The following is a 55,626-nucleotide window of genomic DNA, read 5'->3' on the forward strand; positions in this document are numbered from 1 at the left end:
CGGGGTGCGCGCTGATCACCAAATCGACCGTTCCGGTGGGGACGTCGAAGCGCATCCAGGCGATGCTCGGCCGCACGGACGTGCCGGTGGTGTCGAACCCCGAGTTCCTGCGTGAGGGCACCGCGGTCGAGGATTTCCTCGGCCCCGACCGGATCGTCGTCGGCTCGGACGACGTCGCGGCCGCCCGCTGGGTCGGCGATCTCTACGCCGACCTCGCCGCCCCGGTCGTCGTCGCCGACGCGGCCAGCGCGGAACTGGTGAAGTACGCGGCGAACTGCTTCCTCGCGATGAAACTGTCCTATGTGAACTCGATCGCCGAACTGTGCGAACGCCTCGGCGCCGACATCGACCTGGTCACCGAGGGCATGGGCTACGACCGGCGCATCGGCCGCTCGTTCCTCAAACCCGGGCCGGGCTGGGGCGGCTCGTGCCTGCCGAAGGACACCAGCGCGCTGGTGAAGGTCGCCGAGTCGGTGCAGTACGACTTCACGCTGCTCACCTCGGCGATCGAGGAGAACATCGCGCAGCGGGACCGGATCGTAGCGAAGATCGCGGGCGCCGTCGGCGGCACGCTGGCCGGTTCGCGGATCGGCGTCCTCGGGCTGGCGTTCAAAGCCGGGACGAACGACCTGCGCGACTCGCCCGCCCTCGCGGTCGCTTCCGTGCTGGGCGCGCTCGGCGCGGAACTGACCGCCTACGACCCCGCCGTCGGCGGGCATATCGACGGCATGACCGTGGTCGACGACCCGTACCAAGTCGCCAAGGCGGCCGACGCCGTCGTCGTGCTGACGGAATGGGACGAGTTCAAACGGCTCGACTGGACCTACATGGCCGAGCAGATGGACGGCGATTCGGTCGTCGACACCCGCAATCTCCTCGACCCGCACCAGATCCTGGACGCGGGCCTGTCGTGGCAGGGGGTCGGGCGGCCGCGGGCGGCGCTGCGGCGGAAGGTCGCCGTCTCATGACACCAGCGAAACGAGCTTGAGCAGCCCGTCCACGACCTCCTCGGCCGTCGGGCCGTTCTCCGGATCGAGCATGTGCTGCAGCATCACGCCCGAATTCAAGGCCGTGGCGACCGCGCCGATGCGGCGTTCGTCCGCCTCCGTGAGGGTGTCCTCGTCGATCCCGAGAATGCCCGCCGCCATCCCCCGGCGGCCCTCGCGCTGCGCGGCGGCGAGCTGTTTCCGCAGCTCAGGGTGATGTTCGGACTGCACGAACGCCTCGATCGAGGCGATCCACAGCTGGCGGTTGCGCCCGTACGAGTCGATCATCGCGCGCCACGAAGCCGCGTACTGCTCGGACGGTGACGCGTCGGGGTCGACAGCACCCCGCATCTCGACCTGGATCTCCTTGCCCCAGTCGTCCATCGCCTGCGAGAACGCCGTGAGCAGCAGGGCTTCGCGCGATCCGAAGTGGTAGCCGATCGCCGCGTGGCTGACTCCCGCAGCCGTCGCGATGTCCCGCACCGTCGTGCGTGACCAGCCTTTTTCCTTCAAACACTCGATGGCGCCCGCCATCAGGTCCTCGCGATTACCCATGCCCGCGATCCTAGACCACGCGGTTTATCCACTTGGTTTGACCAAGCGGCTTGACCAAGCGTGCAAATCTGCCGTACGGTCGCTCCCATCACCACGAACCCAGGGAGCAAGCCATGACGACCACCGTTCTGATCTCCGGCGCCGGTATCGCGGGTCCGGCCCTCGCCTTCTGGCTGCGGGAGCGCGGTTTCGCGCCGACCGTCGTCGAACGGGCGCCCGCTCTGCGTGAAGGCGGCAGCGCGGTCGACTTCCGCGGCGAGCAGATGACGCTGCTCAAGCGCATGGGGATCCTCGAAGACATCCGCGCGAAGGAAACCGCGATGGGCGCGCAGGTCATCGTCGACACGCGGGGCAAGAAGGTCGCCCAGATGCCGTCGGTCTTCTTCAGCGGCGAAGTCGAGATCGAGCGCGGAGATCTGACACGCATCCTCTACGACCACACGAAGGACGACGTCGAGTACGTCTTCGGCGACTGGATCACCCGGCTGGACGAGGTCTCGGACGGTGTCGACGTCGGCTTCGCCCACGGCGAGTCACGCAGATTCGACCTGGTCGTCGGTGCGGACGGGCTGCACTCGGGCGTGCGGCGGCTGACGTTTGGCGACGAAGAGCTGTTCCGCACCGACCTCGGCTTCCACACCGCGGGCTTCAGCGCGCCCAATCACCTCGACCTCGACCACCTCGGCCAGATCTGCAGCGTCCCCGGCCGGACGGTCATGGTCGCCAGCGGTCGCGATCGCTCGGCGCTCAATGTCAGTTTCGTCTTCGCGTCGGAGTCGCTGGAGGTGGAGCGACGCGACGTCGAGGCGCAGAAGAAGGCCCTCGCCGAGCGCTACGCCGACTTCGGTTGGGAAATCCCGACGCTGCTGGAGAGCCTCCGCGACGCCGACACGCTGTACTTCGATTCGCTCAGCCAGATCCACCTCGACAAGTGGTCGCGGGGCAGGGTCGTGCTGCTCGGCGACGCGGCCTGGTGTGCGGGTCCCGGCGGTTCGGGCACCGGGCTCGCGATGATGGGCGCGTACATCCTGGCGGGGGAACTCGCCGCGGCACACGGAGACCACGAGGTCGCTTTCGCGCGGTACGAAGAGAAATTGCGCGGTCCGGTGAAGATCTCGCAGAAGCAGGCGGCCGGTATCGGCACGTTCCTCGCGCCGAAGACGCGGTTCATGGTCGGTTACCGGAACTTCCTGTACCGGATCCTGGGTTCGCGGCCGATGACGAAGGTGTTCACGTGGATCACGTCGCGGGCGGCGAACGCGGCGACGCTGGAAAACTATGACGCTCCGGTGGCCGCGCGGGGATAGTTTCGGCGGGTGATGGACCAGAAGGAATTCCGCCGGGCCTGCTATGAGGCTGCCCGGAGGACGGCCGGTGCCGTGAAGGAGTTCCAGCACTCCTATTACGCGCCGAATTTCGACCGGTGCCACATCGCTTATCCCCACCGCACCGTCGCCGTGCTGTGGACGCGGGACTGGGGCAGGAACGCGACCTGGCACGGGCTCGGCATCGCCGCGACGCCGGTGGAATACGGTTCGCTCACCTTCGTCGACGAGCCGGGCTTGCTGGCCGTGCTGAAGGAGCTTCTCCCCGCTTGCCGGGTCTTCACCCGTGCCGAGCTGGAGGGGCCGCTTGACCAGGCCGAGTGGCCTTGGGTCGATGAAGACGACGTCAAGTACTGGCGACCTGACAACCTCGGCGAGGCCCTCTTCAACCACTGGGACTGAAAAAGTAGTTAGCAAAGCGTAGTATCACCGTCGTGTTCACGACCAGGCCGGAACTGGCCGGCACCCACGGCATGGTGGCATCGACGCACTGGCTGGCCTCGGCCACCGGGATGGCGGTGCTGGAAGACGGCGGCAACGCCTTCGACGCGGCGGTGGCCGCCGGATTCGTCCTGCAGATCGCCGAGCCGCATCTGTGCGGCCCGGCGGGGCAGGTCCCCGGCATCTTCGTCACCGCGACGGATCGGACGCCGAGAGTCCTCGCGGGTCAGGGTGTCTCGCCCGCGGCCGCGACGCCCGAATACTTCGCGGATCTGGGGCTCGATCTGATCCCCGGCAGCGGTTTGCTGCCCGCGACCGTCCCGGGCGCGTGGGACGGCTGGCTGCTGCTCCTGCGGGATCACGGCACGAAGTCGTTGCGCGATGTCCTCGGCTATGCGATTTCCTATGCGCGTAACGGGATTCCGCTGGTCAGCCGGGTTGGCGACACGATCCGAGCGGTCCAGGACCTGTTCACCGAGCACTGGCCGACGTCCGCGGCGCTCTGGTTGCCGGACGGCAGGCCCGCGGAGGGGTTGCACCGCAATCCGGCGCTCGCGGACACGTGGGAGCGGCTGCTCGCCGAGGCCGAGTCGGCCGGCGGCCGCGAGGCGCAGATCGACGCCGGGCGCCGCGCGTGGTCGCAGGGTTTCGTCGCCGAAGCGATCGAGGCTTTCAGCCGCAAGGCTTTCCGTGACGACTCCGGCCGCGATCACGCCGGTCTCCTCACCGGCGAGGACATCGCGGGTTGGGAAGCGTCGTACGAGGACGCGCTGCAGGTCGACTTCGGCGACTGGGGCCTGGTGAAGATGGGCGCCTGGACGCAAGGTCCGGCGTTGCTGCAGCAGGCTCGGCTGCTGGACGGCCTGCGCGACGAGCTGTCCTATGTGGACGGAATCCCGACCGAACGCACGGTGCACTTGGCCGTCGAGGCGGCGAAGCTGGCTTTCGCGGACCGTGAGGCGTGGTACGGCGACTCAACCGACGTGCCGATCGATCTGCTGATCTCCCGCGAGTACGCGGACGCCCGCCGGGCCTTGATCACCGACGAGGCGTCCGCCGAACTACGGCCCGGCGGACCCTCGCCGCGGCTGCCCGCGATCCTCGAAAGGCTGCGCGGACTGGAATCCGGTTCCGGTGCGACGGGGGAGCCGACGGTCGGGCCGCTGGGTGAGACCCGCGGCGACACCGTGCACATCGACGTCGTCGACGCGGCCGGGAACATGATCTCGGTGACGCCGTCGGGTGGCTGGCTGCAGTCGAGCCCCACGATCCCGGAACTCGGTTTCTGTCTCGACTCGCGTGGACAGATGTTCTGGCTGGAACAGGGTTTGCCGAATTCGCTGGCGCCACGCAAGCGGCCGCGGATCACGCTTTCGCCGTCGATGGGCCTGCGCGACGGCGAGCCGGTGCTCGCGTTCGGCACGCCCGGTGGCGACCAGCAGGACCAATGGCAGCTGTGTTTCTGGCTGGCGCACACGCTCGGCGGGCTGAACCTGCAGGAGTCGATCGACTCGCCGGCGTGGCACACCACCGCGTTCCCGAGTTCGTTCTATCCGCGTTCGTGGACGCCGCGGGAACTGGTGGTCGAGTCACGGCTCGGTCGGTCCACAATGGACGCCCTCGCCGAGCGCGGGCACGCCGTCGTCGACGCCGGACCTTGGGCGCTCGGGCGGCTTTCGGCCGTGTCCCGGTCCGGCGGCGTGCTCCGCGCCGCCGCCAACGCACGCGGTATGCAGGGCTACGCGGCAGGCCGCTGATTCTCAGGCCTTCACGGCAAGCGGTTGTCCACAATGGCTCCCACCTGTGGACAACCCGACTCACGTCCGCCTCCCGGGCCCCATCGGCGATAGACTGGCTTCGGGGTCGCCCCCCTGGGAGTGGTGGGGGGTGGGGTGGTGACTTAAGAGCGAGGCTGTTCCCAGAGCCAGAATTCGATGCCCTGGTTGTCCACGCACTCGGCGCTCAGGCCGTACGGCTGCTGTTCGGTTTCGCCGGCCTGGCCGCCCTGGGCCCGGACGCGGTCGAGGGCGGCGGCGAGGTCGTCGACGGCGTACATGACCTTCCAGCCCACCTGCCGCCCCGGGCCACCCCAGAGCCCGCCCTGCAAGCCGGAACCTTCGACACCCCAACCGCCTTCGACCCGTCCGGGTGAGAACTGCCAGCCCAGAACGGCGCCGTAGAACGCCTTCGCGCGTTCGTCGTCCGGGACCTGGAAGGTGAAGTAGCCCGCTTCGCCGTGCCGGATCGGCGTAGCGCCGGAAGCCGGCCGAGGTGCCGCTTGCGCGACGAGCCACCGCTGGCCGTACGGGTCCTTGATCTCCCCGCTCAGCCCGTGGCCCTCGTCCGCGACGGGACGCCGCAGCTCTCCGCCCAGCTCCACCGCGCGCGCGGCAGAAGCATGCGCGTCCGCGACCTCGACCCGGATCAGCGGGCCACCGGCGGGCGCCACGACGATGCCCAGTTCGGGGAACTCCTCCGCGAACATCAGCACGCTGTCCCCGATGGCCAGTTCGGCGTGCCCGACGCGACCGTCCTCCATCACGATCGGGTCGGACCGCCGTCGCGCCCCGAACACCTCGACGTAGAAGTCGAGCGCGGCGCGGGCGTCCGTCACTACGAGGTACGGCGTCAAAGAGCGGACTTCGGCATCGGTGGTGGTGAGTGTTTCGGTCATCTCGGCTCCGTTCAGGACGGCGCGACGAAGGTTGTCGCGCAGTTCGGCGGCGAAGAGCGGGTCAGGCTCGACAGGCTGCGAGGGCGCGCGAAGCGCGTCGAATGGATCAGGCATCGCGACCCTCCTTCTCCTGGTAAGCACGCCGGAACGCGGCACGGGCCCGCACGAGCAACGCCTCCGTGGCGTGCACCGTGCGTTCGAGATGCTCGGCGACCTCCGGGACCGGGAGGCCGTCGACGTAGCGAAGCGTCAACGCGGCTTGGTGATGCGCCCCGAGCGACGCGAGCACCTCGCGTGCCAGCAGCGCGTCCAGCCGTTCGTCCCACGGATCGGTGTACTCCTCTTCGGGGACGAGCCGCAGCCCGCGTTCCTCGCGTTCCTTGCGCCGCCAGTGATCGGCGAGTTTGTGCCGGGCGACGCCGATCAGCCACCCGGTGCTCACCGGCGGCGCGAGCTCCTTGCGACAGGCCCTCACCGCGCCGAGGAACGTCTCCGACGTCAGTTCCTCGGCGAGGGTGCGATCACCGCACCGGGACAGCAGGTACCCGTAGACCTCCGGCAACGCCGTCTCGTACAGCGAAAGCAGCGCGAAGGCCGGGTCCCGATGCACCCGTGGTTCCGTCACATCCCCATCGTCGCTCGGGGAGCCACAACTCCGACGGGTGAAACCGAACTTTCTCAGACCCGCGGGTCCGGCAGCCGCCGCGCCACCGTGATCACGCCGACCGTCAGCACCGCCTGGATGCCGATGACCAGCGCGAACGCGCCCTTCATCCCGAGCGGACCGGCACCGGCGGACGCGAACAACGTCCCCAGCGTCGCGACGCCCAGCGCCATCGCGGCCTGCTGCGACGTCGTGAGCATCCCGCTGCCGACCCCGGCGATCTCCGGCGGCACCTTCGACAACACGATCCGGAACACCGTCGTCATCGCCAGTCCCTGGCCGAGGCCGCACAGCAGCATTCCCGGCGCGAAATCGAGCACGCCGAGGTTCGGCCATTCCAATAGCACGGTCCCGATCAGCACCAGCAGCCCGAGTAGTTGCACGGAGAGGCCGGCGGCCACGACCCGCTGGCCGAACCGCGTCACCAGGCGGCTGCTGACCAGGCACATCGCGAAGAACGCGAGCGAAAGCGGCGCCGTCACCAGGCCGGAACCGAACGGCCCCAGGTGCAGGCCGTCCTGCAGCGTCACCGCGAACACGAACATGAACGCGCTGAATCCGATGAAGAACGGCACCCCGACCAGCAGACCTTGGCGCACACTCGGCATCCGCATCACCGACGGCGGCAGCAGCGGGACACCGCCCCGGCGTTCCATCCGGCGCTCGACGTGGACGAATCCGGCCGCGGCGAACGGGAACACCACGAGCAACACGATCGTCCACAGTGGCCAGTCCAGCACCGGGCCTTCCGCCAGCGGGAGGAGCAGCGACACCAGCGCGATCGCGAGGAAGACCGTGCCGGGGCGGTCGATGCCGATCGGGTTCCGCGAACGGCTCTCCGGGATCAGCCGCCGCGCGACCACCAGACCGACGATGCCGACGGGCACGTTGACCAGGAAGATCGGCCGCCAGCCGGTACCCCAGAGATCGGCGGCGACCAGCGCTCCGCCGAGGAACTGGCCCAGCACCATCGAAAGCCCTGCTGTCGCGCCGTAGAGACCGAGGGCCTTGGAGCGGCGTTCGCCGGTGGTCGCCGCCTGGATGATCGACAGCACCTGCGGCAGCATCAGCGCGGCGGCCGCCCCCTGCGCGGCCCGTGCCAGCACCAGCGTCAACGCCGTCGGCGCGATTCCGCAGAGCAGGGAAGTGAACGTGAACGCGGTCAGCCCGATCAGGAACAGCTTGCGGCGGCCGAAGGCGTCGCCGAGCCGTCCGCCGACGACGAGCAGGACGGCGTAGGCGATCCCGTAGGCCGCGACCACCAGTTCCAAGGTGGCCGACGACGTGCGGAGGTCCGAACCGATCGCGGGCAGGGCGATGTTGACGATGAAGAAGTCGATGAGCGGAAGTGCCGCCCCCAGCAGCACGGTGACCAGGCCCGCCGAAGTCAGGGCCGGGCCGGCGGTGACGCGCGCGGGCGTCGCCGGAACTTGCGTCGAAGTCATGAGTACCACGATCAGCCGATCGCGACCCTGGTACCAGGAGTGTGTTTATCCTGGTACCACCACTACCTGGTAACCGGCTTCGAGCTTTGCGAACCTGATGAGGTGACCATGACCGTCGATTCGCGAGTGGCCGAAGTGCGGCGGCACGAGCTGGCCGCGTTCCTGCGCAGCCGCCGCGAGCGCATCACCCCTGATCAGGTCGGCCTGCCGATCAGCGGCAGGCGCCGCACGCCGGGACTGCGGCGCGAGGAGGTCGCGCAGCTGGCCGGGGTCGGGGTCACCTGGTACACGTGGCTCGAACAGGGCCGCGACATCAACGCGTCCGAGCAGGTGCTGGACGCGATCTCCCGCACCCTGCGGCTCGACCCGCACGAGCACACGCATCTGTTCACCCTCGCCGGCGCGCCGGAACCGCCGCTGGAGAAGGACTGCAAGCTCCTCAGCCAGAACATCCACCGGATGATGAACAAGCTGGAGCCGTTCCCGGTCTGCGTGCGCAACGCGCGGTGCGACATCCTCGCCTACAACCGCGCCTACGACTGGCTGATGGGCGGCCTCGACGACATCCCGTTCGAGGAACGCAACACGCTCATCCAGTGCCTGACCAATCCCGAGTGGCGCCGCAGGCTCCCGGACTGGGAGCTCAACCTGCCCCGGGTGGTCGCCGGTTTCCGCGCCGCGATGGCCGAGCACCTCGCCGAACCGGCGTGGAAGAACCTGGTCAAACGCCTGCGGCAGGAGTCCGAGCTGTTCGAGCGGATGTGGAAGGAACACGACGTCTCCACCGAACGGATCGTGCTCAAGCGATACCTGCATCCGGACGTCGGCCTGCTGCGGTTCGAATTCTCGTACCTGTACCTCGGGCGGCGTTCCGAGATCTCCCTGGCGACGCTGACCCCGGCGGACGAAGAGACCGCGGCGAAACTGCCCGGCTCCTTCTGAAGGGGGAGACGGACCAGGCTCACGAGGGAGCCTTTCCGCGGGGTGAACGCCGACGCTGGGTGCATGACCGTAGCGATGGCTCCACCCAAGATCTCCAGCGCTCGCCTGATCGTCTGCTACGCGGCGATCCTCGGCACGCTCCCGTACCTGACGTTGAAGGCGTCCTGGGTCACCGGAGGCAGCCTCGGCCTCCGGGATCCGTCCTTTGTGGACTCCGACCTGATGTTGCTGGCGAACCTGGCGACCGGCGGGATGGACGTCGTCGCGGTGGTGCTGGCGCTGGCGTTCACCTACTCCTGGGGACGGCGGATCCCCGCGCCGCTCGTCCTGTTCCCGATCTGGATCGGCACCGGGCTGCTCGCGCCGATCGTGCTGGACCTCCCGGTGATCGTCGCCGACCTGTCGACCGCTCAACTGGCCGAAATGCCGCTGGAGAACTGGGTCTGGGCCGTCGTCTACGGCGGTTTCGCCTGGCAGGGGATCCTGCTGCTGACCGCGTTCGTGCTCTACGCCCGCGATCGCTGGTGGTTCGTCGTCACCGGCACCGTGAAGCCGGGGACCATCGGCGCGGCGGGCGTGCTCGGCGTCGCCGCCGCACTCGTCTGCGCGGCCTTTCACACGATCTGGGCGTTCGGCCCCGGCGGTATCGCCGCTCGTGGCCAGGACATCGTGATCGCCGTGCTCACGCTCCTCGCCGTTCTCGCGCTGGCGAACGTTTCGCGAGGGCGGTTCTGGCCGCGGCTGGTGCTGGTGTGGACCGGCGCCGGCGCGATGGCGGGCACCGGGGCGTGGGGCCTGTTCGCCGCGCTCACCATGGGAGCCGCCGATCACGCGGCGGTGCTGGCCGTGCAGGTGGCCGGCGGGGTGCTGATGATGATCTCGGTCCTGCGGCGGCTACCGCACGCGGCGTAGCCGGGAAGCCGCTTTTCAACGGACGCGACACGCCCCCGCCCCGGGTAGCTTTCGTCCTGTGCTGCTGAAGGAACGGTATCCGTGGAGTCCCTGGGTGGGCCGCGTGCTGCGCGTGGTGCTGCCGCTGGGGTTCGTCCTCGGCGCCACGAGCGGCGCCTCGCGCTGGCAGCCGGGCGCGCCGCAGCTGACCTCGACCGGGGTGCTGTGGCTGGTCGCCATCGCGGTGCCGCTGCTGATCGTGCACCGCTTCCCGATGACGATCTTCCTGCTCACGTCCGCGCTGACGCTCGGCTATTACACGTCCGGCAACCCGGGCGGTCCGGCGATCGTGCTGCCGACCATCGCGCTCTTCCTGCTCACCAAGATCCGCGGGCCGGTCGTCGCCGGGTCCACCGGCGGAGCGCTGCTGGCGGTGGCGGGGGTCGCGTTGTTCGTCCGGCACGGGTTCGCCGGCTTCGACCTGAGGACCGGGCTGGGCCTGGTCTGGGTGATCGCGGTCGTCGGGGTCGGGACGGCGGTGCGCAACGGGATGGCCGCCGCGCGGGCCCGCCGCGAGCAGGCCGACGAGCATCGGCACCGGATGGCCGAGCAGGAGCGGCTCACCATCGCCCGCGAGGTGCACGACGTCGTCGCGCACAGCCTCGCGATGATCAACGTCCAGGCCGGGGTCGCCGCGCACGTCGCCGACAGACGTCCTGAGCAGGCGAAAGAGGCGTTGCTGAACATCAAGGAAGCGAGCGCTTCGGCGCTGAAGGACCTTCGCGCGACGTTGGCCGTGCTGCGGTCCGGGGAGGACAAGGCGCCCGCGCCGAGCCTCGCCCAGGCCGACGAGCTGTTCGAGCACGCCCGCGCCGCCGGGCTGGAGGTCCGCGTCGACGGCGAGCCGGGGGAGCTGCCCGCCCCGGTCGACGGCGCCGCGTACCGGATCCTGCAGGAATCGCTGACGAACGTGGTCCGCCACGCGAACCAGGCGCGGGGCGTCGATGTCAGGTTCGAGCGGAAAACCGGTGCGCTGACCCTGCTCGTCCGCGACGATGGCCGTGGCGCCGTCGAACCCGCGCCCGGGCACGGGCTGCGCGGGATGTCCGAACGGGCGGCAGCACTGGGCGGCGCGCTCACGACGTCGGTGGTGAACGGCGGCTTCCAGGTCCGCGTGGACCTGCCCATCAAGGGGGAAGAATGACGATCCGGGTGGTTCTCGCCGACGACCAGGTGCTGGTCCGCGCAGGTTTCCGGGTGCTGCTGGAGACCGAAGACGGTTTCGAGGTCTGCGCCGAGGCGGGTGACGGTGAGCAGGCGGTCGCGGCCGCCGTCGAGCACCGGCCGGACATCGTCGTGATGGACGTCCGCATGCCCGGCGTCGACGGGCTCGAAGCGACGCGACGGATCACCGCGAATCCCGAACTGGCCGGGGTGAAAGTCCTGGTCCTGACCACTTTCGACGTCGACGAGTACGTCTACGAGGCATTGCGCGCCGGCGCGAGCGGGTTCCTGCTGAAGGACACCGATCCGGTGGAGCTGCTGCGGGCGCTGAAGGTGGTGGCCGCGGGCGAGGCGCTGCTGGCGCCGACCGTGACCCGGCGGCTGATCGCGGAGTTCGTCGACCGCCCGGAGAACCGCCGCATCGACGTGAGCGCCGTCCGCGAGATCACCGACCGCGAACGCGAGGTCCTCGGCCTGGTCGCCGGCGGCATGTCGAACGACGAGATCGCGGCGCATCTGGTGATCTCGACGGCCACCGCGCGTACGCACGTCAGCCGCATCATGACCAAGATCGGGGCACGCGACCGGGCGCAGCTGGTGGTGCTCGCCTACGAATCGGGGCTGGTCAGCCCGCGCCGGGGTTGAGATTCCCCCAAAATGCTGAGATTGCCGAAAAACCTCCGCCGTGACGGGGAGTCGTCAAGCGCGGCCTGACGTCGACAGTCCGTTAATTCGCTACCCGACCGACTCGAGGCACACCCTGACTTAGGTCGTGCATCTGCACGTGCATGGCCGCCACTCATACCTCTTTTTCATCTCCACCAGGAGTCCGGCCGGATTCCGATCGCCGGCTCGAAATCGGACGGACGTACGGCTAATCCTGATTTCCTGACGAATCCAGCGGTATCGCGCGGGATTCCGCTCTCGCGAGTGTGCACGGTGCGTGATTTTTCCGCCGTCCGACCGTCGGGATAACGGTTACTTTCCGTCGCGAAATCGCTCCCTGGACGGGTTCTGCTCGCTCCGTGTTGCTTTGTCGCAATGGCGCTGAGCATTAGTCTCCGGCTGAACGGCAGGGGGGATTTCACCTACCCGACGTGATTCTCACCCGGCCGGGCAAGAAATCGATTCACCTTTTTCTCTCACTGGGAGTCACCATTGACGGCAAAGACACCTGACCCGCTTCCGGCGGTCGGCTGATGGGCGGGGACTTCCTGGCCGCGGTCACCGAACGGCAGCGCCGTCGGCTGCTCGACCTCGGCAAACACGTCGATCACGCGGCGGGCACGACCCTGCTCCACCAGGGCGACCCGGCGCCCCCGGTGCTGATCCCGCGCTCCGGCTACGTGAAGGCGCTGCGCGCGGCCCAGGGCGGTTCGCCGCCGATGATCGTGGACCTGCTCGGTGCCGGCGACGTGCTCGGCGTCGAGGACTGCCTGGCCGGACGGCCGAGCCACCTTTCGTACATCGCCACGAAACCGGTTCGCGTGCTGGAGATCCCTCGGATCGCGTTCCACGCCCTGCTCGACGACGATCCCGGGATGACGGCCCTGATCACCGCGGACCTGGCCTTCCGGCTGCGCCTGCGGAACGTCGCACTGGGCTTCGCGACGGCCAAGGTCCGGAGCAGGCTGACCGCGTTCCTGACCAGGATGCAGGCGCTCTACGGCGTTCCCGGTGAGGACGGCGTCGTGATCGACGAGGGGCTGAACCACACGGACATCGCCTCGGCGATCGGCGCTTCACCCGCGTCGGTCAACGCCGAAATGGCGAAACTGAAGAACGAAGGATTCTTGAGCACCGGTTACAAGACGATCCACTTGAAGAAACGTTCGCGGATCGCGATGGGGTGAACGGGGCTTCCCACGGGGAAAGCCCCGTCCATCTCCTTCATGCGCCGCGGGGTGCGCAAGATCGGGTCAACTGCGCCTCAGCTGAAGCGCGAGCCGTATGACGAACACGACGGCCAGCGCGGCGACCAGGGCGATTTCCCAGGCCATGGCTGCTCCTTATCGGCCGGCATCCGAACTCGTCAGATGCTCTGCCCATAAGGCGCATCACTGGGGGAGGACGTTCACCGACACGGCCCAACTCACACTTTCGGACCAACGCCACGCCCACTACGCGGGGCAGCTACAGAGCGCTTCCCACGGCCGCCCACACCCGATGCGGGTCGAGGTCCATCGGCCGCGAGTCCGGATCCGGGCGCAGCCGCCGCAGCAGGATCTGCTGCACCAGCGTCGTCGGCCGGGCCGAGGCGGCCACCCGCCGCCAGAACAGGTGATCCTCGAGGCCTTCGAACAGGACCTCGGTGTTCCACCCGCCGAACTCGTCGACCAGCGACCGCCGCACCAGATAGCCGCTGCCCAGATACGGCAGTGTCCGCAGGCGCCGTTCCTCCGGCGGCAGGGCGCCGACCAGGCCGTCCACCGGATCCGCGACCGGGCAGTGCACGACGTCGGCGCCCTCCGAAACGGCCAGCAGCCGCTCCAGCAGGAACTCCGAAGCCCGCATCCCGCCGTCGAGCACCAGCAGCCACGACGCCGTCGAACGCTCCAGCAGCGAGTTCCGGGTGAGGCCGCGGCCGAGCGGGGTCTCGTGCAGCAGGACGTCGTACGGGCGCGGCCGCGGCCACGGGTGCACGCCGTCCTCGCCGACCAGCACCTTCCGCGGGGTCACGCTGCCCGTGATCAGGTCGTTCGCGAGATCGTCAGGATCGACTTCGCCGGTCCGCCGCACGATCAGCACGTCGACGTCGGCGGTGCCTGCCATCGACGTCGCCGCGGGCTCCCAAGTTCGCGAGGCGACCCGCCGGGCCCCCGCCGCGCGCTGCGCGATCCGAGCCGACAGCGCCGTCCCGCTTGCCGAGGCAGGTCCGGCGGCGGACCGGTCGCCCGCGAATCGCGCGTCGAACGACGGGGTGTCGATCGCCAGCGCGTCCTCCGGATTCCGCAGGCTCGTCGCCAGCGCCCGCGCCGGGGCGATGTCCGCGGCGGGCGCCGAACCCAGCGAGGACGCCAGCTCGATCAGCCGCCGCGCGGACGCCGTCATGTCCAGCGACTTCACGAAGCCGTAGGCGGCCGAACGCAGATGCCGTTCCCGTTCCGGCTCGTCGGCGAGCGCGGCGACGACCGAGCCCAGCGACTCCGGCCGCGCCAGGACCAGGTGCTCGCCGGGGACCATCGGTTCGACGTCGACGGACGTCTCGCTGACCACCACGCAGCCGTTGGTCATCGCTTCGAGCGTGCGCACCCACTCCAGGGTCTGCTTACGCTCGCGGTGCAGGTTCAGCAGGAACCGCGACCGCGCGAGATGCTCGAATTTCGCCTTGCCGGGCAGGAAGTCGACGCGGGCGGCGGTCATCGGCTCGTGCGGCGGGGTCAGCAGCCGCGTCCGCAGGCCGGCGAGGTCCCGCGCGTACGAGCCGAGCAGCATCGAACGACGCCGTTCGGCCGTGCCGAGGTAGGTGACGTCGAGGTCGCGCGGACCGTCGAGGTCTCCGCCCCACAGATCCCACAGCGGGGTGTAGCCGAGCTGGAAATGCTCGACGGTGATCCCGCGCCGCCGCAGTTCGGCGGTCGAATCGGTGTTGATGTCGACGGCGCCGCCCAGGATGGACAGCAGTTCCGCGTTGCGCTCGAAGGTCGCCGTCCCGGGGTGCTCCACGCAGAACCCGATGGTGCGACGGCACTGCGCGGCGGTCGGGAAGCCGGCGTCCGGGACGGTCACGAAGTACTCGTGGGGGACGACGACGTACACCGTGTCGCCGTCGGACTCGGGGTACGCGCCGATCGCGGTCCTCGCCTTGCCGCCCGCCGTGCGCACGGCGTCGGCGACCACCTCCAGGAGCTCCTCCATGAAGGCGGAACCGCCCTCGGCGGACACGAAGCAGAGTTCGGTCACGGCCGGTCCATCTTCTTTCGCACGACACGCAGCGGAGCGGTGACCCGCCAGCTGACGGTGCGGCGTGTGGCGTCGAGTTCTCTTGCCATCTCGGCGGCGAGCCGTTCGGCGTTGAGCAGGCGCTGCCGGTCGACCGACGGTTCGCCGCCGGGCAGGACGTCCGCGTCGGCGACGCCCGCCGACACCACGAGTTCGGCGTCGAGCAGCGCGAGCCGGAGCTTGTCCCGCTCCTCGCGGCAGGTCTTCAGCTCCGCGCGCAGCGAGTCACGCTGCTGGTGGGCGAGCAGGACCTCGGCCTCCAGCGCCTGAAGCCGCGCTTTGGCGACGTCGAGCTCTTCCTGCTGCGAAGCCACTTTTTGCTTCAACACGGCTTGGATGGCGGCGGACTCGCCTTCATCCGGCGCGGAGGCGATGGCCTCGCGCAGTTCGTGCTCGGTTTCGGCCAGCTTCGCCTTCAGCCGGTCTTGCTCGGCGGTGAAGACCTGCCGCTCGGCACGGAGCCGGGTCAGCTCGGCCTGGACACGGCCGGGAATGTCGGTGTCAGACATGAACGCCCCCACTCAGTTCGGTCAGGATTTCGGAGTACTCGCGCGCGTAGCCCGCCGGGTCGAGCCACGGCAGCAGCTTCTCGTGCGCGGCCTTGGCCATCTCGCGGCGGCGCGTGGCCGACGTGCCCAGCGCGCGCAGCAACGCCGCGGTCAGCGCGTCGACGTCGTTGGTCTCGAACAGCCAGCCCGTCTCGCCGTCGACGATCATCTCCCGCGCGCCGAACACGTCGGTCGCCGCGACCGGGACGCCACAGGACACGGCTTCGAGGATCGAGCGCGGCAGCGACTCGATGTCGGAGTTGTTCACGAAGATGTCGGCGGCCTGCAGCCAGCGCAGCGGATCCGGCTGGATCGGCACCAGGCTGACGGATCTCTCCAGGCCCGCGCGTTCGACCGATTCCTCCATCGCCAGCCCGTACGGCGACGGGTGCAGGCCGACGATGGACAGCTTCGCCTCGGGGTGGATCTTGTGGATCCTCTCCATCGCCGAGATCAGCGGCGCCTGCCCCTTGCGGGATTCCGCGATGCCGATGTTGACCAGCACGATGTCGTCCGGCGAGTAGCCGAGCATGTCGCGCGCCTGCTGCCGCGTCTCCGACCGCGTCCTGCCGCCGAACTTGTGCATCGGCGTGCCGTAGCGGACGGTCCGGCAGCGTTCCGGCTTGCTGTACGGCAGGAACATCTCGCGTGTGGCGTCCGCGACGAACAGCAGCTTGTCGACCTCGGCGAGGGTGCTTTCCCAGCGCTGCCAGACCGCGGCGGGCGGTTTCGCCGGGCCCCAGTTCTGGTAGGCGAACGCGGGCAGCGAGAAGCTCTCGTGGATGACCCACGCCGTCGGCATCCCGGCGCGCTTCGCCGCGTCGGCGCCGACGAAGCCGCCGAGAGTGTTGACGAGCGCGACGCCCGCTCCGGAGCACTTCGCGAAGCGCGCCAGCTCGGCGACATGCCCTTCGTACGCGGGCACCGTCTGGCTCCGGTAGTGCGTCGTGACGTGCACGGGGATGCCGAGTTCGCGGCAGTCCGCGCGCAGCGGGCCGTCGGTCTCGCTGACCAGGCTGACCTGCCAACCGTGGTCGGTCACCATCCGGCTCAGCAGTTCCTGCAGCCACAGCTGCCCGCCGCCGACGCTGAGGCTGTGCGTGAACACCAGCACGTGCTTCGGGTCGGTCGGGATGTTCACCCGCGCCATCGCGCGGGCGGTGTCCTCGGCCAGCTCGTCTGCGCGTTCGGCGTCGTCCAGATCCGCGGCAGGGTTGCGAAGCGTGAAGGTGCGCTTCGCCGATACGACCTCACCGACGCCATCGGTGCGGTATCGGACGCGAAGCGACAGCGTCCGCTCTTCGCCGTACGGGAGGTCGACGGGCACCCGCGCCTCGAATCCGCTCACCGCGGCGTCGTCGAAACCGGGGAATTCCTCGGGAACGTCCTTGCACGGCAGACGGGTGCGCGCCCTGACCGTGCCGCCGCCTTCGACCATGATCTCGATCAAGCTGGGCGCCCGCCCTTGCAACAAGGCCCAACCCGTCACATGGACGACTTGCCCTTCGGCGACCTTGTCCTGCTTCGGAGTCTTGAGTTCGCCCAGCCACAGCGGTTCTTCACCCGGCAGTGTTCCGACGTGGACGGTCGCCCGGTTCAGCACGCGCTCGTCAGGGCCGGCGACGACGATGTCCTGAGTGCCCGCGGGGACCGCGGAGGCCGGGACCGCACGCCAGCCGAAGGTGCCTTCGGGCGCGCCTGGGCACGACTCGGGGGACAGGACCGCCTTGACGTCCGCGATGGTCACGGACATCTCGTCGATCCGGCTGATCCCGGTCGTCCAGCCCCGGAGCTCGAACAGATGCCCGACAGGCCGGTCCGGGGTCAGAATGCCGGCGGTATGCAGGCTCGTCATCGCTTCGCTACCTCGTCTTCGTTCGCCGCCACACCGGCGCCGACCTTCGTGGAACGGTACTCGTGGCATTCGCGGCCCGGCGCGCATTCGACGATCCCGCTGCCAGGGCGGGCATCACAGTTCCACTCGCTTGTCGCCGGTGCGCGCCCTGCCATCGGGATCGCGAGGCCTTCGGCCGGTCGCGCGCGTTGTGGCCGGCTTGGGAGCCGCGGGCCTCCGCAGGAGGCGCGTTCGCCAAATCCCGGCGATGGCCGCGCGTACCTCGTCGGTGCCGTGCGCGGCGCCGCACGAGCCGATCGTGGAGAAGGCCACTTCGCGCTCCAGCGCACCGTCCACAAAGGAGGGATGGAGGCCGATCAGCACCCCGAGCCAGCCCGCCAGATCGCGCATCGAGCCGTCGTCCGCCGCCGCGGACCAGCCCGCGTCGGTGAGCTTGTCGGCCAGCACCAGCACCCCGCGCTCGATCACTTCGGGCACTCCGGCGCCCGCGTGCCGCCATTCGAGGTCGATCGGGCGCAGCACCGCACCGTCGACGAGGACGTTGTGCGGCACCAGATCCCACAGCGCCTCGACCCCGCGAGCCGCCTCCGCGCGGACGAGATCCCGCCAGCCGGTGAGCAGCTCCGCGACCCGCTCCGGCTCGTCGAGCAGTACTTCGACCATCGTCGGGGCGTCGTAGACCTTGTCCGTGCACGGTCCGACCGAGATCCCGGCCACCGGCGGAGACGGCACCAGCGGCACGCGGCGGACTTCGGCACCTTCGCCGGTGCGCACGACGTCGGCGCGCGTACACGCGAACGCGGCGCGCTCGGCGGTGTTGAAGTAGGTCGCGAGCCGGAAGGCCGGCCAGAGCGCGGCGGCGCCGGGGCCACAGAGCAGGGCGAGGCCGTTCGCGGGACCACCGGTGATCGCCGCGGACAGCCGGGGCAGTTCGGTGTCGATCCGCTCGCTCCGTACCGCGCGGGCGACCTCGTGGCCGGGGGAGCAGAGCAACTCACGCTGGACTTCGAGGCCCGCCGTCGCCAGCGTCCCGGCGACAGCGCGCGAAGACGTCAGCACCACGACGGCGCCCATCGGCGACAACCGCTCGCGAACCGACTCCAACAGACCCCGTGTCGCGTACGGCTGCTGGACGACGACGAGGTCGTAGCCGTCGGACGGCGGCCGGTCGTGCACCGAGACCGTGCCGAGGTCATGAGTGCGGAACCGCACCGCGGCGGCACGGACCGGGTCGGCCTCGACGGCGTGCACCGTCGCCGAGACCTCGCCCAGATACCTGGTGAGAGCACCGAAACCGGCGCCGACCTCCAGGACCTTCGCCGCCTTCGGCAGCACGAGCGCCCGGAGGACGTTCGCGGCGCCATGGTCGAGCTGGACCCTCTCGGCGGCGCCCTGACCGGCGAAGTGCAGCTCGTCGGACAGCGAACCGGTGTCCTCGGTCAGGGAGAGCAAGGTGGTGAGCAACCGTGCCGTCGCCGCGGACATGGATCAGCCGGTGACGGCGTAGTTTTCCAGCGTCTTCTTCATCGCGCGCTGGTACGTGCCACTCAACGCCTTCTCGCCCTCTTCGCCACCGAGCGGGTTCTGCAGGATGTCGACACGGACGATGTTGTTCCCGCTGATCCAGGTGCCCCGATAGGTGCCCTTGTCGCCGTCGATCTTCTTCTGGAAGTTCAGCTTCGGAGGCATCCCCGGCAGCGGCTCGGTGATCTGCACGAACCCGTTGGTCGCCTGGTACTGGCGAAGCTGCTTGACCAGATCGGCCGCGGCGCCGGGGCTGGTCAGCGGGATGACCGTGACCGAGATCTTCGCCGGCTGCGGGCCGGTCTCGTCCGGCTCCTTCTGCGAGCCGCGGTACGCGACCTGCTTCACACCGGCCGCGATGACCAGATCCGCCTCGCCCTTCTCCAGCCCGGCGATCTCGGCGAGCTGGGCCGCGGGGATCGCGCCGCTCTTCGAGTCCTCCTTACCGGACTGCTCCGGGATCTTCTCGAACAGCAATTCTTCCGGCGTCTTCGGCTTGGTCGGTGATGGCGACGGCGACGGCGGGGCGGGCTTCGTCGCGGCCGTCGGGTCCGGCGGGGTGTCACCGCCACCGGAGAAGGCGAAGTAACCGCCGACGCCCAGACCGCCGAGGACCAGGACGGCGACGATCACGATGATCGCGATCTTGCCGCCCTTGCCCTTGGGCTTGTCCTCGAACACCTCGGGGCCCTGCTTGACCCATTCCGTGCTGCCGACCGGCGAGATCGGCGGGAAGTCCGAGCCACCCCACGGCGGGCTGACGTCGTTGTCGTCGGTCCAGCCCTGCTGCTGCGGCTGTTGCTGCTGATAGCCCTGGTGCTGCTGCGGGAAGCCGCCCGCGGGCGAGGCCTGGCCCTGCTGGGGAAAACCACCCGGCGGCGACGCCACCGGCGGCACGACCTGGGTGCGGTTCGGGTCCGCCTGCTGTTGCTGCCAGTTCGGGACGACCTGGGTACGTTCGCCCTCACCGCCCTGCGGCTGGTTCACCGGCGCGATGATCTGCGTCGAGTCGGCGCTGGGCTGGCCGGGCTGCTGCTGCGGCGCCTGCTGCTGTTGCGGAGCGGGCGGCTGTTGCTGCTGGAACGGCTGCTGCGGCTGCTGACCGGGCTGCTGGACCTGCTGCTGGGCGGGGTCGCCGTACGCGACCGCCGAAGACAGCACCTGGTCACGGCGGAGCCGGTAATCGTCGGCGGAGAGCCGCCCAGATGCGAGCTCTTCGTCCAGATTGCGCAGCTCTTCCTGCCAGGACACCACCGGCCCCCTTTTCCGAATTTCCGGCGGGAATGCTCCCGGCCGTCGCGATACCACCACTGCGGTGACCTCGCACATTCTGCACTGCCCGGAGTCGATACGCCCTCGCGGGTCGAATCGTGATCTCCCCGCGACCCTGCGCTTCTCAGTTCGACGGCAGAACGGTGTCCAACGAGGTCAGCGTCTGCTCCAGCCGGGTGTCGAGCGCTTGCGGGTCGCCGCCGAGCGGCTGCGAGACCCAAGTCGTCACGGCCATCGTCCCGGAGACGTAACCGAAGCCGCTGAGCTGGCCGTTCTTGTTCGCGCCGACGAGGGCGAGCCGATCGCCGACGCGCTGCTCGCGCAGCCCGGCGTTGATCGAGTTCCCCCGGAAGTACTTGACGATCGCGGCCGCGTCCTTCGCGTCGTTCGCCGGGATCACCAGGACGAGGTAACTGTTCGTACCCTCGTTCGAACCCTTGTAGGTGATGGACGCGACGTTCTTGGACGCGAGGAAGTCGCCCGCGGCCTTCGAGTAGAAGTTGAGCTCGACGCCCTTCGCGACCGACATCGTCGAGTTGTCCTTCGACGGTGTCCCCGGCAGCGCGGGCAGCCGGTCTTCCAACGGCGTCTGGGCACTGTCGGGCCGGCCCGACGGTGTGAGGTCGCCCGGCGGCTGGGCCATGCTCGGCTGCTCGGCGACGTTCGAGGACTGCGACGAGCCCAGCCACAGCGTCCCGCCGATGATCAACGCCAGCACGACCAGCACTCCGGCGCCGATGAACAGCCAAGTCGGCTTGCGTTTCCCGACGACCGCGTAGTCCTCCGCGGGTGTGTAGTGACTCGGGCCGGGCTCAGGCGCCAGGGGCGGCAGCGGCCGGTTCAGTGCTGCGGTCGGCGATGGGTTCTTCGCGGGCGGCGCGGCACGCAGGTAGACCGTCGGATTGATGTCGGCGGGTGAAGGCGCGGTGGTCTTGTGGTCCGCGATCCGCGGGATGGCGGCCTTCTTCTCGGGCTTCCCGAGGGTCGACGGCGGCGTGTGGACCGGCTGAGTTCGTTGGTACGGCTGGGGCTGCTGGACCGTGACCGTGGGCGGCTCGACCGGGCGTGCGGCGGGATTGGTGCTGTGCCACGTCACACCAGGGCGCCGCAGCGGCGAGGGCACCGGTGACGGCATCGTCCCGCCGGAAGCCTCCGCCAAGAGCTCGTCGCGCTTCCTGCGGTGTTCGGCGTGCCCGATACGACCCGCGGCCAGCTCGACGTCCAGCTGTCGAAGCTCGTCTTGCCAGCTCATTTAGCCCCCTGCCGCCGGGTGTGGGCAGCCAGTGTTGCATGCACCCTTATGGGTGGTTGATGTGGTCTTTCCTCATTCTTGCGTCCACTCACGACCTGGTCCAGCACTGATCTCTCGGCGGTGCTCGCGGCTTTGCCGGAGCGCAAACGAATCGCTCGAAAGTGGATCCACCTGGACTTATAGCATCAAAGCTATGACATGGGGTACCGTGGAATTGGAGCCGGAGGTTCGTGACTGGCTGGAGAGTTTGTCCACGGCGCACTTCGCGACAGTGGCCTTCTACGTGGATCTGCTCGCGGAGCAGGGCCCGTTGCTCGGCGAGCCGTACGCGCGACAGCTCGACGGCAAGTTGCGGGAGTTGCGGTTTCATCTGGATGGAGAAGCCGTGCGGATCACGTACTGGATCGCGTCCGGCCGGCGAATCGTGTTGCTGACCGAGTTCCGGAAAACGCGCATGCGTGAAGAGCGTGAAGTGCGACGGGCGCGCAAGGCGATGTGGCGATGCGTTGCCCGGGAGCACACGGTCGATGAGTGAGGAGAGGAGTGAGATCGATGGCTGATCGGACCGACTGGCGGAGGCTTCGCGAGCGGCGGATGGCGGAGCCCGGCGCCGCTGATGCGTACGAGGCCGCGAAGCTGGCTTATGTCCTGGGCATGACGGTGCGTGAAATGCGTGAGGCACGTGGCTGGTCTCAGACGATGCTCGCCACGAGGGCGGGGATGACGCAGTCCGCAGTCGCGCGGTTCGAGGCGGGCGGAACGGTCCCGACCATTCCGGTGCTGGAGCGACTGGCGCATGCGCTCGAAGCCGATCTCGATATTCGAATCACTCCGCGTCTCTCCCCGGTGTGATGCTCTTTCGGCTGGTCAGGCGCGGCCGACCGCTCCCGGCGGTACGGTGGCGGACGTGGGAAGCATCCGGTGACGGAGATCGAAGCGTGTCGCGGCGCGTTGCGCGAGCTGGCCATCGGCAGGCTCGCCGGACGTGACGTCCGCACCTCCCACTTGGTCGAGGCCGGTCTGGACGCGATCGTCGCCGGACTCGACACCCCGTCCCTCCCCTTGCTCGCCGGGCTCGAATCCACCGCCGAAGCCGCCGTCGACAAGGCGTTCGACCAGGTCGTCGACGAACTGGACCTCGAACTGCCCGCCGATCCGACGGCCGCGCGCTGGCTGCTGATCCACGGCTGGCTCACCGCGATGGTCCAAGGACGCCTCTCGCCCGCGGCCGGCGGCGCCCTGGTCAGCGAAGTCGGCGAGCTGCTCGGGTCGCCTCAGGCGTTGCGCGGGATCACGCGCTGGTCGGCGATGCTCGAGCACTGGATCCCGACCGACCTGACCCCGAGGGACGTCTGCGAGGTGCCGATCCTCGAGGAATCGGCCGAGCTGCTCGAAGGACCTTGGCCTCCTTCACCGCGTCACCCGTAAAGCCCCGTTTTCTGTCGTACATGTGTTCTAAAATGGTCGTTGTACAGCAGGAACAGCGGCGAAAGGCAGACACGGATGGCCTACATCACCCTGCCCACGTTCGTGGGGTACAGCACGAGCTCGGGTCCCTCGCGTTCCTCGTTCGTCCGGCGTTGGCGCCGTCAGTACGAGGACCCGGCCCGGGGCGGGTTCAACTTCTACCTCCGCGCCGCGAACGCGATCCGTGCCGGGCGGATCTCCGGGCGGGATCGCGAGGTACTGCGGGCACTGGTCGAGAACGCGGACGAGCGCACGCGGCCGCACTACACCGAGATCGCCAACGGCTGGCTGCGCTACGTCGGGCGGCGTGACCTGCGGCTGGCCGAGGTCGGCCGGTCACGATGGCGGCTCGGCTCGCTCGAAGTGGGTATCAATCCGCATCTCGGCCTGCGCAAGGGCGACGGCCCCGTCTACGTGACCTGGCTCTATTTCAAGGAGGAGCCGTTGAGCCGGGACGCGGCACAGATGGTGCTGTGGCTGCTCGAACAGACCATGGACGAGCTGCGGCCGGGCGGGCGTCCGCTGGTCGTCGACGTCCGGCGCTCGAAGGAGTTCGCCTTGTCGCCGCGTGATCGCGACAAGGTGCGGCCGTGGGTGCGGAGTGAGGCCTCGGCCTTCATGAGTCTTTGGGAGGCGGCCGCATGATCGATCGACGGCGAGCCCGCGTTCCGTGGGCTCGCCGTTCACGCACCGTCATTCTCATGGTTCCGGCGACGGCGCAAGACACCTGATCAGGTGACAGTTTCGCGGAGAATGCCCACGAGCTGGACAACTTGGTCGCCGAACACGAAGCTTTCCCAGTCTTAATCGGCCGAACCACCGAGGGTCGCTCGTGAACAACGCTTGGGAAGCCATCTCCAGGGTCGCAGATGAGCCCGCCTGGTACTGGGTCTACGACAAGCTCGCGTTCTGGCCGAGCACCTACGCGCACGCCTGGCCGGGTTTCCGCGAACCCGCCCCGTCCGTCGCGTGGGATCTCGCGCCCGGCGGCCTCGACCGCGCCTCGGCCGAATTCCGGGTCGGCCCGTACGCCGTCGAGCAGAACGACGTCGCCCGCGTCGCCCTCTCGGCGCTGAAGGACTGCGTCGCCGAGGACGAGTGGGTCTGGGTGCTGCACTGGCAGCACCAGTCGTACCGCTTCTACCCCCATCGGCACGCCGCGCTCGACCCGTGGCCGGTCCCGGTGTTCCCGCGCACGGACTATCACATGTTCCTGGCGAACGACTTCCGCTTCGGCACGCTCGGGCACCCCTGGGAACGGACCCTGTGCGTCTACGGCGAGAAGCTCGTGCCCGCCTTCGAAAAGCACGGCGAACGGGTTTTCAAGAACGCGCTGCGGCGTAACGGGGCACCGGCCGCGATGGCGGGCTGACCACCGGCCGGCGGGCGGACCTGCCTAAACTCAGGCGGGTGTTCGAATACCACGGGTGGGTGACCATCCAAGCGAGCCCTTCCGGTGACGACGACGCCGCGCTGCTCGAGCGCATCGTCGAGCGGGTGCACCGCGCCGTCCGCGACTTCGACGACGGCGACCTGCTCGACCTCCGCTGGGCGGCCGGGGTGCCGGTGCTGCACCTGGGCGGCATGGACAAACACGGAACGGCGATCGCACCCGAGCTGGTGGACCTCTTCACCCGCGTCGGCGACCTCGCGCCCGGCTCCTACGGTCTCCTGCACGTCTGGGACGACCAGGATCCCGAGCACGACAACGAATTCAAGGTGTACCGGATGGCCCGCGGCCTGGTCACCGAGCGCGGCGACGAGCACCTGTCCCCGGTCGCGCCGACCGTGATGGACGGCTACGAGATCTGAGCGGTCTTCTTCGGCGGAAGGCCCGATCGACGAGAGATGGCCGGCTTCTCGTTCTCCAGCCCACATATGCACAAATCCGAATTACTACGGTCGTGTGACCCCACTCACCGAACCTGTAGCACTTAGTAATCGAAACGATCGACGCGCCCAAGAACCGACTCGTCAACGCGAGATACAAGGAACGTGGGGGTCCGGGGGCTCGGGCCCCCGGGAATCATGGCGAGCAAGCCACGGTCCAGGCGTTCCCTGGAGACACAGCGCCCACTTGCGAGCGGATGACGGGATTCGAACCCGCGACCCTCACCTTGGCAAGGTGATGCGCTACCAGCTGCGCTACATCCGCATGTCTTGCTCTGCTCCGGCACTCGTTTGAAGCAGTGGAACAACCATACACCGACCGTCTGTAGCGGTTTCGACCCACCCCTACAGGTGCTTCGGTGTCACACCTGGCGTACAAGGGGTGACGACGGCTGCATACCTCCGTATGGTGTCCCCATTCGACCGAATGGTGAGTCCTTCGGGGAGGAGGTGCCTGGCCGGATGACCGAGCAGGGCACGGTGCCGCTTCAGGCGGCCTCGGAATCCGACGAGCAGGCATTGCTCCAGCGTCTCCGTGATGGGGAGGACGCTGCCTTCGGGGAGCTTTTCGAACTTCACGCCGCCGCCGTGCGGCGTTTGGCCCGCAGTCTGGCCGCCGATCGGTCGGAGGCGGAGGACATCACCGCCGAGACCTTTTTCCGGGTGCTTCAGGCGTTGCGCCGGGGTGCCGGGCCGCGTGACTACGTCCGGGCCTATCTGCTGACGGTGGCTCGCCGCGTCTCGTGGGAGTGGCACGGCGCTCGTCGTGACGTGCCGGTGAGCGACGACGAGCTGACCTTCCGGGCCGGGGCGGGTGCGGACACGCACGCCCGGACGGCCGAGCATTCGCTGATCACGACCGCTTTCACGAGTTTGCCGGAGCGCTGGCGTTCGGTCTTGTGGCAGACCGAGGTCGAAGGCGAGCAGCCGTCGATGGTCGCGCCGCATTTCGGGTTGAGCGCGAACGCGACGGCGGCGTTGGCCCGCCGGGCGCGGCAGGGGCTGCGCGCGGCGTATCTGCAGGCGCATCTGTCGGTGAACCGCGGGCCCGATTCGTGCCGTGCGGTGGTGGAGAAGCTGGGCGGGTTCACCGCGGGCAGCGTGACCGGGGCCGAGGCTCGCCGGATCAAGACCCATCTGATCGCCTGCCAGTCCTGCCGGGCCACCCACGACGAGCTGCGTGACGTGTGTTCCTCGCTGCGGGCGCACGCCGGTGTGGTGGCGCTGCTGGTGCCGGCCGCCGCCGGGGCTCACGCGAGCGGGGCGTTGTCCGGGCTCGCCGCGTCGGTCAAGGGACTTCTGCTCGGCTCGAAGGTGAAGGTCGGCCTGGCGGTGGCGTCGACGGCCGCCGCCGGCGCGGTCGGGATCGTGGCCGGTCCGGCCGTGTTCGGCACTGACGTCACTCACACGGTGGGCCTGTCCGGGGGTGGGCTGCCGGAGCTGGCGCTGCTGCCGGCGCAGGTCGCGCCGCCCGCCCATGACCAGCCGGTGGAGATCCCGCCGCAGCGGATCGCGCAGGACCAGCTCCAGGGCAAGGGTGCCCAGCCCGCCGTGACCGGACGAGGACCCGGAGCCGGAGCCGAGCTCGGGGTGTCCGACATGCCGAGCCTGCCGGGAGCAGGCACGCCGCGGAAGGAGCTGGGCGGCGGAGACGTCGTGCAGCCGCCGGGCGAACAGAATCCGACGCAGGAGGAGACCTCGCCGCGCAACGAGGTCCCGGATCCGGGCACGGGCTCCAACCAGACCACCTCGAAGCGGGACGACATCCCGCCGGAGGAATCGTTCAGGCCCACCGAGGAGTCGCTGAGCCCGACCACGACGACTTCGCGGGACTCGACCGAGCAGTCGACCACGCCCGAGTCGACGACTTACCCGGAAGGGTCCTCTTCGACGGAGACCGGGACCCCCGAAAGCACGACCGGGACCTCGTCCGGCGACACGTCGGCGGACGAGCCGAGCCCGGTCAAACCGACTTCCCACTATCCGGAACCGGGTGTCGACTACCCGACGTGCCCATAACGCCCGAGCGGGCATATCGCCTTCGAACTCTCGCGAATCCGGCTCCCGTCACGGTACGGTGGAGCTCGCTCACGACGAGCGAGCGGCCGCGCGGGAGGCGACTGAATGAACCGGCTGGTGCACGGCGAGGACGGCCGTGACTGGGTGGTCCGAGCCCAGATGGAATGGCGTGCTCCCGCGACAGCGGACGATTTCGAGCACGATGTGGCGGGCAGCTACGGCCCGGGTATCGCGATGATCGCCGTGACGGCGCTGCTCGCGATCGTGCTCATCATGTGGACTCCCGCCGACGTCATGATCCCGTCGTGGGTACCGCTGGCGCTCTTGCTGATCGCGCTGTTCTTCCCGCTGCGGTGGATTCTGCGCCGTCCGTGGACCGTGGTCGCCGAGACCGAGGGCGATCTGGCCGGCGACCGGCCGTCGGAGCGCTGGGTGGGCACCATCCGCGGCATGTTCACCGTGCGCGGCGAGGTCTCGAAGATCACCAAGACCATCCAGAAGCACTCGCTGCCGGATTTCGACGGCCCGTTGCACCCGGTGGAGTAGTCGCGGCGGCCTGAACGCGCGAGACTGGGGCCATGCCCGAGTTACCCGAGGTCGAAGCGCTCGCTCACCACCTGCGTGAACACGCGGTGGGCAAGACGGTCTTCCGCGTCGACGTGTCGTCCCTCAGCGTGCTGAAGACGGCGACACCGCCGTGGACCGAGCTGCACGGCCGCGAGGTCACCGGGGCCGGCCGGTTCGGCAAACATCTGGATCTCGTCGCCGGGGATCTCCATCTGGTCGTCCACCTGGCGAGGGCGGGCTGGCTGCGCTGGTCCGACGCGTTGTCGCCGGCGCCGCTCAAACCCGGCAAGGGGCCGATCTCGCTGCGCGTCCATCTCGACGCGGCCGCCGGGCCGGGTTTCGATCTCACGGAGGCCGGCACGAAGAAGGGTCTGGCGGTCTGGATCGTGCGCGATCCGGAGAAGGAGGTCGCGAGCATCGCGCGGCTCGGGCCGGACGCGCTTTCGCTGGACCGCACGCAGCTCGAGAAGTTGTTCACCGGGCGCACCGAACGGCTGAAGACGGCGCTGACCGATCAGTCGCTGATCGCCGGGATCGGCAACGCCTACTCCGACGAGATCATGCACATGGCGAAGCTTTCCCCTTACGCCACAACCGGAAAGCTGTCCGAGGCGGCGCTCGACGGGCTTTCGGAGGCGATCCGCGAGGTGCTGACCAGCGCCGTGACGCGTTCGGTCGGCCAGTCCGCGGCCCGGCTCAAGGGCGAGAAGCGGTCCGGCCTGCGGGTGCACGCGCGCACCGGGTTGCCGTGCCCGGTCTGCGGCGACACGATCCGCGAGATCTCGTTCGCGGACAAGTCGTTCCAGTACTGCCCGACCTGCCAGACCGGCGGGAAACCCCTCGCGGACCGGCGGATGTCGCGCCTGCTGAAGTGACCCGCCACCCTCGCGTTTCGTCCTCTGAATGCGGTCAGCAGAGGGCGGCCATCACCGCGGGCAACGGCGGCTTCGGCACCCGCTGCCCGCCGTGCACGTCCGCGGCGAGGTCGTACACGTTCAGTGCCAGCACGAGCTGCTTCGAGCCGTCCGCGTTGCTCATCGAGACGCTGAAGAAGCCCGGTCCGGCGCCGGTGTTGCCCCAGAACGTCTTCGCGCCACCAGCGCAGGGCAGGTTGAGCGTCTCGACGCCGGCGCCGTACGCACCCAGCTCGCTGTACGGCACCAGCCGCTTGAGTTCGGCCTGTTGCGCGGGCGCCAAAAGCCGTCCCGCCAGCAACGCGCGATGGAACGTCGCGAGGTCGTCGACGGTCGACACCATCGCGCCCGCGGTCCAGTCGTACGACGGGCTGAACACGGTCATGTCCTTCCCGCCCATGTCGTACCCGTGCAGATGCGGACCTCGCAGGAACGGCGACCACAGCGGGAAGTACGTCCGGCCGAGTTCGAGCGGATCGAGGATCCGCCGCTGGATCTCCTCGCGGACGTCCTCGCGGGTGATCTTCTCGATCACCTTGCCCAGCAACAGATATCCGGTGTTCGAGTACTCCACGCCGCTGCCCGGCGGGAACGACGGCCGGTCGGCGAGCGACCGCCGGATCACCTCCGACGGCGTGATGATGTGCGCCCGGTTCCCCTGGACGAGGTACGGGTCGAAGAAGTGCGGATCCAGCGGGTCGTGCACGCCGGACGTGTGGTTCAGCAGCATGCGCACCGTGATCTTTTCCGGTTCGTAGCCCGGTCCGCGTACGACACCGGGCAGGCGCCGCTCGATCGGATCGTCGAGCGACAGCTTCCCTTCGCCCGCCAGCTGCAGGACCACGGTGGCGACGAACGCCTTGGTGTTGCTGGCGATCCGGAACCGGTGGTGCGGCCCCGCGGCTTCGCGCGTGGCCTGGTTCGCGTATCCGGTGCCGAAGCGCGAGACCGCCTCACCGATCCGGACCTGGGCGACCGCTCCCGGGAAACCCCCTTCGCCGACCAGATCGCCGACAGCCGCGCGCACCGGGTCCCCGGCCGCGGCCGCCGTCCCGCTCCCCAGCAGGACCCCCGCCAGCACCCCCGCCGCGAGCTTCCCCGATCCGCGCATTGTGTTCCTCCCCCGGAAGCGATTGCCTGCGCACAGTCTTTCCCGCGCGACGGGGAGTGACCATGGGGACAACGCCCGGGTCTTGGGTAGGGTCGGCCCCACCCTCAGTTGTCACAACTCAACGGAAAGTGGGGAGCAGGCCTTGCACCCGGTTGGTCGAGCGCAGAGCATGGACGCCGTGTCCGGGCTCGAAATCGCGCAGATCATCCCTTGGGGTGTGGCGCTGTTGCTCGCCATCCTCGTCGTCGTCCTGCTGATCAAGCTGAGGCGTCCCGCGAGCATCGTGGAGAACGCGGTGCTGCAGGCCGTCCACCGGATGTCGAAGGCGACACCGGATCTCCGCGAGGGGCTCGACGAGCAGGTCGCCGACAAGATCACCAGCCAGCTGCTGGAGATGCTCGACTGCGTCGCCGTCGGCATCACCGACAGCGAAGGCACGCTGTTGTCCTGGGACGGCGAGGCCAACGACCACTACGTCGACCTCGTCGACGCCATCGGCAACGCGATCCGCAAGCACCGCCGCGAGGTCGTCGCGCACGACAAGATGCCGTGCAACCACCGCGGCACCTGCCGGATGCGGACGGCGGTGATCGTGCCGCTGATCGTCGAGGGCGAGACCGAGGCCGCGCTGCTGGTCGTCGGACGCACCCGCGGGCGGCTGGTGCAGATGGCCGACGCGGTCGCGCAGTTCGTCTGCACCCAGTTCGAGCTGGCGCGCCTGGACGAATCGAAGAACCAGCTGCAGCAGGCGGAGATCAAGGCGTTGCGCGCGCAGATCTCGCCGCACTTCGTCTACAACGCGCTCAACACCATCTCGTCGCTGATCCGGACGGATCCGGAGGAAGCGCGAGAGCTGCTTCAGGATTTCGCGGACTTCACGCGCTACTCGTTCCGGACGTCGGGCATGTTCACCTCGCTCGCCGAGGAACTGCGCAACATCGACCGATACCTGACCATCGAGAACGCCCGTTTCGGCGGACGGCTCGAAGTGCGGATGAAGATCGCGCCCGAGGTGCTCTCGGTGGTCGTGCCGTTCCTGATCATCCAGCCGCTGGTGGAGAACGCCGTCAAACACGGTCTCGCGTCGAAGCCGTCCGGTGGCTGCGTCACGGTGATCGCCGAGGACTACGGCGCCGAAGCGCTGATCAGCGTCGAAGACGACGGCATCGGCATGGAGCCCGCCAAACTCGCGGACCTGCGCAGCCAGCACCGCACGGGCGCGCACGTCGGCCTCGGCAACATCAACCAGCGGATGCAGCAGGTGTTCGGCCGCGACTACGCGCTCATGGTCGAGACGGCGCCCGGCGCCGGTATGAAGGTGACCCTGCGGGTGCCGAAGTTCATGCCCGGCGTGCGCCCGAACCTGCCGGACTTCTCCGCCGACAGCGCCACCGTCCCGCCGCAGGGCGGCCCGAACGAGGCCAGCGGGGTGAGCGGTTCGCGCAGCGGCGTGCTGCCGTCGTGAACGTCGGTAACCTGGCGGTATGAGCGTTGCGGACAAGCTGACCTCCCGTCTCCCGATGATCGGCGATCGGGGTGAACGCAAGGACGTCGTCGCCGTGGTCAGGCTGCACGGGGTGATCACGCCGACCCCGTCGCCGCTGGCCAGGGGGTCGATCAACCTTGCCGCCGTCGAATCGGCGCTGACCCGCGCGTTCGCCCACGAGCGGCTGAAGGCCGTCGCGCTGCAGATCAACTCCCCGGGTGGCGCGCCGACGCAGTCCGGCCTGGTCGCCGAGCGGATCCGCCAGCTCGCCGACGAGAAGAAGGTGCCGGTCCTGGCCTTCGCCGAGGACGTCGCCGCGTCCGGTGGTTACTGGCTGGCCTGCGCGGCCGACGAGATCTACGCGCACCGGACGTCGATGGTCGGCTCCATCGGCGTGATCAGCGGCGGGTTCGGCTTCACCGGTCTGCTGGAGCGGTTCGGCATCGAGCGGCGGCTGCACACCGCGGGGGCGAACAAGTCCCGGCTCGACCCGTTCAGCCCGGAGAAGCCGGAAGACGTCGAGTGGCTGAAGAAGATGCACGGCCAGCTCCACGAACTGTTCGTCGACTGGGTCACCGAGCGCCGGGGCGACCGGCTTTCCGGCTCCGACGACCTCTTCAACGGTGACGTCTGGCTGGGTGCCCGCGCGGTCGAACTCGGCCTGATCGACGGTGTCGGCAGCCTCCGCCAGGTGCTCACCGAGCGGTACCCGGACGCCGAGATCTCGGTCGCCGAACCGAAGAAGCCGCTGCTGGCGCGGCTCGGCATCGGCGCGCCCGCCGCGGCGAGCGCGTTGCTGGACGCCGTGCAGTCCAAGGCCGCCTGGAGCCGCTTCGGCCTCTGACCCGCGTGCCATGAAAGGTCCTTTCCTTGCGAAATTTGCGAGGAAAGGACCTTTCCTTGCATCCGGGGGCGGCGGGGATTCACCCGAACGGTGGTAGGCGTAAGTGGTTCAGACCAGGTCTCATATCGGACATACCGCTTTGTTGTGAACGGCAACAAACCTCGACAGCGTTGACGAGGAGGTCCGATGTCCGTTAATCGTTCCCGAACGAGCCGCTGGAAGGTCGCACTGGCAGGCGCGGCCTTGCTCTTGGTGCCTCTGGCCCTGCCCGCGACCGCCGCCGTCCCGCCGCCCCCGGCCGGCTGGACCACCGTGTTCACCGACGACTTCACCGGCGCCGCGGGTTCGCTCCCGTCTAGCGCGAACTGGATCGTCGACACCGGCCACGCGTACCCCGGCGGCCCGGCCAACTGGGGCACCGGCGAGATCCAGAACTACACGGCGAACCCCGCCAACCTGGCCCACGACGGTTCCGGGAACCTGCGGATCACGCCGTTGCGCGACGGCGCGGGCAACTGGACCTCCGCGCGGATCGAAACGCAGCGCACGAACTTCAAACCGCCCGCGGGCGGCGCGCTGCGGATCGAAGGCCGTATCCAGATGCCGAACGTCACCGGCGCGGCGGCGCTCGGTTACTGGCCCGCGTTCTGGGCGCTGGGCTCGCCGTATCGCGGCAACTACTGGAACTGGCCCGCCGTCGGCGAGTTCGACATCATGGAGAACGTCAACGGGATCAACACCGTCTGGGGCGTGCTGCACTGCGGCGTCAACCCCGGCGGCCCCTGCAACGAGACCACCGGCCTGGTCGGCAGCCGCACGTGTCCCGGCGCGAGCTGTCAGAGCGCGTTCCACACCTACACCTTCGAATGGGACACGAGCGTCAGCCCCAACGTGTTCCGCTGGCTGGTGGACGGGCAGCAGTTCCATTCGGTCGACCAGAACCACGTCGACGCCACGACCTGGGCCAACATGACGAACCACGCGGGCTACTTCGTGCTGCTGAACGTCGCGATCGGCGGCGCGTTCCCGAACAACAACTCCGGCACCACGACACCGGGGCCGGGGATCGTGCCGGGGCATCCGATGCTCGTCGACTACGTCACCGTCCTGACCCGCGGTGGCGGCACGGGAAGCCCCGGCGGCGGCAGCGCGTACGGCACCATCCAGGCGGAGTCGTACGGCCAGGCGGCCGGGATCGCCAAACAGGCCACCTCGGATTCCGGTGGTGGTCAGAGCATCGGCCCGGCGGGCAATGGTGACTGGGCGTCGTATCCGAACGTCGACTTCGGGACGCAGACCGGCAGACAGTTCCAGGCGCGCGTCGCGTCCGGAGCGGCGGGCGGCGTGAGCGGTCTCGTCGAAGTCCGGCTCGACAGCCGGTCCAACCCGCCCATCGGCAGCTTCGCCGTCGGGAACACCGGCGGCTGGCAGAGCTGGCGGACCATCCCGGCGAATATCAGCGGTGTCACCGGGAAACACGACGTCCACCTCACCTTCACCAGCGGCCAGCCCGCCGATTTCGTGAGCGTCAACTGGTTCACCTTCACTCCGTGAAGGGATAGATGTGGCACGGCGAGGCGGTTCGTGTCACCGGAAAAGATGACGGCACCGGCCACCCCGGGCGCGGGGGTGCCGGTGCCGTCCTTTCGTTCGACTTTCGTGAAGCGGGCTGGACAAGGAACCCTGCAATGGGCAGGATGCGTCTCACTGTGAGTGCTCACGATGACACCCGGAAGCTCATTGTCCTGGCGGTGGACGATGAGCCCAAAGGGCTAGACGAACTCGTCCACTGTCTCCGGAACAGCCCGCACGTCGCCCTGGTCTACCCGGCGATCGACGCTTCGGAGGCGCTGCGCCTGCTGTCCGCGGACGATCCGAGGCTGGCCGATCGCAAGGCCCGCGGTCTGCCGATCGTGGACGCGGTGTTCGCCGACATCGACATGCCCGGTCTGTCCGGGATGGAGATGTCCCGGGTGTTCGCCGCGCTGCGCCCGTCGCCCGCGCTGGTCTTCGTGACGGGACACGCGGAAGAGGCGGTCAACGCCTTCGATCTCGGCGCGCTCGACTACGTGCTCAAGCCGTACCAACAGGATCGTCTCGACCGCGCGATCACCCGCGTGATCGACAAACTCGCCGCCAACGCCGCGCCGCAGTTCGGCGCGGAAGGCGGTCTCGGGCAGGTCAAGAACGACGACGAGGTCATTCCCGTCGAACTGGCCGGCACCACCAAGCTCATCCCGCGGTCTTCGGTCCGTTGGGTCGAGGCGCAGGGCGACTACGCCCGGCTGTTCACCAACGACGGCAGCCACCTGGTCCGCATCCCGCTCGCCCAGCTCGAAGAACGCTGGGAGAAGGCGGGTTTCGTCCGCATCCACCGGTCGTTCCTGGTTTCACTGCCGCTGATCACCGAACTGCGTATGGGCCAGGGTGGCTACCAGGTCGTGATCGGTAACGAGGAGAAGGTGCTGCCGGTGAGCCGCCGCCACACGCGCGCCCTCAAGGACAGGCTGGTCGGCGCCAACCGGTCGTCGTGACCGACGACTACTACCGCCGGGTCAACGGCGTCCGTGAGCCGGACCCGACGCTGGGCAAGCGCAGGAAACCGGCGCAACCCGAGGGCGCCGCCGTCGAGCCCGTGCCGGGCGCGCCGTCCGGTCCGAAGCACGAACAGGGCAAACCCGAACATCACGCGAAACCCAAGCGGCAGCGGGTGATCCTCGCCGATCCGCGGCAGGCCACCAGCACCCTGCGGGCCAGGGTCGAGCTCGAAGAACAGACCAGCTGGGGCAAGCTCCTGGTCAAGGATCTGGTGAAGATCCAGCTGCGGACGGCCTCCTGGCTGGCGCTGCTGGTGATGGTCACGCTGTGTTCGCTTCCGGTGCTCTTCTACCTGATCCCGTCCTTCGGACGAGTGGTCGTCGTGGGCATTCCGTTGCCCTGGTTGATCCTCGGGGTGGCCCCTTTCCCGTTCCTGTTCGGGATCGGCCTCTGGTACAACCGGCTCGCCGAACGTCATGAACGCGACTTCGTCGACATGATCGAGAACTGATTGCGGAGCTGCACATAGAGGAGGACCCATGATCGCGCGCCCTCTTGTGGCCGAAGGCCACGGAAACGCGGTGGCAGGGCGCCTTGATGCCTCCGTGACCGACCTGCTCTCGCCGCGCCCTGGCAGCGCGTTTCCGTCAGCGCGCGATTAAATGACACCGTGCAGCTGAACTCTTGGGCCATCGCCGGCATCGTGCTGGTGGCGGTCCTGACCTTCTATCTGGGACACCGCTCGTCGCGGTCGGCCGTCAGCACGCACGATTTCCTCGTCGCCCGCCGCACCGTGCGTTCCCGGCGCAACGCCGCCGCGATCTCCGGTGAGTACCTGTCCGCCGCGTCGTTCATGGGCGTCGCCGGCATCGTGCTCAAGGACGGCGCCGACGCGCTGTGGTTCCCGATCGGTTTCACCGCGGGCTATCTCGCGCTGATGCTGTTCGTCGCCGCGCCGCTGCGGCGGTCCGGCGCGTACACACTGCCGGACTTCGTCGAGATGCGGCTGGGTTCGACGATGCTGCGCCGCGTCTCGACGGCGTTCGTCGTGTTCATCGGGATCCTCTACATGGTCCCGCAGTTGCAGGGCGCGGGCCTGACGCTGGCGACCATCCTGCCCGTGCCCGCGTGGGCGGGCGCGATCCTGGTGACCTGTGTGGTCGGGTTCAACGTGATCGCGGGCGGGATGCGCGCGATCACCGTCGTCCAGGCCTTCCAGTACTGGCTGAAACTGTTCGCCATCGCGGTGCCCACGTTCATCCTGTGCATCGTGTTCCTCGGCGCCGGACCGCCGGGCAGCGCGCGCCCGCTCGGGCAGCCCGCTCCGCCGACCTTCCCCGAGAACACCACGGTTTCGGTGCAGGCCGACGTCACGCTGAAGGTCACCTCGGTGACCGTGCTCGAGGCCTACGGCCAGGTGGAAGGCGCGCGCGCCAACGGTTTCGCGGTGTGGGCGCCGGAGGCCGCGCACAAGGTCGCCAAGGGCACGACGCTGAAGTTCACCGCGGGCACCCCGGTGCCGGTGGTCAGCGACGCGCCCACGTCCAATGGCGACTGGCTCCGGCCCGGTTCCGGCGGTCTCACCGATCTGCTGCAGGTCTATTCACTGATCCTCGCGACGTTCCTCGGCACCATGGGCCTGCCGCACGTCCTGGTCCGCTTTTACACCAACCCCGACGGCAAGGCCGCGCGCCGCACGACGGTGCACGTCCTGCTGCTGCTCGGCCTGTTCTACCTGTTCCCGACGCTGCTGGGCGCACTGTCGCGGATGTACGTCCCGGAACTGCTGGTGACCGGGAAGACCGACGCCGCCGTCCTGCTGCTGCCGTCCGCGGTCCTGCCGGGACTCTGGGGGCAGATCCTGGGCGCGGTGACCGCGGCCGGCGCGTTCGCGGCGTTCCTGTCGAGCTCGTCCGGGCTGCTGGTGAGTGTCGCCGGGGTCGTGTCCACCGACGTCCTGCCCGGCCGCGTCCGCGATTTCCGGGTGGCGACGGCGATCGTCGCGCTGATCCCGTTCGCGCTGGCGGTGCTGCTGCCGTCGGAGGATCTGTCGCTTTCGGTCGGGATGTCGTTCGCGCTGGCCGCGTCGACGTTCAGCCCGCTGCTGCTGCTCGGGGTCTGGTGGCGCAAGCTCAGCTGGCCCGGCGCGCTGGCCGGGATGCTCGTCGGCGGCGGACTCGTGCTGTCCGCGCTGGTGGTCAACATCGTCAGCAAGTACACCGGCGGCTGGGCGCCGTGGTTCTCGAACCAGCCCGCGCTGATCACCGTCCCGGCCGCCTTCCTGACCACCTACGTGGTGAGCCGCGCGACCGGATACGGGCGGCCGGACGACGTCCACGGTGTGATGCTGCGGCTGCACGCGCCCGATCCGCTCGGCTTCATGCGGGATCGTGCGGTCGCCCGGTTCGGGCAGGCCGAAGAGAAGACGCGGACCACCGGTAAAGGCCGTCACCGGAAGTAAATCACTCTTTCGAGTCGCAACCCTCTACACACAGTCGTACCGTTCACTCAAATGGATTGCTCCTCTGATGCCCTATGAGGGGCATGATCTTTCGTGACAACGAAGTCATGGAATGGTCGCGGCAGGTGGGAGGTCCGACATGAGCGAGACCGATCAAGACCTGGGTTCCGAACCGGAATCCGACTGGGAAAAGGTCCAGGCGAGTCCGGAATTCACCGAGCTGCGACGACGGCTGCGGGTATTCGTCTTCCCGGTGTCGGCCCTGTTCCTCCTCTGGTATCTGCTGTACGTGCTCCTCGCCGACTACGCGACGGACTTCATGAGCACCAAACTCTTCGGCAACATCACCGTCGGCCTGGTCTTCGGCCTGCTGCAGTTCGTGTCCACCTTCGTGATCACCGGCCTTTATGTCCGGTACGCGAACCGGAAGCTCGATCCGCTCGCGGACAAGATCCGGCACGAGGTCGAAGGGGCCGAACGGTGAATACGCTGGCAGCGGGCGTACAGGGCAGCAGCCCGGCGCTCAACATCACCATTTTCGCGATCTTCGTGGCGATCACGCTGGTGATCGTTTTCCGGGCGAGCCGGAATACGAAGACCGCGTCCGACTACTACGCCGCCGGCCGCGCGTTCACCGGTCCGCAGAACGGGATCGCCATCTCGGGCGACTATCTTTCCGCGGCGTCGTTCCTGGGTATCGCCGGTGCGATCGCGATCAACGGTTACGACGGTTTCCTCTACTCGATCGGCTTCCTGGTGGCGTGGCTGGTGGCGTTGCTGCTGGTCGCGGAACTGCTGCGCAACACCGGCAAGTTCACCATGGGCGACGTGCTGGCGTTCCGGATGAAGCAGCGCCCGGTGCGCGCGGCCGCCGCGATCTCCACGCTCGCCGTCTCGTTCTTCTACCTGCTCGCGCAGATGGCGGGGGCGGGCGGTCTGGTGAACCTGCTGCTCGGCATCGAGGGGAACCTCGGCCAGGACCTGGTGATCGCCGTCGTCGGCGTGATCATGATCCTGTACGTGCTGATCGGCGGGATGAAGGGCACCACCTGGGTCCAGATCATCAAGGCCGTCCTGCTCATCGCGGGCGCGTTCGCGATGACGTTGTGGGTGCTCGGGAAGTACGGCTTCAACCTCTCCAGCCTGTTCCAGGCCGCCGTCGACAAGGGCGGCCAGTCCGGGGAAGCGCTGCTCGGCCCGGGCAAGCAGTACGGCAAGACCGGCACGACGAAACTCGACTTCCTGTCCTTGGGCATCGCGCTGGTGCTCGGCACCGCGGGGCTGCCGCACGTGCTCATGCGCTTCTACACGGTGCCGACCGCGAAGGACGCGCGCCGTTCGGTGGTGTGGGCGATCGCGCTGATCGGCATCTTCTACCTGTTCACGCTGGTGCTCGGCTACGGCGCGGGCGCGCTCGTCGGCCCCGACGTGATCGCGAAGGCGCCGGGCACGACCAACTCGGCGGCACCGCTGCTGGCACTCGAACTCGGCGGCCCTGTCCTGCTCGGCTTCATCGCGGCGGTGGCGTTCGCGACGATCCTCGCCGTGGTCGCGGGACTGACGATCACCGCGTCGGCGTCGTTCGCGCACGACGTCTACGCCAACGTGATCAAGAAGGGGAAGACCGATCCCGACAGCGAGGTCCGCGTCGCGCGGATCACCGCGCTGGTGATCGGGGCGGTCGCGATCGTCGGCGGGATCCTCGCGAAGAACCAGAACGTGGCGTTCCTCGTGGCGCTCGCGTTCGCGGTGGCGGCGTCGGCGAACCTGCCGACCATCCTCTACTCGCTGTTCTGGAAGCGGTTCAACACCCAAGGCGCGCTGTGGAGCATCTACGGCGGTCTCGCGGTCTGTGTGCTGCTGATCGTGTTCTCGCCGGCGGTGTCGGGCAAACCCGTCGATCCGAAGACCGGCAAGAGCGCCTCGATGATCCAAGGCGTCGACTTCCATTGGTTCCCGCTGGACAACCCGGGCATCGTCTCGATCCCGGTCGCGTTCTTCCTCGGCTGGCTCGGCACCGTGCTGTCCAAGGACCACAACCAGAAGAAGTACGCCGAGATGGAGGTCCGCTCGCTCACCGGCGCCGGTGCGGAAAAAGCCGTCAAGCATTGAGTTGTTCTTCACGCGCGCGCAACGGGACGGGATGCGAGGATGGCAGGGTGGTGAGCCCTGCTGACATCCCGACCGTCGCCGTCCGTGATCTGCCGAAGGACGGCGTCGCGCTGCTCGACGTCCGCGAGGACGACGAGTGGGCCGCCGGGCACGCCCCCGGCGCCAAGCACATCCCGATGGGTGAACTGCCCGCGCGCGTCGGCGAACTCGACGACCTGCCCGACGACCAGCCGGTCTACGTGATCTGCCGCAGCGGCGGCCGGTCCGCGCGCGCCGCCGCGTGGCTCAACGCGAGCGGCTGGGACGCGGTGAACGTCGCCGGCGGGATGGGCTCCTGGAAGCAGGAGGGGCGCCCGATGGTCGGCGACCATCCCGGCGTCGAGCCCGAAGTGCTGTAACCGTGCAGCCAGGCCACTACCCACCGAGGGCGCCACTGTCGCCGATGCCGCCGGTGCGCCCCGCGCCGATGCGGCAGCCGGTGCGCCATCGCGTCCGCTGGGTCGCTTCGCCGCCGCCCGGCGCGCTGCCGCAGCGTCGCAAGCCCGTGGCCGAGCGCTACTCCGGCCCGCCGTCCTATCCGGTCCCGCCGAGGTGGGGTTTCCCGAATCTGGTCTGGCGGCGTCCGACCGCCGTCCCCGGCACGGCGTCCGGCGAGGTCACCGCGGGGGAGCGGCTGCGGGTGATCACGCGCAGCCTGCTGCCGGTGCTGTGGACCTTCGCCGCCCTTGCCGTCATCGCCTCGGCCGCGGAGATCTGGCGCTACGTCCTGCTGGTGCAGAGCCGCGACTCCGCGCTGTCGACGTCCGTCGTCTCGGTCTCCGACACCTTCGTGATCACGGCCGGCCTGCTCACGACGATCCTTTCGCTGCTGCCGGCCGGGCTCACCGTGTGGTGGCTGCTCGTGGCCAGGCACGCCGCCGCGGACGTCTCCGGCGAGGCGCCGCCCAGGCGGCAACGGCATGTGCTGGCCTTCGTGCTGGTGCCGGTGGTGAACCTGATCATGGTGCTGCCGGTCGTCGCCGAACTCGAACACGCCGTCCTGCGGCGGACGCGGGAAACGCGGCCGAAGCCGTCGCGGCTCGTGCTGGTCTGGTGGGGCGTCTGGGCACTCAACTGGGTGCTGCTCGTGCTGGTCATCGTCTGGCGGTTCCGTGACGGCGTCCAGGCGCTGGCCGACGGCGTCGTGCTGGTCGCGCTGACCGACCTGACCGCGGCCGGGCTGGCGGTGGTGACCGCGCTGCTCGTGAAGCGCATGTCCGGGCTGCTCGCTCCTGTCGAGGAGAAGCGCCTTCGGCTGCTTCGCGTGCTGAAGGTGGACGGGGTTCCGGAGCCGGAGCGACGCGAACGTCCCGCTTCCTCCGTGCGCTGACCCGCGTTTCTTCTGTTCCGAAGTCCGTGAAGGCCTCCTTGAGGGACCCAGAGTCCCTCAAGGAGGCCTTCACGGACTTGCCCGAAAAGAGAGCAGGGGACCTTTGCTATGCCGTGGTCACCCGGAGCGAGCGCAGGCCCCGGATCACGAACTCCGGCCGCCGCTCCGGCTCTTCCGCGAGCTCCAGCCCCGGCAGCTTCGAGGCAAGGGAGGACAGCGCGGCCGCGATCTCCACCCGCGCGAGCGGGGCGCCGACGCAGTAGTGGATGCCCATGCCGAAGCCGAGGTGCGCGTTCGGCGTGCGGCCGATGTCGAGTGTGTCCGGCCGGTCGAAGACCTTCGGGTCCCGCGCGGCGGCGCCGAGGAGCGCGCCGATCTTCTCGCCCTCGGCGACCTGGAACCCGGCGATCTCGACGTCGGTGGTCGCCGTCCGCTCGAAAAGCTGCAGCGGCGCGTCGAAGCGGATCAGCTCCTCGACACACGGGTCCAGGAGATCCGGGGAGGCCAGCAGCCGCTCCCACTGGTCGCGGTGGGTCAGCAGCGCGTTGACGCCGTTCCCGATGACGTTCACGGTCGCCTCGTGCCCGGCCATCAGGAGCAGGACCGCGGTGGCGACCAGTTCGTCTTCGGTGAGCTCACTGCGCAGAAGGTCGCTGACGATGTCTTCGCCGGGGGAGTTCGCGCGCTGCTTCGCGACGTCACGCAGATAGTCGACGAACTCCGCGGCCGCGGTTTCGGCGGCGTCGCGCTTGTCCTCGGCGAGCCCGTACTCGTACATCTTCACGATGTGGTTCGACCAGGTGACCATGCTCGGTCCCTTGTCGACCGGGACGCCGAGCAGTTCCGCGATGACCGCGACCGGCAGCGGCTGCGCGAGGTGCGCCAGCAGGTCGGCCGAGCCGGTTTCGGCGATCTCGGCGGCGAGCCGGTCGACCATGCCGTCCGCGAGTTCGGCGACCATCGGCCGCAGCCGCTGGACGTGCCCGCGCCCGAACGCGCCCGCGATCACCCGCCGCAATCGCGTGTGGGCGGGCGGCTCGTTCTCCAGCAGCGAGTTGCGGTGCAGGAGGTTGAACGACGCGAACCGCTCCACCGGCAGCGCGTCCTGCCAGATCCGGCCGAGCCCGCGATGCCGCAGGACGGCGGCCGACGCCGCGTGCGACACCGCCACCGCGATGCCGAGGCCGTCGTGCCGGTGGACTTCGCCGCGTTCGCGGAGGTCGGCGAAGGACGGGTACGGATTCGCGAGGAAGGCCGGGTCGGCGAGGTCGAACACCCGCCGACTGTAACCCGGCCGGGCGCCGCGCCGGGGTGGCCGCCCCGGCGCGGCAGGGAGCTACAGATGCAGCCAAAGCCCCAGGTGCAGGTGCAGCCCGTGATGGTGATGCCCGTGGTGATGGCCGACGCACAGCAGCAGGCAATGTCGCGCCTGGTCGGCTCTGTCGGACTGCGGCGCGGCCGAAGCCGTGCCCACCGCGGGCCCGGCCAGCATCAGACCGAGTGCCACGGGAAACGCGGCCAGCACGGCCCGGCGCTTCGAGGTGCTCATCTGTGATCCCTTCTCCGCACTACGGCACCGGATGGCGCCGTGATCGAGTATTCGGTGCGGTACGGGCAAAACGGCAGGCTGATCACCCGCGATTAGATCGTCCGGATGATGACAACCGTTTTCAGTCACGTTTGCGTGGTACCCGGATGGCCGCTGAAACCCGCCGATCCGGTCGATCCGGTGGCCCGCCGGGTGTCGTCCGCGCCGTCTTCGTCACCAACCCCGGGGGCCTTACGAGGCGTGCGCCTTCCCGCGATAGCGTTTCGAACCGAGCTTTGAGGAGGCTGACGTGGGCAAGGGTTCGCGCAAGAAGGGTCCCAAGACGACCTCGGACCGCAAGCCGAAGGTGCGCGACGTCTTCGTCGGCCAGCCCTTCGAGGGGCTCGCGGCGGAGACCGAGCTGATCGCGCTGCGCGAGTTCGTCCCGTCGGCGACGGCGGCGCTCACGCTGGGCTCCGGCGAGAAGGTCACCCTCGGCACGGTGCTGCCGATGGCGGCTGCCGCGTTCGTCCGGTCCGACGGCGAGCGCTACATCGGGATGCAGGTGCAGACCCGCTCCTCGGACATCAGCCGCGACCTCGGCCGCGCGCTCCAGTGGGTGCTGGAGGCCAAGGAGGGTGACGTGCTGTCCGTGCCGGACACCACGACGCCGCCCACCGCCGACGAGAAGGCCCGCCTGCAGGACCTGCTCGACACGGACGTCGAACTCGACGTCACGCTCTACAACGACTTCGCCTGGTGGCTGCCCGAGGACGCCGACGCGAGCGGAGACGTCGCGCTGTCCCTCGAGCGCGCGAACGCGGCGATCATGCCGACCGAACGCCTCGGCGCGGGCGCGTACTGGGTGCTCGCCGGGGAGAAGGCGCACCTGCGCTGGGTCCGCCCCGAGCCGGAGAACCTGCTGCTGCAAGCGCTTGCGCGGCTGTCCGCGGCCGGTGAGCTCGGCCTCGGCGAGGGCTCCCGCTACGCCGGTTCGTTCCGCGCGCACGGGCTGCTCGTCCCGGTGTGGGACCTCGACCCCGAGGCCCATGCCCGCGAGTGGGCCGACGCGAAGGACCAGCTCGGCACCCGGCTCGAGGCGGCGCTGAAGTCCCTCGACACCGAGCCGCTCAACGCCGCCGAGCGCCGCTCGCGCGACGGCCTCATCGGCCGCCAGCTCACCATCCGCTGATCCCCTTCCTGCGCATTCGTCCTCTGGATGCGGGCTCCGCATCCAGAGGACGAAATGCGCGAGGATGGGCGCGTGATCCTCCATATCTGCGCCAAGGACGAGTGGGCGGCGGTGCCCGAAGGCGGCGTCTACACCGCCGCGTCGCTCGAATCCGACGGCTTCATCCACTGCTCGGACCCCGGAACCGCGCATATCCCGGCCAACGCCGTGTTCCCCGGCCGCACCGATCTGGTGCTGCTGGAGATCGACCCGGCGCTCGTCGGCGCGCCCGTCGTCTGGGAGGACGGGGACCCGCCGCATCCGGCCGGTATCCAGTTCCCCCACGTGTACGGACCGATACCCCGTAACGCCGTGGTGGCCGTTCACGAATTCCCTGTTCAGGGGGACGGTTCGTTCAGAATTCCCGAGTCCGTGTCGAAACGTTGAGGCGGGCAACTCCTCGGCGAGACGAGCGTCTCTCGAACTGGTTCGCGGCGGAAGACAACCTGTGGGGGCGGTCATGCGTTTCGGGAGAGGTGAGCCAGGCAGACCTGGCCAGGTGACCCCGGGAGGAGGCGATACGGTGACCGCTGCCGCGACGGTCATACCGGGGACGGACGTCTGGGGGGCCGGCGAGAGCCGGAACAGTGCCGTGTCGGGTGAGCTCACCGACTTCGGCGACTTCGTGCGGGCCGGCCTTCCGGGGCTGCTGAGGTACGGGCACGCCCTCACCGGGAACCCGCACGACGCCGCCGACCTGGTCCAGACCGTGCTGGAGAAGATCGGCTCCCGCTGGTCGTACGTCCAGCACAAGACCGGCGACCCGATGGCCTACATCCGCCGTTCGATGGCCAACGCGCATATCAGCCGCTGGCGCCGGACCAAACGCGAGAGCCTCGTCGCCGACCTGCCGGACGTCCAGCCGTACAGTCCGGCCGATCCGTTCGAGCACGAGCCGCTGTGGCAGGCGTTGCGCGCGTTGCCGCCGAGGCAACGCGCGGTGATGGTCCTGCGTTACTACGAAGGGCTGTCCGAGGCGGAGATCGCGGATTCGCTCGGGGTCAGCCAGGGCACCGTCAAAAGCCAGGCGAGCAAGGCGATCGCGTCGCTGCGGACGAAGCTCGCGTTGTTCGAGCCCAAGGACGAAGGGAGGGAAGCGGGATGAACATGTCCGACGAGGACGTGAGGCAGCAGCTGCGCGAACTGTTTTCGGACGAGCGGCTGGGCGCGGGGTCCACGCTGAATCCCGAGGCGATCGTCGCGGGCGCCCGCCGTCGCCGTCGCCGCCGTCAGCTGATGCAGACGACGAGCGGGATGGCCGCCGCAGTGGTCCTGCTGGGCGGTGGGCTCACCGTCTTCACGATCCACGACAAGGACAACGGCGCGGCCTTCCCCGGCGGCGACCAGCTCACCATGGGCGCGGCGTCGTCGAGCCTGGCGCAGCCGGGGCCGGGGAGTTCGGCGCCGGCGGCTTCCGCGCCGGTGGAACCGCCGAACCCGACGACCGCGCCACCGCACTCGACCGCCTCGGACGGGCCGGTCAAACCGCCGAAGAGCACCGCCGCCACGAAGCCGCCTACGCAGCGCAAGGTGACCTCTGGTTCGTTGCTGACCTCCGCCGGCTTCGGCAAGCTCCGGCTCGGGATGAGCGAGTCCGAGGCGGAAGCCACCGCCGGTCCGCTGCGGGCGAAAGAGGTCCGGGGCACCTGCACCTACGGCCACGCGGACGAGGGGGCCGCCGTTCCGGTGTCGACGTCGGTGTCGCTGACCGAGGGCGACGGGATCACCGTCATCAACCCGACGGGCACGGTGCACACGCCGGAGGGGATCGGCGTCGGCTCGACCGAGGCGGATATCCTCGCCGCCTATCCCGGCAGTACCAAGGACGGCAGTTCCTACGTCGCGCCGGTGAGCGCGGTGAGCGCGTACCGGATCTCCGTGTCCGATGACGGGTCGGCCGTCAGCATCCTGCTGACCAGCATCAACCAGAACTGTCAGTTCAGCTGACGCACGAAGAAAACCCGGGCTTCTCCAAGGGGGAGAGCCCGGGTTTTCCTCGTGGTGGGAGCGTTGGTCAGAGCGCGCCGCCGGCGACCGGGGGCATCCCCGCGTCGGCGCCGCCGTCACCGACGGACTCGCGGTGCAGGTGGTTCTCCACCTCGAACAGGTTGCCGTCGGCACGTTTGACGATGTTGAGCAGCGTGGACATCTGGGAGATCTCCTCGACCTGCTCCTTGAGGAACCACTGCGTGAACTGCTCGCCGATGTAGTCCTCTTCGGCGCGCGCGGCCTTGGCCAGCTGCTGGATGTCGGTCGCGACGTCCTTCTCCTGCTGCAGCGCGAGCTCGATGAGCTCACGGACGTCGGAGAAGTCGTTGCGCACGTCGCCGGTGCCGGGGATCTCCACGTGGTGGTCGGTGTCCAGCATGTACTGGACCAGCGCCATCGCGTGGTTCCGCTCCTCGACGGACTGCTTGTAGAAGTGCTTCGCGAGCTGCGGCAGGTCCTCGGCGTCGAACCAGACCGCCAGCGCGATGTACTGCTGGGAGGCGTTGAACTCGTTGTGGATCTGCGCCTGCAGCAGTTCGTAGAACTTCGAGCGCGGTTGCTTCTTGGTGAGGGCCATGTGTTCGACGATACGTCATATCCCTATTCGATTTCCACTTTTCTCTGGTGATGTCCCCCCTATTAGGTTACCATTACCGACAATAGGCACGCCTCAATTAAGTAAGCCTTCCCTAATCAATCGAAATCAATTAGGGAAGGCTTACTTTATTTCTGTTTCAGATTCTTTCGCGCCGGATCGGGCACGACATGCAGCGTGGGCCGCCGCGGCCGGAGCCCAGCTCGGAGCCCGTGATGGCCAGGACCTCGATCCCGGCTTCCTCCAGGCGCGCGTTGGTTTCCACATTACGTTCGTACCCGATGACCACGCCGGGCGCGAGGGCGAGGGTGTTGTTCCCGTCGTCCCATTGCTCGCGTTCGGCGGTGACCGGATCGAGGCCGGTGTCGATGACGCGAAGCCGTTCGATTTCCATTGCCTCGGCGGCCGCGGTGAGGAATGGGGCCGGGCCTTCCACCTTCACGGAACCGTCGTCGGTCGGCCGCATCGTGAATGCGGTCAGCGAATCACGGGAAAGCGGATACATGACGACCGCGTCGGCCGCGACCATCGTGCAGACGGTGTCCAGATGCATGGTCGCGCGGGTCTGCTGGATCGGGACGGCGAGCACGGTGTGCGCGATCCCGTCGGCGAACACCGACCGGGCCAGCGACTCGGCGCCCGCCGCGGTCGTCCGCTCGCCGACGCCGATGGCGAGGACCCCCGGCGAGAGCAGCATGACGTCGCCGCCCTCGATCGGCGCCGAATGCGCGCCGTACGCGCGGGCGGCGTGGCGGAACCACGGGTGGTAGGCGTAGATGAGGTCCAGCACCGCGGTTTCGCGGACGCGCGCGGGCATGGTGAGCGAGGAGACCGCGACGCGGTCGCCGATCCACGCCGACGAGTCACGGGTGAACAGCAGGTTCGGCAGCGGATCGACGGCGAAGTCGTTCGGGTGGTTCATCAGCCGGACCAGTGAGGCGCCCTCGGCGGCGGGCAGTTCCTCGAAGGTCATCCCGGCCATCAGGACCTCGGCCAGCGTCGCCGGCGCCGCGCTCGAAAGGTGGGAGCGGAGCGAATCGGCCAGGTCGGGCCCGAGGCGCCGCTCGTCGACGGCCGCGTGCACGCCCGCCGCGTGGGCGCGGGTGTCCGAGAGCGCCGTGCGCAGCGCGTCGGCCAGCAGCAGCACCTCGACGCCGCGTCCGCGCAGGACCTCGGCGAACGCGTCGTGCTCCTCCTGCGCGCGGTCCACCCAGGGGATGGAATCGAACAGGAGCTGGTCGTTGTTGCGAGGCGTGAGCCTTTTGAGCTCGTTGCCGGGCCTGTGCAGCAGTACCGCGCGCAGGGGGCCGACTTCGCTGTCAACTCGGGGTGGAGTCGTCTCGTCAATCACGGTTTCACCCTAGCTAGGGAAGCCAGGAAACTCGCCCTTTGAGCAGCGCGTATCCGACGAAGGAGACGAAATCCAGCGCGGTGTGCGCGGCGATCAGCGGCCACAGCCGGTTCGTCTTCTGCCACAGCCTGCCGAACACCAGGCCCATCACGACGTTGCCGACGAAACCGCCGAAACCCTGATACAGGTGATACGAACCGCGAAGCACCGAAGACGCGACCAGTGAGGTGTTCTCGCGCCAGCCGAGCTGCCGCAGCCGGGTCAGCAGATACGCGACAACGAGCACCTCTTCGGCGAACGCGTTCCCGAAGGCCGACAACGTCAGCGTGATCGGACGCCACCATGTCTCGCCCAAAGTGGACGGTTGCACCGACAGGCTGAACCCGAGGCTGTAGGAGAGGAAGTACAGGCCGAGTCCCGGAATCCCGATCACCGCGGCGAGCAGGAGCCCGTGGACGACGTCGCGGCCGGGACGCCGCCTGTCGAGCCCGATCTCCGCCAGCTTCATCCCGCCGCGCCACAACAGGTACAGCCCGAGCGCGCCCCAGCCGACCAGCTGGCCGGCGCTCAGGAGCTGTTTGAGCAGGTCGACCAGGCTCAGGGTCGCCTGGGGGACGTTCAGCTGCGCCTGTTGCTGCGCGAGCGGCACCGGCTGCAGCAGCGAGTCCACAAGGGACAGCAGGCTGCGCAGCCCGGACAGGCCGAGGGTGATGCCGAAGACGACGACCAGTTCGATGACGATCGCGCGGCGGCGCGCCGGATCTTCCACGAATTCCGGCAGCGCCGGGCGTTCGGGACGCAGCCAGCTCATCGGCCGCACGTTACCGTCGGGTCATGGCAAGGAGTATCGCGACCAACGAAACCGTCGACCGGGCCGCGCTCGTCGACTTCCTGTCCACCCGCCACCGCGCCATCCTGATGACCACCAAGGCCGACGGCGGACCCCAGCTTTCCCCGGTGACCTGCGGAGTCGACACGGAGGGGCGGCTGGTCATCTCGACGTATCCGAAGCGCGCGAAGGTCGTCAACATCCGTCGCGAGCCGAAGGTGTCCGCCTGTGTCCTTTCCGACGAGTGGAACGACCAGTGGGTCCAGCTGAACGGCACCGCCGAGGTGCTCGACCTCCCCGACTCGGTCGAGCCGCTGGTCGACTACTTCCGCGCGATCTCCGGTGAGCATCCCGACTGGGACGAATACCGCGAAGCGATGGTGAAGCAGGGCAAGAGCATCATCCGCGTCACCATCGACTCGTGGGGCCCGCTCGCCAAGGGCGGCTTCCCGGCGGAACTCGCCTAACCCTGGGGAAAGTAAGGACAGCCGACCAGACGGCGGATCTCGCCGCTCAACTGCTGCGGCCCTTCGACCGGCCGTGAGAACGCCAGCCGGACGTCGTGGTCGCCGGAGTCGGCCTCGACGCGCAGCCGCAGCCCGTAACGGTCCAGTCCGAGCGGCCTGATCCAGCCGCCGCGCAGTTCGGCGGGCACGTGCTTGGCGAGCTGCTGGACGACGTCGGCGTGGTCGGTCTCCAGATGCCTCAGCCATGCGGCCTCGTAGTCGTGGAAGGGATCCGGCGGCGCGGCGCTGAACATATGCGGCCGGAGCGAATGCGTGCCCTCGGCGTCCGCGAGCACCAGGGACGCGGGGGTCAGCCGCAGCAGCGTCAGTCCGTGCCCGACGTCCAGCAGCCGCTCGTCCGGCCGGGTTTCGGCGATGGAGACCGCGCGGGCCCGCGCCGACACCTCGGAAAGCGGCCGGAGCCAGCCCGTGATCCACAGCAGCCCGCGAATGGGTTCGCGCAGGTCGACCGGCGCCTGATCGGTCAGTTCGACCATCACCGCGAGCTCGCCGCGCTGTGCCTCGTGCGCGCGTTTCACCAGGTGGTGCTCGTCCGGCAGCAGGATGCTGACGCTGCCGCTCGGGTGCACGTGGTGCAGCTCGGGGATGACACGGCCGCACTGTCCCGGCAGGTCGCGCTGCTCGGCGGTCGGCATCAGCGTCGCCGGCCCGTTGCGGGTGGCGATCGTCTTCGCGCGTTCCGCGGGGTTTGGCGCCGGCGGGCGGCGGATGGACGTCGGTGTGGTCACGGCTCACCTCCTAGTTAGGTGAGCCTAACCTGATCTGGCCGTCGAGTGGAAGTAGCCTGGATCACGTCTCACCGCGCACGTATACGTTGACCTGGTGGAAGACCACAGAATCCGGGTGCTCGAACCACCCGAAGGGATTCCGGCGAAGAACATGCCGGTCCTGACACCCCTTCTCGACCGTCTCACCCTGACCGCCGGAACGACGTCCTTCGCGTCCGGGTTGCTCGTGGTGCTCGGCGTCTTCCTGGCGGTGTCGGGCCGGTTCGGCATCGCCGCGCCCGCCTTCCTGCTCTGCTTCATGACACCGGTTTCGCTCTACTTCGGCTACCTCGTCCTTGCCGGATCGTCGCCGATGCGGAAGCTCACCGGCAAACCGTTCCGCCTGGTGAGCGGGCTGGACGGGGTCGTCGTCGCCGGTTCCCGGGTGAGTGTCCCGCTCGACGGCCGGTGGCTCGTCTTCCGGCTGCCCGCCCCGCTGCGAGCGCAATTGGCGGCGCAACGGCGGCTGTGGGTGCTCGGCCCGTTCTTCGTGCTGCCCGGTGTCATCGGCCCCCGGCGCGGCGCGTTCCGGGACGCCCCCGTGCGGGGTTCGGTGCCGTTGGCGGCCGAGCCGGTCACGCCGGGACGGCTGGTCACCCTGCAGGGACGGCTGCTGGGCTCGTACTACCTGCTGGGCGCCGGGATCACGCTGGTGGCGGCCGCCTTCTCGCTCTGGGTCGCCATCGACTATCCCGACCGCGACAGCCTCGTCGTGCCGAACACGCGGGTACTGGCCGCGCTCTGCGTCCTCGCGACGATCGGGCTCGGTATCGCGGCCATCGTGGTCGCCCGGCCGTCACCCGAGCCACGGTGGACCGAACTCGCCGTCGTGTCCGGGCCGGCGTCGGTCAACCTCTTCGGCATGGTCACTCTGAAAGGCCGGACGGTGCTGCCCGACGGTCGCGAGGTCACCGTCCAAGCGGGCGGATCGGATCCGTCGCTGGCCGCGAACATCGCCGCCACCGGACGGCTGTGGGTGCTCGGCGTGCCGTCGGCGGGGAAGACGGCGAAGGCCGGAGTGCCGGGGTGCGCGGTTTTCGGGCCGGTCAGATTCGGGCGGTGACGGTCGGCCGGGTTCGCCGGAGGGGCTGCGCATAAGGGATACCTGCCAGGGCAGATGCCTGAGCTGGGCACTTTGCGCGGTTTGCGCAGGGGTCGTGAGTGGTATGGAGGGTTAGAACGACCATCGCCACTCACGACCCCCGGGCAATACTGCTCAAAGTGCCCAAATCAGGCATCTTGATCTCGAAAAGTGTCCCTTGTGGACAGTCAAGACGTGGCAGTTCCCGTGATGGCCTCTCGACCTTGAAGCCGGCCGCGTCAGATTCAACTGAGCGAGCGCCGCGTCGCCTCCTCGGTCTCCACGACACCCCGCCGGATCCCTTCCAGCTGTTCGCTCAACTCGCCGATCGTCGTGGTGTCGAGCAGCGCATCGCCGGTGGCGGCCGAGAGTTCGGCCGCCCTGGCGACCAGGCCGTCGAGGCCGAGCGCGCCGGATCGCAGCTGTGCCAGCAGTTTCCGCTGCGCGCTCGACAGTCGCGTGTGGACGTCCTCCTGTGCCTGCACCGATTCGAGCGACTGGGTCAGGTCGCCGCGGATATCGTCGTCGGCGGTCTTCAATTCCTTGCGCAGCCGGGCTTTCTCGGCCGACACCGCGCCAAGGTCCACGCGCGCCAACGCCTTCCCGGTGGCGGACGTGCGAGCGGCCAGCCGCCGGAGGGTGTCGACGGTTTCCCGCACCACCGGTTCCATGGCGGCCACCCGATCCGCGAGCGGACCGGTGTCGAGCGAAGCGGAGATCGACCGGAAGCCGTCGGCCGCCGCTTCCGCGCGCCGCACCCAGCCCGCCTCGGGGGAACCGGGCTCGACGTCGGGTAGCGGCCGTTCTTCGGGCTCCGGCAACGGTTTCGGACGCGTGGCGGCGGCGACCCCGGCGCGGGCGGCGAGTACGGTCACGCCGACGCCGAGCGCGGCGAGGGCGGGCAGTTGCACCGCCCAGGCGGCCCCCGCCGACGTCGCCGCGAGGAGCAGTCCCCACGGTTCGGCTAGCTCACGGACGAAGCGCATATCCGAGGATCTCAGAAATTCGAGATCACGGCGGTGAAGACCTGGTCGATCGAGTCCGGTTTGGACGAGTCGTACCCGACGCCCTGGGTGGTCTCGGCGATCTCCTTGAGCACGTTCAAATCCGCGTCCGAGCCGTAGGCGATGGTGAACAGCCGCACCGCCTCGCCACCGCCTTCGGTCCGGAGCTGCCCGACCAGGTTCGGCAGATCGATCCCGCCCGGATCCTCGTTCCGGCCGTCGGTGAGCACGACGACCGCGTTGATCGCGTTCGGATCCAACCGCTGCTTCATGAACTCGTAGGCCGCCAGCGACGAGTCGTAGAGCCCCGTACCGTTCTGCGGGGTCAGCCCATTCAGCCGCGCCGCCAGCTCCTGCCTGCCCGGCTCACCGCCGACCGGCGACACCGGCCGGAGCTCGACGTAGTCCTTGTCGCCGGCGAGTTTCGTCGAAAACATCCACAGCCCGACCTTGTCGGCGTCGCTGAACTGCGGCAGCGACGCCACGGCGGCCTGCTTCGCGAGATCCATCTTGTTCTTCCCGGTCCCGCTGACGCCGTCGCCCATCGAACCGGAGACGTCGACGACCAGCAGCACGTTCGCCTTCTTCCGCAGGTCCTTCCACGACTTCAGCACCTCGGTCAGCACCGGCGGGCTCGGCGGGCGGATGAGGTTGAGCTTCGAGTCCGGCTCGGCGCCGTTCTCCTTCGTGGTCTGCGAGCCGGGTTTGCCGTCGAACGTGCGGAAGCCGATGTCGCTGAACTTCCGCTGCGCCTCGGCGCCGCGCAGATGCGCGAGGAAATCCGCCGCGACCTGCTTGTGGATGTCGTCGGCCCAGTTCAGCGCGGTGAACGGGTGGTCGGAGTTGAGCGTGCCGTCGCTCGGGTAGATCCCGGCGAGGGGCACCTTCGGCGGCGCGTGCTGGCCGCGTTTCGCCGGATCGTTCGTGGGATTGCCCTGGTTGTAGCCGACGAGCGAGTTCTCCTCGACCGTCACCGCCGAGATGTACGACATCGCGGCGCCGCGGTCGTCGGCCTTCTGCAGGTTCGTCAGGAACGTCAGCGTGTTGTCGCCGTAGTGGACGATGGCCTGCTCGACGTTCTGCACGAACGTCCGCGCCTCGGGTTTCGCGAGCGCGTTCACGGTGAGGTCCGAAGACGTGCCCGTCGCCGCGTAATAGGCGCCGATGGTGGCGTTCAGGCCGGACGTCGAGATGTTCGGATTCGTCTTGCCCAGCCGGAACCTCCCCCATTCCGGATGGTCGTATTTCGCCCAGCCCTGCGGATCCGTGGCGAGCGCGGCGAGATCCTTCCAGCCGATGCCCTTGCCGGGCCAGCCGAGCGCTTCGGCCATCGGCTTCGGCATCGCGACGACCAGCGGCGCGTTCGCGACCGATTCCGGGTCGCCTTCGGGGACCAGCGCGGGGTGATCGGAGCCGGTGAGGTTCTGGCGCAACAGGTTCACCCAGCCGGACGCGGCGGGCGTCCAGACGTCCGGCCGCGGGCCGTCCACCGCTTCGTTCCAGCCACGGGCCAGCGCCTGCATCGCGGTGCCGGACGACTTCGACTGCACGAGCACGTCGACACAGCGTCCGGCCACCGTGCGGCCGCTGTAGCCCTGGGCGATCTCGGCGACCACGCCGGCCTTTTCCGGCGACGACGACACCTGCAGCTTGACCGCGTCGCCCGTCGTGCACTTCGCTTCCACGGCCTCCTCGCCGGAGTCGCTCGTGAGCGCGCGCAGGCCGATGATCAGGCCGATGGCGACCACCGCCGCGGCCACGAACGCCAGGACCTTGCGGCCGCCGCGGGACTGCTGAGGATTCACGACCATGGAGAACCTCCGCCGGTGGGGACACCGATTATCCGGAGGTTTCGCCTTGCCAGGCTTGGCGTTGCCGAACCGTTGCGGCCATGGCGGTACTTATCCCGCCACCCGCCGCATTCAGTCCTCTAAATGCGTGGGCACCTACTCGCGCCTGTTGTTGATCTACGCATTCAGAGGACTAAATGCGTGCCGTCAAGCGCCGGGGCCCCGGCCGGACCAGGTCCACGCGTAGCCGTGGTCCTCGGACGCGTCGGCCGCCTCGCCGAGATCCAGCGGCGCGAAGGTGTCCACCATGACCGCGGTCTCGTCGAAGAACTGCGCCCCGATCGACGCCTCGGCCGCGCCGGGCTGCGGCCCGTGCGTGAAGCCCGACGGGTGCAGCGAAAGCGAGCCGACCTCGATCCCGGAGCCCTTGCGCGCCTCGTAGTTCCCACGGACGTAGAACATCAGCTCGTCCGAGTCGACGTTCGCGTGGTTGTACGGCACCGGGATCGACTCGGGGTGGTAGTCGACCTTGCGCGGGCAGAACGAGCAGACCACGAAGTTCGGGCCCTCGAACGTCTGGTGCACGGGCGGCGGCTGGTGCACGCGGCCGGTGATGGGCTCGAAGTCGTCGATGTTGAACACCCACGGGTACAGGCAGCCGTCCCAGCCGACGACGTCGAACGGGTGGGTCGCGTAGGTGTAGCGCGTCAGCCCGGCGCGGTGGCGCACGAGGACCTCGACGTCGGTGCCGTCGACGACCAGCGGCTCGGACGGCCCGCGGATGTCGCGCTCGCAGTACGGCGAGTGCTCCAGGAACTGACCCTTCGCCGACAGATACCGCTTCGGCGGGCCGATGTGGCCGCGTGCCTCGATGGTCAGCAGCTTGACCCCGTCGTCACCGTGCGGGAGCACGCGATAGGTGCACGACGTCGGGATGACGAGGTAGTCGCCGTCGCCGACCTCCAGCGAGCCGTAGATCGTCTCGACGGTCGCGCCGCCGCCCTGGACGTAGAACAGCTCGTCGCCCGCCGCGTTGCGGTACAGCGGCGAAGGCTTGGTCGCGTGGACGAAGCCGATGGTGACGTCGGCGTTGCCGAACAGCCGCCGCCGGTCGGTGACCGCGTCGGCGTCGCCGAACTTGAGGTCGTGGGTCTTGAAGGCGCGCGGCTTGAGCGGATGGTTCGGGGTGATCGGGCCGCGCTCGTCCTCGATCGCGACGGCGTCGACGATCGCCGTCGGCAGGCCGCGGTGGTAGAGCAGCGCCGAGTCCGCCGAGAAGCCCTCGACACCCATCAGTTCCTCGGCGTACAGGCCCCCGTCGGGCTTGCGGAACGCCGTGTGGCGCTTGTGCGGGATCTCGCCTACCTGCCGGTAGTAAGGCATCGGAATCTCCCCGGAACGTGTCCGTTGTGCGAACGATTTTGTCCTGATGTCGTACGCTACTAGCGTGTCAGTCGTGTCAAGCGCTGTGGAACTCACGCCACCCGGCCCCCGAGGAATCCCTCCCCTGTTCGCGCGGCTCGTCGACGACTCGGCGTTGTTCCCGCCCGGTGAGGCGTCCATGCCCGAAGCGCTGCGTGCGCACTTCGCGTCGAGGGCCGGTGAGCACTCCGGCGTCCTCGGTGTGTTCCTGTGCCAGGCGTCGAGGCTGCCCGAGCTCATCACCGAACTCATCAAGATCAAACCCAAGGAACCGCTGCCGCTGTCGCTGATCATCGACACCGGCCTCGGCGGGGTCCCGAAGGCGATCTCGATCGTCGAATCGCGCAGCGAGATCCTCAGCCTGCGCATGGTGGAGATGCCGGCGCCGTCGGACGTTGACGAGGTCTGGCTGGAGCGCGTCTCCGAGTTCGTGCCCGAGGACGTCATCCGCGTGGTCGAGCCGCGGCGCGGCGTCGGCTGGCTGGACGGCGTGCGGAAGGTGATCGAGCACGGCAGCTGGCCGAAGATCCGCTGCGGCGGCAAGGCGGGCGAGAACTTCCCCAGCGTCGACGAGGTCGCGGACTTCCTCGCCGTGGTCAGCGGCTCGACCGGGGCGTCGTTCAAGGCGACGAACAGCCTGCACCGCGCCGTCCGGCACACCGAGGAGTCGAGCGGCTTCACCCACCACGGGTTCCTGAACCTGATCGTGGCGTCCGCGCGCTGCCTCTCCGGCGGTGACGTGCGCGCCGCCCTCGAATCGACCGACGGCGCCGCGCTGGCCGCCGAGGCCAAGGGGATGTCGGACGAGGCGGCGAAGGCGGTTCGCGGGCTCTTCGCGTCCTACGCGGCGGCCTCGTTCGACGAGCCGGTCGCCGATCTCGGGGAACTCGGGCTCTTGTGACTCGTGAAGGGTCGCTGACCCTGGACAGAGGCCTCGCGCTGCTGCAAGCGGTCGCGGACGCCGGTGGCGAGGCGGCGACGATCTCCGAACTCGCCGTCGCCATCGGCGCGAGCCGGGCCGCCGTCTACCGGCTGCTCGTCCCGCTGTCCGAACGCGGTCTGGTGTGGCGCGACGGCAACAAGGTGCGGCTGGGGGTCGGCCTGCTCCGGCTCGCCGGGCAGGTGCTCCCGCAGCTGCGCGAGGCCGCGCGGCCGGTGCTGCGCGAACTGGCGGAGAAGGTCGGCGCGACGGCG

56 protein-coding genes and 1 tRNA gene (2 of these 57 cut by a window edge) are annotated in these 55,626 nt (G+C 69.0%); 36 read left to right on the top strand and 21 right to left on the bottom strand.

Annotated elements, in window-relative coordinates; genetic code table 11:
* Nucleotides 1-968 carry the 3' portion of a UDP-glucose dehydrogenase family protein gene (locus ACSMFO_RS13035; protein ID WP_436458816.1) on the top strand. 343 nt of this gene lie to the left of the window's left edge, so only the last 968 of its 1,311 coding nucleotides appear in the window; its start codon lies off the left edge, out of view; its stop codon occupies nt 966-968.
* On the opposite strand, the gene ACSMFO_RS13040 is transcribed toward ACSMFO_RS13035, so the two are convergent.
* Complete coding sequence (locus tag ACSMFO_RS13040) at nt 963-1,541, bottom strand: TetR/AcrR family transcriptional regulator (protein ID WP_038507202.1); 579 nt, start codon at nt 1,539-1,541, stop codon at nt 963-965. The genes ACSMFO_RS13035 and ACSMFO_RS13040 overlap by 6 nt on opposite strands.
* 113 nt (nt 1,542-1,654) lie before the next feature.
* Here ACSMFO_RS13040 and ACSMFO_RS13045 point away from each other — a divergent pair, with 113 nt between their 5' ends.
* Genes ACSMFO_RS13045 through ACSMFO_RS13055 form a run of 3 tightly spaced genes read left to right on the top strand, consistent with a single transcriptional unit; the run spans nt 1,655 to nt 5,064 of the window.
* Complete coding sequence (locus ACSMFO_RS13045; protein WP_436458817.1) at nt 1,655-2,848, top strand: FAD-dependent monooxygenase; 1,194 nt, start codon at nt 1,655-1,657, stop codon at nt 2,846-2,848.
* A 12-nt stretch (nt 2,849-2,860) separates the two neighbouring features.
* A complete protein-coding gene (locus ACSMFO_RS13050) occupies nt 2,861-3,268 on the top strand; it encodes a hypothetical protein (RefSeq protein ID WP_436459018.1) in 408 nt (135 codons plus the stop codon).
* Nucleotides 3,269-3,300: 32 nt separating this feature from the next.
* Complete coding sequence (locus tag ACSMFO_RS13055; protein ID WP_436458818.1) at nt 3,301-5,064, top strand: gamma-glutamyltransferase family protein; 1,764 nt, start codon at nt 3,301-3,303, stop codon at nt 5,062-5,064.
* 143 nt (nt 5,065-5,207) lie between these two features.
* Here the strand turns inward: ACSMFO_RS13055 and ACSMFO_RS13060 are convergent, their stop codons facing one another.
* Genes ACSMFO_RS13060 through ACSMFO_RS13070 form a run of 3 tightly spaced genes read right to left on the bottom strand, consistent with a single transcriptional unit; the run spans nt 5,208 to nt 8,090 of the window.
* Complete coding sequence (locus tag ACSMFO_RS13060; protein ID WP_378411244.1) at nt 5,208-6,095, bottom strand: VOC family protein; 888 nt, start codon at nt 6,093-6,095, stop codon at nt 5,208-5,210.
* Entirely contained in the window at nt 6,088-6,606 is a 519-nt protein-coding gene (locus ACSMFO_RS13065; RefSeq protein ID WP_436458819.1) for an RNA polymerase sigma factor, read from the bottom strand. Before ACSMFO_RS13065 ends, ACSMFO_RS13060 begins: the two co-directional genes overlap by 8 nt.
* A 53-nt stretch (nt 6,607-6,659) precedes the next feature.
* Nucleotides 6,660-8,090, bottom strand: coding sequence for an MFS transporter (locus ACSMFO_RS13070; protein WP_436458820.1), 1,431 nt, complete (start codon nt 8,088-8,090; stop codon nt 6,660-6,662).
* 108 nt (nt 8,091-8,198) lie between these two features.
* Between ACSMFO_RS13070 and ACSMFO_RS13075 the strand changes: the two genes are divergently transcribed.
* The 5 genes from ACSMFO_RS13075 to ACSMFO_RS13095 all read left to right on the top strand — a co-directional run bounded on the left by ACSMFO_RS13075 (nt 8,199) and on the right by ACSMFO_RS13095 (nt 13,000).
* Entirely contained in the window at nt 8,199-9,032 is an 834-nt protein-coding gene (locus ACSMFO_RS13075; RefSeq protein ID WP_378411248.1) for a helix-turn-helix transcriptional regulator, read from the top strand.
* A gap of 63 nt (nt 9,033-9,095) precedes the next feature.
* Entirely contained in the window at nt 9,096-9,944 is an 849-nt protein-coding gene (locus tag ACSMFO_RS13080) for a hypothetical protein (RefSeq protein WP_436458821.1), read from the top strand.
* Nucleotides 9,945-10,002: 58 nt separating this feature from the next.
* Entirely contained in the window at nt 10,003-11,127 is a 1,125-nt protein-coding gene (locus ACSMFO_RS13085) for a sensor histidine kinase (RefSeq protein WP_148311425.1), read from the top strand.
* The gene (locus ACSMFO_RS13090; protein WP_257483619.1) at nt 11,124-11,792 is read left to right on the top strand and encodes a response regulator; all 669 of its coding nucleotides are present in this window, start codon (nt 11,124-11,126) and stop codon (nt 11,790-11,792) included. The genes ACSMFO_RS13085 and ACSMFO_RS13090 overlap by 4 nt, the downstream gene beginning before the upstream one ends.
* Nucleotides 11,793-12,346: 554 nt before the next feature.
* Entirely contained in the window at nt 12,347-13,000 is a 654-nt protein-coding gene (locus ACSMFO_RS13095) for a Crp/Fnr family transcriptional regulator (protein WP_436458822.1), read from the top strand.
* Between the two features lie 280 nt (nt 13,001-13,280).
* Here the strand turns inward: ACSMFO_RS13095 and ACSMFO_RS13100 are convergent, their stop codons facing one another.
* The 6 genes from ACSMFO_RS13100 to ACSMFO_RS13125 all read right to left on the bottom strand — a co-directional run bounded on the left by ACSMFO_RS13100 (nt 13,281) and on the right by ACSMFO_RS13125 (nt 21,540).
* Nucleotides 13,281-15,050 (bottom strand): glycosyltransferase family protein, encoded by a 1,770-nt coding sequence (locus ACSMFO_RS13100; RefSeq protein ID WP_436458823.1) that lies wholly within the window; start codon nt 15,048-15,050, stop codon nt 13,281-13,283.
* Complete coding sequence (locus tag ACSMFO_RS13105) at nt 15,047-15,598, bottom strand: hypothetical protein (RefSeq protein ID WP_436458824.1); 552 nt, start codon at nt 15,596-15,598, stop codon at nt 15,047-15,049. The genes ACSMFO_RS13100 and ACSMFO_RS13105 overlap by 4 nt, the downstream gene beginning before the upstream one ends.
* Nucleotides 15,591-17,492: a glycosyltransferase family 4 protein gene (locus ACSMFO_RS13110; RefSeq protein WP_436458825.1), complete on the bottom strand. Its 1,902-nt coding sequence runs from the start codon at nt 17,490-17,492 to the stop codon at nt 15,591-15,593. The genes ACSMFO_RS13105 and ACSMFO_RS13110 overlap by 8 nt, the downstream gene beginning before the upstream one ends.
* Before the next feature lie 114 nt (nt 17,493-17,606).
* Entirely contained in the window at nt 17,607-18,977 is a 1,371-nt protein-coding gene (locus ACSMFO_RS13115) for a methyltransferase (RefSeq protein WP_436458826.1), read from the bottom strand.
* A gap of 3 nt (nt 18,978-18,980) precedes the next feature.
* The gene (locus tag ACSMFO_RS13120) at nt 18,981-20,270 is read right to left on the bottom strand and encodes a flagellar basal body-associated protein FliL (protein ID WP_436458827.1); all 1,290 of its coding nucleotides are present in this window, start codon (nt 20,268-20,270) and stop codon (nt 18,981-18,983) included.
* Nucleotides 20,271-20,412: 142 nt separating this feature from the next.
* Complete coding sequence (locus tag ACSMFO_RS13125; RefSeq protein WP_436458828.1) at nt 20,413-21,540, bottom strand: hypothetical protein; 1,128 nt, start codon at nt 21,538-21,540, stop codon at nt 20,413-20,415.
* Nucleotides 21,541-21,748: 208 nt separating this feature from the next.
* Between ACSMFO_RS13125 and ACSMFO_RS13130 the strand changes: the two genes are divergently transcribed.
* The 6 genes from ACSMFO_RS13130 (at nt 21,749) to ACSMFO_RS13155 (ending at nt 24,819) form a co-directional block, all read left to right on the top strand.
* On the top strand, nt 21,749-22,075 hold the full coding sequence (locus ACSMFO_RS13130; protein WP_436458829.1) for a type II toxin-antitoxin system RelE/ParE family toxin: 327 nt from the start codon (nt 21,749-21,751) through the stop codon (nt 22,073-22,075).
* A 17-nt stretch (nt 22,076-22,092) separates the two neighbouring features.
* Nucleotides 22,093-22,392: a helix-turn-helix domain-containing protein gene (locus tag ACSMFO_RS13135; protein WP_038507255.1), complete on the top strand. Its 300-nt coding sequence runs from the start codon at nt 22,093-22,095 to the stop codon at nt 22,390-22,392.
* Nucleotides 22,393-22,461: 69 nt separating this feature from the next.
* Complete coding sequence (locus tag ACSMFO_RS13140; RefSeq protein WP_436458830.1) at nt 22,462-22,968, top strand: hypothetical protein; 507 nt, start codon at nt 22,462-22,464, stop codon at nt 22,966-22,968.
* 75 nt (nt 22,969-23,043) lie between these two features.
* Nucleotides 23,044-23,652, top strand: coding sequence for a hypothetical protein (locus ACSMFO_RS13145; protein WP_007030508.1), 609 nt, complete (start codon nt 23,044-23,046; stop codon nt 23,650-23,652).
* A 187-nt stretch (nt 23,653-23,839) separates the two neighbouring features.
* Nucleotides 23,840-24,379 (top strand): DUF2716 domain-containing protein, encoded by a 540-nt coding sequence (locus tag ACSMFO_RS13150; RefSeq protein ID WP_073846000.1) that lies wholly within the window; start codon nt 23,840-23,842, stop codon nt 24,377-24,379.
* A gap of 38 nt (nt 24,380-24,417) precedes the next feature.
* Nucleotides 24,418-24,819 carry an immunity 7 family protein gene (locus tag ACSMFO_RS13155; protein ID WP_038507266.1) on the top strand — a complete coding sequence of 134 codons (402 nt, stop codon included), beginning with the start codon at nt 24,418-24,420 and terminating at the stop codon, nt 24,817-24,819.
* A 270-nt stretch (nt 24,820-25,089) separates the two neighbouring features.
* On the opposite strand, the gene ACSMFO_RS13160 is transcribed toward ACSMFO_RS13155, so the two are convergent.
* Nucleotides 25,090-25,162: transfer RNA gene (locus tag ACSMFO_RS13160), tRNA-Gly, on the bottom strand.
* 197 nt (nt 25,163-25,359) lie between these two features.
* Between ACSMFO_RS13160 and ACSMFO_RS13165 the strand changes: the two genes are divergently transcribed.
* The 3 genes from ACSMFO_RS13165 (at nt 25,360) to ACSMFO_RS13175 (ending at nt 28,358) form a co-directional block, all read left to right on the top strand.
* Nucleotides 25,360-26,916 carry a sigma-70 family RNA polymerase sigma factor gene (locus tag ACSMFO_RS13165; protein WP_436458831.1) on the top strand — a complete coding sequence of 519 codons (1,557 nt, stop codon included), beginning with the start codon at nt 25,360-25,362 and terminating at the stop codon, nt 26,914-26,916.
* 105 nt (nt 26,917-27,021) lie between these two features.
* Nucleotides 27,022-27,462 carry a hypothetical protein gene (locus ACSMFO_RS13170; RefSeq protein WP_005161585.1) on the top strand — a complete coding sequence of 147 codons (441 nt, stop codon included), beginning with the start codon at nt 27,022-27,024 and terminating at the stop codon, nt 27,460-27,462.
* Nucleotides 27,463-27,494: 32 nt separating this feature from the next.
* Complete coding sequence (locus tag ACSMFO_RS13175) at nt 27,495-28,358, top strand: Fpg/Nei family DNA glycosylase (RefSeq protein WP_038507276.1); 864 nt, start codon at nt 27,495-27,497, stop codon at nt 28,356-28,358.
* A 34-nt stretch (nt 28,359-28,392) separates the two neighbouring features.
* Here ACSMFO_RS13175 and ACSMFO_RS13180 read toward each other — a convergent pair whose 3' ends face one another.
* Complete coding sequence (locus ACSMFO_RS13180) at nt 28,393-29,508, bottom strand: serine hydrolase domain-containing protein (protein ID WP_436458832.1); 1,116 nt, start codon at nt 29,506-29,508, stop codon at nt 28,393-28,395.
* A 169-nt stretch (nt 29,509-29,677) separates the two neighbouring features.
* Here ACSMFO_RS13180 and ACSMFO_RS13185 point away from each other — a divergent pair, with 169 nt between their 5' ends.
* The 10 genes from ACSMFO_RS13185 (at nt 29,678) to ACSMFO_RS13230 (ending at nt 40,318) form a co-directional block, all read left to right on the top strand.
* Nucleotides 29,678-30,973 carry a histidine kinase gene (locus tag ACSMFO_RS13185; RefSeq protein ID WP_038507282.1) on the top strand — a complete coding sequence of 432 codons (1,296 nt, stop codon included), beginning with the start codon at nt 29,678-29,680 and terminating at the stop codon, nt 30,971-30,973.
* Between the two features lie 19 nt (nt 30,974-30,992).
* The gene (locus ACSMFO_RS13190; RefSeq protein WP_436458833.1) at nt 30,993-31,838 is read left to right on the top strand and encodes a S49 family peptidase; all 846 of its coding nucleotides are present in this window, start codon (nt 30,993-30,995) and stop codon (nt 31,836-31,838) included.
* Nucleotides 31,839-32,024: 186 nt separating this feature from the next.
* Nucleotides 32,025-33,392 carry a carbohydrate-binding protein gene (locus tag ACSMFO_RS13195; protein WP_436458834.1) on the top strand — a complete coding sequence of 456 codons (1,368 nt, stop codon included), beginning with the start codon at nt 32,025-32,027 and terminating at the stop codon, nt 33,390-33,392.
* Between the two features lie 143 nt (nt 33,393-33,535).
* Complete coding sequence (locus tag ACSMFO_RS13200) at nt 33,536-34,372, top strand: LytR/AlgR family response regulator transcription factor (RefSeq protein WP_038522137.1); 837 nt, start codon at nt 33,536-33,538, stop codon at nt 34,370-34,372.
* Nucleotides 34,369-34,887, top strand: a complete 519-nt coding sequence (locus tag ACSMFO_RS13205) for a hypothetical protein (RefSeq protein WP_436458835.1) — start codon at nt 34,369-34,371, stop codon at nt 34,885-34,887. The genes ACSMFO_RS13200 and ACSMFO_RS13205 overlap by 4 nt, the downstream gene beginning before the upstream one ends.
* A gap of 159 nt (nt 34,888-35,046) precedes the next feature.
* Entirely contained in the window at nt 35,047-36,837 is a 1,791-nt protein-coding gene (locus ACSMFO_RS13210; protein ID WP_436458836.1) for a cation acetate symporter, read from the top strand.
* Between the two features lie 139 nt (nt 36,838-36,976).
* Nucleotides 36,977-37,321 carry a DUF485 domain-containing protein gene (locus tag ACSMFO_RS13215; RefSeq protein WP_436458837.1) on the top strand — a complete coding sequence of 115 codons (345 nt, stop codon included), beginning with the start codon at nt 36,977-36,979 and terminating at the stop codon, nt 37,319-37,321.
* A complete protein-coding gene (locus tag ACSMFO_RS13220) occupies nt 37,318-38,949 on the top strand; it encodes a solute symporter family protein (RefSeq protein ID WP_436458838.1) in 1,632 nt (543 codons plus the stop codon). Before ACSMFO_RS13215 ends, ACSMFO_RS13220 begins: the two co-directional genes overlap by 4 nt.
* A gap of 47 nt (nt 38,950-38,996) precedes the next feature.
* Nucleotides 38,997-39,347, top strand: coding sequence for a rhodanese-like domain-containing protein (locus tag ACSMFO_RS13225; protein ID WP_007030524.1), 351 nt, complete (start codon nt 38,997-38,999; stop codon nt 39,345-39,347).
* 44 nt (nt 39,348-39,391) lie between these two features.
* A complete protein-coding gene (locus ACSMFO_RS13230; RefSeq protein WP_436458839.1) occupies nt 39,392-40,318 on the top strand; it encodes a DUF4328 domain-containing protein in 927 nt (308 codons plus the stop codon).
* 106 nt (nt 40,319-40,424) lie between these two features.
* On the opposite strand, the gene ACSMFO_RS13235 is transcribed toward ACSMFO_RS13230, so the two are convergent.
* Nucleotides 40,425-41,594, bottom strand: coding sequence for a cytochrome P450 (locus ACSMFO_RS13235; protein ID WP_436458840.1), 1,170 nt, complete (start codon nt 41,592-41,594; stop codon nt 40,425-40,427).
* A 60-nt stretch (nt 41,595-41,654) separates the two neighbouring features.
* Nucleotides 41,655-41,867, bottom strand: coding sequence for a hypothetical protein (locus tag ACSMFO_RS13240; RefSeq protein ID WP_436458841.1), 213 nt, complete (start codon nt 41,865-41,867; stop codon nt 41,655-41,657).
* 289 nt (nt 41,868-42,156) lie between these two features.
* Here ACSMFO_RS13240 and ACSMFO_RS13245 point away from each other — a divergent pair, with 289 nt between their 5' ends.
* From ACSMFO_RS13245 to ACSMFO_RS13260, 4 genes are all read left to right on the top strand, one after another.
* Nucleotides 42,157-43,038: a DUF5926 family protein gene (locus ACSMFO_RS13245; protein ID WP_038507305.1), complete on the top strand. Its 882-nt coding sequence runs from the start codon at nt 42,157-42,159 to the stop codon at nt 43,036-43,038.
* Between the two features lie 72 nt (nt 43,039-43,110).
* Entirely contained in the window at nt 43,111-43,464 is a 354-nt protein-coding gene (locus ACSMFO_RS13250) for a DUF952 domain-containing protein (RefSeq protein ID WP_038507308.1), read from the top strand.
* A gap of 205 nt (nt 43,465-43,669) precedes the next feature.
* Nucleotides 43,670-44,182, top strand: coding sequence for a SigE family RNA polymerase sigma factor (locus ACSMFO_RS13255; RefSeq protein ID WP_436459019.1), 513 nt, complete (start codon nt 43,670-43,672; stop codon nt 44,180-44,182).
* A 2-nt stretch (nt 44,183-44,184) separates the two neighbouring features.
* Nucleotides 44,185-45,024: a hypothetical protein gene (locus ACSMFO_RS13260; protein WP_436458842.1), complete on the top strand. Its 840-nt coding sequence runs from the start codon at nt 44,185-44,187 to the stop codon at nt 45,022-45,024.
* Between the two features lie 67 nt (nt 45,025-45,091).
* On the opposite strand, the gene ACSMFO_RS13265 is transcribed toward ACSMFO_RS13260, so the two are convergent.
* From ACSMFO_RS13265 to ACSMFO_RS13275, 3 genes are all read right to left on the bottom strand, one after another.
* The gene (locus ACSMFO_RS13265) at nt 45,092-45,643 is read right to left on the bottom strand and encodes a ferritin (RefSeq protein ID WP_038507316.1); all 552 of its coding nucleotides are present in this window, start codon (nt 45,641-45,643) and stop codon (nt 45,092-45,094) included.
* A 157-nt stretch (nt 45,644-45,800) separates the two neighbouring features.
* Nucleotides 45,801-47,012: an arginine deiminase gene (locus tag ACSMFO_RS13270; RefSeq protein ID WP_436458843.1), complete on the bottom strand. Its 1,212-nt coding sequence runs from the start codon at nt 47,010-47,012 to the stop codon at nt 45,801-45,803.
* Nucleotides 47,013-47,025: 13 nt separating this feature from the next.
* Nucleotides 47,026-47,823: a CPBP family intramembrane glutamic endopeptidase gene (locus ACSMFO_RS13275; protein ID WP_350573400.1), complete on the bottom strand. Its 798-nt coding sequence runs from the start codon at nt 47,821-47,823 to the stop codon at nt 47,026-47,028.
* Between the two features lie 23 nt (nt 47,824-47,846).
* Between ACSMFO_RS13275 and ACSMFO_RS13280 the strand changes: the two genes are divergently transcribed.
* Entirely contained in the window at nt 47,847-48,308 is a 462-nt protein-coding gene (locus ACSMFO_RS13280; RefSeq protein WP_436458844.1) for a PPOX class F420-dependent oxidoreductase, read from the top strand.
* On the opposite strand, the gene ACSMFO_RS13285 is transcribed toward ACSMFO_RS13280, so the two are convergent.
* The gene (locus tag ACSMFO_RS13285) at nt 48,305-49,096 is read right to left on the bottom strand and encodes a DUF2470 domain-containing protein (RefSeq protein WP_350573395.1); all 792 of its coding nucleotides are present in this window, start codon (nt 49,094-49,096) and stop codon (nt 48,305-48,307) included. The genes ACSMFO_RS13280 and ACSMFO_RS13285 overlap by 4 nt on opposite strands.
* A 94-nt stretch (nt 49,097-49,190) precedes the next feature.
* On the opposite strand from ACSMFO_RS13285, the gene ACSMFO_RS13290 reads away from it, so the two are divergent.
* On the top strand, nt 49,191-50,198 hold the full coding sequence (locus ACSMFO_RS13290) for a hypothetical protein (RefSeq protein WP_436458845.1): 1,008 nt from the start codon (nt 49,191-49,193) through the stop codon (nt 50,196-50,198).
* Nucleotides 50,199-50,461: 263 nt separating this feature from the next.
* On the opposite strand, the gene ACSMFO_RS13295 is transcribed toward ACSMFO_RS13290, so the two are convergent.
* From ACSMFO_RS13295 to ACSMFO_RS13305, 3 genes are all read right to left on the bottom strand, one after another.
* Nucleotides 50,462-51,202 carry a hypothetical protein gene (locus ACSMFO_RS13295; protein WP_436458846.1) on the bottom strand — a complete coding sequence of 247 codons (741 nt, stop codon included), beginning with the start codon at nt 51,200-51,202 and terminating at the stop codon, nt 50,462-50,464.
* Nucleotides 51,203-51,213: 11 nt separating this feature from the next.
* Nucleotides 51,214-53,031 (bottom strand): substrate-binding and VWA domain-containing protein, encoded by a 1,818-nt coding sequence (locus ACSMFO_RS13300; protein ID WP_436458847.1) that lies wholly within the window; start codon nt 53,029-53,031, stop codon nt 51,214-51,216.
* Nucleotides 53,032-53,217: 186 nt separating this feature from the next.
* The gene (locus tag ACSMFO_RS13305; RefSeq protein WP_037333634.1) at nt 53,218-54,393 is read right to left on the bottom strand and encodes a homogentisate 1,2-dioxygenase; all 1,176 of its coding nucleotides are present in this window, start codon (nt 54,391-54,393) and stop codon (nt 53,218-53,220) included.
* Between the two features lie 85 nt (nt 54,394-54,478).
* On the opposite strand from ACSMFO_RS13305, the gene ACSMFO_RS13310 reads away from it, so the two are divergent.
* Together ACSMFO_RS13310 and ACSMFO_RS13315 are read left to right on the top strand one after the other, a co-directional pair.
* Complete coding sequence (locus tag ACSMFO_RS13310; RefSeq protein ID WP_016330606.1) at nt 54,479-55,333, top strand: hypothetical protein; 855 nt, start codon at nt 54,479-54,481, stop codon at nt 55,331-55,333.
* Nucleotides 55,330-55,626: the start of an IclR family transcriptional regulator gene (locus ACSMFO_RS13315; protein WP_016330607.1), read on the top strand. The gene runs 345 nt beyond the window's last position; the window shows 297 of its 642 coding nt (coding positions 1-297); the start codon lies at nt 55,330-55,332; its stop codon lies off the right edge, out of view. Before ACSMFO_RS13310 ends, ACSMFO_RS13315 begins: the two co-directional genes overlap by 4 nt.

It is taken from the genome of Amycolatopsis sp. w19 (genome assembly GCF_051373225.1).
GTDB classification, from domain to species: domain Bacteria; phylum Actinomycetota; class Actinomycetes; order Mycobacteriales; family Pseudonocardiaceae; genus Amycolatopsis; species Amycolatopsis japonica.

What these genes read in the sequence shown, in the direction of transcription:
- ACSMFO_RS13190 (WP_436458833.1), top strand. Translation starts at nt 30,993, where the DNA reads ATGAGCGTTGCGGACAAGCTGACCTCCCGTCTCCCGATGATCGGCGAT.
- ACSMFO_RS13045 (WP_436458817.1), top strand. Translation starts at nt 1,655, where the DNA reads ATGACGACCACCGTTCTGATCTCCGGCGCCGGTATCGCGGGTCCGGCC.
- ACSMFO_RS13295 (WP_436458846.1), bottom strand. Translation starts at nt 51,202, where the DNA reads ATGCGCTTCGTCCGTGAGCTAGCCGAACCGTGGGGACTGCTCCTCGCG.
- ACSMFO_RS13080 (WP_436458821.1), top strand. Translation starts at nt 9,096, where the DNA reads ATGACCGTAGCGATGGCTCCACCCAAGATCTCCAGCGCTCGCCTGATC.
- ACSMFO_RS13105 (WP_436458824.1), bottom strand. Translation starts at nt 15,598, where the DNA reads ATGTCTGACACCGACATTCCCGGCCGTGTCCAGGCCGAGCTGACCCGG.
- ACSMFO_RS13215 (WP_436458837.1), top strand. Translation starts at nt 36,977, where the DNA reads ATGAGCGAGACCGATCAAGACCTGGGTTCCGAACCGGAATCCGACTGG.
- ACSMFO_RS13040 (WP_038507202.1), bottom strand. Translation starts at nt 1,541, where the DNA reads ATGGGTAATCGCGAGGACCTGATGGCGGGCGCCATCGAGTGTTTGAAG.
- ACSMFO_RS13145 (WP_007030508.1), top strand. Translation starts at nt 23,044, where the DNA reads ATGGCCTACATCACCCTGCCCACGTTCGTGGGGTACAGCACGAGCTCG.
- ACSMFO_RS13175 (WP_038507276.1), top strand. Translation starts at nt 27,495, where the DNA reads ATGCCCGAGTTACCCGAGGTCGAAGCGCTCGCTCACCACCTGCGTGAA.
- ACSMFO_RS13050 (WP_436459018.1), top strand. Translation starts at nt 2,861, where the DNA reads ATGGACCAGAAGGAATTCCGCCGGGCCTGCTATGAGGCTGCCCGGAGG.
- ACSMFO_RS13060 (WP_378411244.1), bottom strand. Translation starts at nt 6,095, where the DNA reads ATGCCTGATCCATTCGACGCGCTTCGCGCGCCCTCGCAGCCTGTCGAG.
- ACSMFO_RS13180 (WP_436458832.1), bottom strand. Translation starts at nt 29,508, where the DNA reads ATGCGCGGATCGGGGAAGCTCGCGGCGGGGGTGCTGGCGGGGGTCCTG.
- ACSMFO_RS13125 (WP_436458828.1), bottom strand. Translation starts at nt 21,540, where the DNA reads ATGAGCTGGCAAGACGAGCTTCGACAGCTGGACGTCGAGCTGGCCGCG.
- ACSMFO_RS13090 (WP_257483619.1), top strand. Translation starts at nt 11,124, where the DNA reads ATGACGATCCGGGTGGTTCTCGCCGACGACCAGGTGCTGGTCCGCGCA.
- ACSMFO_RS13240 (WP_436458841.1), bottom strand. Translation starts at nt 41,867, where the DNA reads ATGAGCACCTCGAAGCGCCGGGCCGTGCTGGCCGCGTTTCCCGTGGCA.
- ACSMFO_RS13305 (WP_037333634.1), bottom strand. Translation starts at nt 54,393, where the DNA reads ATGCCTTACTACCGGCAGGTAGGCGAGATCCCGCACAAGCGCCACACG.
- ACSMFO_RS13115 (WP_436458826.1), bottom strand. Translation starts at nt 18,977, where the DNA reads ATGTCCGCGGCGACGGCACGGTTGCTCACCACCTTGCTCTCCCTGACC.
- ACSMFO_RS13265 (WP_038507316.1), bottom strand. Translation starts at nt 45,643, where the DNA reads ATGGCCCTCACCAAGAAGCAACCGCGCTCGAAGTTCTACGAACTGCTG.
- ACSMFO_RS13195 (WP_436458834.1), top strand. Translation starts at nt 32,025, where the DNA reads ATGTCCGTTAATCGTTCCCGAACGAGCCGCTGGAAGGTCGCACTGGCA.
- ACSMFO_RS13280 (WP_436458844.1), top strand. Translation starts at nt 47,847, where the DNA reads ATGGCAAGGAGTATCGCGACCAACGAAACCGTCGACCGGGCCGCGCTC.
- ACSMFO_RS13165 (WP_436458831.1), top strand. Translation starts at nt 25,360, where the DNA reads ATGACCGAGCAGGGCACGGTGCCGCTTCAGGCGGCCTCGGAATCCGAC.
- ACSMFO_RS13110 (WP_436458825.1), bottom strand. Translation starts at nt 17,492, where the DNA reads ATGACGAGCCTGCATACCGCCGGCATTCTGACCCCGGACCGGCCTGTC.
- ACSMFO_RS13135 (WP_038507255.1), top strand. Translation starts at nt 22,093, where the DNA reads ATGGCTGATCGGACCGACTGGCGGAGGCTTCGCGAGCGGCGGATGGCG.
- ACSMFO_RS13070 (WP_436458820.1), bottom strand. Translation starts at nt 8,090, where the DNA reads ATGACTTCGACGCAAGTTCCGGCGACGCCCGCGCGCGTCACCGCCGGC.
- ACSMFO_RS13185 (WP_038507282.1), top strand. Translation starts at nt 29,678, where the DNA reads ATGGACGCCGTGTCCGGGCTCGAAATCGCGCAGATCATCCCTTGGGGT.
- ACSMFO_RS13200 (WP_038522137.1), top strand. Translation starts at nt 33,536, where the DNA reads ATGCGTCTCACTGTGAGTGCTCACGATGACACCCGGAAGCTCATTGTC.
- ACSMFO_RS13300 (WP_436458847.1), bottom strand. Translation starts at nt 53,031, where the DNA reads ATGGTCGTGAATCCTCAGCAGTCCCGCGGCGGCCGCAAGGTCCTGGCG.
- ACSMFO_RS13095 (WP_436458822.1), top strand. Translation starts at nt 12,347, where the DNA reads ATGGGCGGGGACTTCCTGGCCGCGGTCACCGAACGGCAGCGCCGTCGG.
- ACSMFO_RS13075 (WP_378411248.1), top strand. Translation starts at nt 8,199, where the DNA reads ATGACCGTCGATTCGCGAGTGGCCGAAGTGCGGCGGCACGAGCTGGCC.
- ACSMFO_RS13170 (WP_005161585.1), top strand. Translation starts at nt 27,022, where the DNA reads ATGAACCGGCTGGTGCACGGCGAGGACGGCCGTGACTGGGTGGTCCGA.
- ACSMFO_RS13275 (WP_350573400.1), bottom strand. Translation starts at nt 47,823, where the DNA reads ATGAGCTGGCTGCGTCCCGAACGCCCGGCGCTGCCGGAATTCGTGGAA.
- ACSMFO_RS13260 (WP_436458842.1), top strand. Translation starts at nt 44,185, where the DNA reads ATGTCCGACGAGGACGTGAGGCAGCAGCTGCGCGAACTGTTTTCGGAC.
- ACSMFO_RS13230 (WP_436458839.1), top strand. Translation starts at nt 39,392, where the DNA reads ATGCCGCCGGTGCGCCCCGCGCCGATGCGGCAGCCGGTGCGCCATCGC.